Source organism: Vreelandella indica, from assembly GCF_037070225.1.
GTDB classification, from domain to species: Bacteria; Pseudomonadota; Gammaproteobacteria; order Pseudomonadales; family Halomonadaceae; genus Vreelandella; species Vreelandella arctica.
In genome coordinates, this window is sequence record NZ_JBANSO010000009.1 from 1 (window position 1) to 55200 (window position 55200).

At 56.9% G+C, this 55200-nt stretch carries 62 protein-coding genes (1 of these 62 only partly in view); 3 read left to right on the plus strand and 59 right to left on the minus strand.

The window, feature by feature from the left end; genetic code table 11:
- Positions 1 to 98 precede the first annotated feature (98 nt).
- The 44 genes from V8L71_RS07740 to V8L71_RS07950 form a co-directional block, all read right to left on the minus strand.
- Positions 99 to 896: a hypothetical protein gene (locus V8L71_RS07740; RefSeq protein WP_336273698.1), complete on the minus strand. Its 798-nt coding sequence runs from the start codon at positions 894 to 896 to the stop codon at positions 99 to 101.
- Positions 897 to 1652: 756 nt separating this feature from the next.
- Positions 1653 to 2288, minus strand: coding sequence for a hypothetical protein (locus V8L71_RS07745; protein WP_336273699.1), 636 nt, complete (start codon positions 2286 to 2288; stop codon positions 1653 to 1655).
- A gap of 69 nt (positions 2289 to 2357) precedes the next feature.
- The gene (locus V8L71_RS07750; RefSeq protein ID WP_336273700.1) at positions 2358 to 2948 is read right to left on the minus strand and encodes a hypothetical protein; all 591 of its coding nucleotides are present in this window, start codon (positions 2946 to 2948) and stop codon (positions 2358 to 2360) included.
- Entirely contained in the window at positions 2920 to 3966 is a 1047-nt protein-coding gene (locus tag V8L71_RS07755) for a reverse transcriptase domain-containing protein (RefSeq protein ID WP_336273701.1), read from the minus strand. The genes V8L71_RS07750 and V8L71_RS07755 overlap by 29 nt, the downstream gene beginning before the upstream one ends.
- Positions 3967 to 4207: 241 nt before the next feature.
- Positions 4208 to 4666, minus strand: coding sequence for a four helix bundle protein (locus tag V8L71_RS07760; protein WP_336273702.1), 459 nt, complete (start codon positions 4664 to 4666; stop codon positions 4208 to 4210).
- Between the two features lie 3 nt (positions 4667 to 4669).
- Positions 4670 to 7369, minus strand: coding sequence for a hypothetical protein (locus V8L71_RS07765; RefSeq protein WP_336273703.1), 2700 nt, complete (start codon positions 7367 to 7369; stop codon positions 4670 to 4672).
- 9 nt (positions 7370 to 7378) lie between these two features.
- On the minus strand, positions 7379 to 7759 hold the full coding sequence (locus V8L71_RS07770) for a hypothetical protein (protein WP_336273704.1): 381 nt from the start codon (positions 7757 to 7759) through the stop codon (positions 7379 to 7381).
- An 8-nt stretch (positions 7760 to 7767) separates the two neighbouring features.
- Positions 7768 to 9225 carry a hypothetical protein gene (locus V8L71_RS07775; protein WP_336273705.1) on the minus strand — a complete coding sequence of 486 codons (1458 nt, stop codon included), beginning with the start codon at positions 9223 to 9225 and terminating at the stop codon, positions 7768 to 7770.
- Positions 9222 to 10721 carry a hypothetical protein gene (locus V8L71_RS07780; RefSeq protein WP_336273706.1) on the minus strand — a complete coding sequence of 500 codons (1500 nt, stop codon included), beginning with the start codon at positions 10719 to 10721 and terminating at the stop codon, positions 9222 to 9224. The genes V8L71_RS07775 and V8L71_RS07780 overlap by 4 nt, the downstream gene beginning before the upstream one ends.
- The gene (locus tag V8L71_RS07785; protein ID WP_336273707.1) at positions 10721 to 11023 is read right to left on the minus strand and encodes a hypothetical protein; all 303 of its coding nucleotides are present in this window, start codon (positions 11021 to 11023) and stop codon (positions 10721 to 10723) included. Before V8L71_RS07785 ends, V8L71_RS07780 begins: the two co-directional genes overlap by 1 nt.
- A gap of 49 nt (positions 11024 to 11072) precedes the next feature.
- Positions 11073 to 14009, minus strand: a complete 2937-nt coding sequence (locus tag V8L71_RS07790; protein ID WP_336273708.1) for a glycoside hydrolase family 19 protein — start codon at positions 14007 to 14009, stop codon at positions 11073 to 11075.
- Positions 14010 to 14011: 2 nt separating this feature from the next.
- Positions 14012 to 14911, minus strand: a complete 900-nt coding sequence (locus V8L71_RS07795) for a hypothetical protein (RefSeq protein WP_336273709.1) — start codon at positions 14909 to 14911, stop codon at positions 14012 to 14014.
- Positions 14908 to 16470 (minus strand): hypothetical protein, encoded by a 1563-nt coding sequence (locus V8L71_RS07800; protein WP_336273710.1) that lies wholly within the window; start codon positions 16468 to 16470, stop codon positions 14908 to 14910. Before V8L71_RS07800 ends, V8L71_RS07795 begins: the two co-directional genes overlap by 4 nt.
- A gap of 32 nt (positions 16471 to 16502) precedes the next feature.
- On the minus strand, positions 16503 to 16919 hold the full coding sequence (locus V8L71_RS07805) for a hypothetical protein (RefSeq protein ID WP_336273711.1): 417 nt from the start codon (positions 16917 to 16919) through the stop codon (positions 16503 to 16505).
- Between the two features lies 1 nt (position 16920).
- Positions 16921 to 23358, minus strand: a complete 6438-nt coding sequence (locus tag V8L71_RS07810; RefSeq protein ID WP_336273712.1) for an N-6 DNA methylase — start codon at positions 23356 to 23358, stop codon at positions 16921 to 16923.
- 14 nt (positions 23359 to 23372) lie between these two features.
- Positions 23373 to 26609 (minus strand): defense against restriction DarA-related protein, encoded by a 3237-nt coding sequence (locus V8L71_RS07815; RefSeq protein ID WP_336273713.1) that lies wholly within the window; start codon positions 26607 to 26609, stop codon positions 23373 to 23375.
- A gap of 96 nt (positions 26610 to 26705) precedes the next feature.
- On the minus strand, positions 26706 to 26996 hold the full coding sequence (locus V8L71_RS07820) for a PAAR domain-containing protein (RefSeq protein WP_336273714.1): 291 nt from the start codon (positions 26994 to 26996) through the stop codon (positions 26706 to 26708).
- Complete coding sequence (locus tag V8L71_RS07825; protein ID WP_336273715.1) at positions 26980 to 27474, minus strand: hypothetical protein; 495 nt, start codon at positions 27472 to 27474, stop codon at positions 26980 to 26982. Before V8L71_RS07825 ends, V8L71_RS07820 begins: the two co-directional genes overlap by 17 nt.
- 5 nt (positions 27475 to 27479) lie before the next feature.
- A complete protein-coding gene (locus tag V8L71_RS07830; protein ID WP_336273716.1) occupies positions 27480 to 27965 on the minus strand; it encodes a defense against restriction DarA-related protein in 486 nt (161 codons plus the stop codon).
- Between the two features lie 12 nt (positions 27966 to 27977).
- On the minus strand, positions 27978 to 28448 hold the full coding sequence (locus V8L71_RS07835) for a hypothetical protein (protein ID WP_336273717.1): 471 nt from the start codon (positions 28446 to 28448) through the stop codon (positions 27978 to 27980).
- On the minus strand, positions 28445 to 29344 hold the full coding sequence (locus V8L71_RS07840; RefSeq protein WP_336273718.1) for a hypothetical protein: 900 nt from the start codon (positions 29342 to 29344) through the stop codon (positions 28445 to 28447). The genes V8L71_RS07835 and V8L71_RS07840 overlap by 4 nt, the downstream gene beginning before the upstream one ends.
- Before the next feature lie 3 nt (positions 29345 to 29347).
- Positions 29348 to 29722: a hypothetical protein gene (locus V8L71_RS07845; RefSeq protein WP_336273719.1), complete on the minus strand. Its 375-nt coding sequence runs from the start codon at positions 29720 to 29722 to the stop codon at positions 29348 to 29350.
- Entirely contained in the window at positions 29722 to 30222 is a 501-nt protein-coding gene (locus V8L71_RS07850) for a hypothetical protein (RefSeq protein WP_336273720.1), read from the minus strand. The genes V8L71_RS07845 and V8L71_RS07850 overlap by 1 nt, the downstream gene beginning before the upstream one ends.
- Positions 30223 to 30516: 294 nt before the next feature.
- On the minus strand, positions 30517 to 30807 hold the full coding sequence (locus tag V8L71_RS07855) for a hypothetical protein (protein WP_336273721.1): 291 nt from the start codon (positions 30805 to 30807) through the stop codon (positions 30517 to 30519).
- Positions 30804 to 31091, minus strand: a complete 288-nt coding sequence (locus V8L71_RS07860) for a hypothetical protein (RefSeq protein WP_336273722.1) — start codon at positions 31089 to 31091, stop codon at positions 30804 to 30806. Before V8L71_RS07860 ends, V8L71_RS07855 begins: the two co-directional genes overlap by 4 nt.
- Entirely contained in the window at positions 31088 to 31768 is a 681-nt protein-coding gene (locus tag V8L71_RS07865; protein WP_336273723.1) for a peptidoglycan-binding protein, read from the minus strand. Before V8L71_RS07865 ends, V8L71_RS07860 begins: the two co-directional genes overlap by 4 nt.
- Positions 31749 to 32057 carry a phage holin family protein gene (locus V8L71_RS20735; RefSeq protein WP_431313169.1) on the minus strand — a complete coding sequence of 103 codons (309 nt, stop codon included), beginning with the start codon at positions 32055 to 32057 and terminating at the stop codon, positions 31749 to 31751. The genes V8L71_RS07865 and V8L71_RS20735 overlap by 20 nt, the downstream gene beginning before the upstream one ends.
- Positions 32044 to 32421: a putative holin gene (locus tag V8L71_RS07870; protein WP_336273724.1), complete on the minus strand. Its 378-nt coding sequence runs from the start codon at positions 32419 to 32421 to the stop codon at positions 32044 to 32046. Before V8L71_RS07870 ends, V8L71_RS20735 begins: the two co-directional genes overlap by 14 nt.
- 41 nt (positions 32422 to 32462) lie before the next feature.
- On the minus strand, positions 32463 to 32633 hold the full coding sequence (locus V8L71_RS07875) for a hypothetical protein (protein WP_336273725.1): 171 nt from the start codon (positions 32631 to 32633) through the stop codon (positions 32463 to 32465).
- A 43-nt stretch (positions 32634 to 32676) separates the two neighbouring features.
- On the minus strand, positions 32677 to 33435 hold the full coding sequence (locus V8L71_RS07880) for a hypothetical protein (protein ID WP_336273726.1): 759 nt from the start codon (positions 33433 to 33435) through the stop codon (positions 32677 to 32679).
- A complete protein-coding gene (locus V8L71_RS07885; protein ID WP_336273727.1) occupies positions 33432 to 34175 on the minus strand; it encodes a hypothetical protein in 744 nt (247 codons plus the stop codon). The genes V8L71_RS07880 and V8L71_RS07885 overlap by 4 nt, the downstream gene beginning before the upstream one ends.
- Before the next feature lie 63 nt (positions 34176 to 34238).
- Positions 34239 to 34955: a hypothetical protein gene (locus tag V8L71_RS07890; protein WP_336273728.1), complete on the minus strand. Its 717-nt coding sequence runs from the start codon at positions 34953 to 34955 to the stop codon at positions 34239 to 34241.
- A gap of 9 nt (positions 34956 to 34964) precedes the next feature.
- Positions 34965 to 36617, minus strand: a complete 1653-nt coding sequence (locus V8L71_RS07895; RefSeq protein WP_336273729.1) for a hypothetical protein — start codon at positions 36615 to 36617, stop codon at positions 34965 to 34967.
- A 2-nt stretch (positions 36618 to 36619) separates the two neighbouring features.
- Positions 36620 to 37171 (minus strand): hypothetical protein, encoded by a 552-nt coding sequence (locus tag V8L71_RS07900; RefSeq protein ID WP_336273730.1) that lies wholly within the window; start codon positions 37169 to 37171, stop codon positions 36620 to 36622.
- A 13-nt stretch (positions 37172 to 37184) separates the two neighbouring features.
- Positions 37185 to 38861: a hypothetical protein gene (locus V8L71_RS07905; RefSeq protein ID WP_336273731.1), complete on the minus strand. Its 1677-nt coding sequence runs from the start codon at positions 38859 to 38861 to the stop codon at positions 37185 to 37187.
- Positions 38862 to 39035: 174 nt separating this feature from the next.
- Entirely contained in the window at positions 39036 to 39350 is a 315-nt protein-coding gene (locus tag V8L71_RS07910) for a hypothetical protein (protein WP_336273732.1), read from the minus strand.
- The gene (locus V8L71_RS07915; RefSeq protein ID WP_336273733.1) at positions 39347 to 39721 is read right to left on the minus strand and encodes a hypothetical protein; all 375 of its coding nucleotides are present in this window, start codon (positions 39719 to 39721) and stop codon (positions 39347 to 39349) included. Before V8L71_RS07915 ends, V8L71_RS07910 begins: the two co-directional genes overlap by 4 nt.
- Positions 39718 to 40257 (minus strand): DNA-directed RNA polymerase subunit alpha C-terminal domain-containing protein, encoded by a 540-nt coding sequence (locus V8L71_RS07920; protein ID WP_336273734.1) that lies wholly within the window; start codon positions 40255 to 40257, stop codon positions 39718 to 39720. The genes V8L71_RS07915 and V8L71_RS07920 overlap by 4 nt, the downstream gene beginning before the upstream one ends.
- A 103-nt stretch (positions 40258 to 40360) precedes the next feature.
- Positions 40361 to 40888 carry a hypothetical protein gene (locus tag V8L71_RS07925; RefSeq protein ID WP_336273735.1) on the minus strand — a complete coding sequence of 176 codons (528 nt, stop codon included), beginning with the start codon at positions 40886 to 40888 and terminating at the stop codon, positions 40361 to 40363.
- Position 40889: 1 nt separating this feature from the next.
- Positions 40890 to 41942, minus strand: a complete 1053-nt coding sequence (locus V8L71_RS07930) for a hypothetical protein (RefSeq protein WP_336273736.1) — start codon at positions 41940 to 41942, stop codon at positions 40890 to 40892.
- A complete protein-coding gene (locus tag V8L71_RS07935; RefSeq protein WP_336273737.1) occupies positions 41942 to 42280 on the minus strand; it encodes a hypothetical protein in 339 nt (112 codons plus the stop codon). Before V8L71_RS07935 ends, V8L71_RS07930 begins: the two co-directional genes overlap by 1 nt.
- Positions 42277 to 42762 (minus strand): hypothetical protein, encoded by a 486-nt coding sequence (locus V8L71_RS07940; RefSeq protein ID WP_336273738.1) that lies wholly within the window; start codon positions 42760 to 42762, stop codon positions 42277 to 42279. Before V8L71_RS07940 ends, V8L71_RS07935 begins: the two co-directional genes overlap by 4 nt.
- Positions 42759 to 43484: a hypothetical protein gene (locus V8L71_RS07945; protein ID WP_336273739.1), complete on the minus strand. Its 726-nt coding sequence runs from the start codon at positions 43482 to 43484 to the stop codon at positions 42759 to 42761. The genes V8L71_RS07940 and V8L71_RS07945 overlap by 4 nt, the downstream gene beginning before the upstream one ends.
- Positions 43477 to 44289, minus strand: a complete 813-nt coding sequence (locus tag V8L71_RS07950; RefSeq protein WP_336273740.1) for a hypothetical protein — start codon at positions 44287 to 44289, stop codon at positions 43477 to 43479. The genes V8L71_RS07945 and V8L71_RS07950 overlap by 8 nt, the downstream gene beginning before the upstream one ends.
- A gap of 230 nt (positions 44290 to 44519) precedes the next feature.
- Between V8L71_RS07950 and V8L71_RS07955 the strand changes: the two genes are divergently transcribed.
- From V8L71_RS07955 to V8L71_RS07965, 3 genes are read left to right on the plus strand one after another with little or no spacing between them, the layout of a single operon-like run.
- Positions 44520 to 44810, plus strand: a complete 291-nt coding sequence (locus tag V8L71_RS07955; RefSeq protein WP_336273741.1) for a hypothetical protein — start codon at positions 44520 to 44522, stop codon at positions 44808 to 44810.
- Between the two features lie 5 nt (positions 44811 to 44815).
- Complete coding sequence (locus V8L71_RS07960) at positions 44816 to 45514, plus strand: hypothetical protein (RefSeq protein ID WP_336273742.1); 699 nt, start codon at positions 44816 to 44818, stop codon at positions 45512 to 45514.
- A complete protein-coding gene (locus V8L71_RS07965) occupies positions 45511 to 45861 on the plus strand; it encodes a hypothetical protein (protein ID WP_336273743.1) in 351 nt (116 codons plus the stop codon). Before V8L71_RS07960 ends, V8L71_RS07965 begins: the two co-directional genes overlap by 4 nt.
- Before the next feature lie 653 nt (positions 45862 to 46514).
- On the opposite strand, the gene V8L71_RS07970 is transcribed toward V8L71_RS07965, so the two are convergent.
- The 15 genes from V8L71_RS07970 to V8L71_RS08040 form a co-directional block, all read right to left on the minus strand.
- Positions 46515 to 47000 carry a hypothetical protein gene (locus V8L71_RS07970; RefSeq protein ID WP_336273744.1) on the minus strand — a complete coding sequence of 162 codons (486 nt, stop codon included), beginning with the start codon at positions 46998 to 47000 and terminating at the stop codon, positions 46515 to 46517.
- 12 nt (positions 47001 to 47012) lie between these two features.
- On the minus strand, positions 47013 to 47321 hold the full coding sequence (locus tag V8L71_RS07975) for a hypothetical protein (RefSeq protein ID WP_336273745.1): 309 nt from the start codon (positions 47319 to 47321) through the stop codon (positions 47013 to 47015).
- Positions 47322 to 47349: 28 nt separating this feature from the next.
- Entirely contained in the window at positions 47350 to 48111 is a 762-nt protein-coding gene (locus V8L71_RS07980) for a lysozyme inhibitor LprI family protein (protein WP_336273746.1), read from the minus strand.
- Positions 48112 to 48147: 36 nt separating this feature from the next.
- Complete coding sequence (locus tag V8L71_RS07985) at positions 48148 to 49671, minus strand: hypothetical protein (protein WP_336273747.1); 1524 nt, start codon at positions 49669 to 49671, stop codon at positions 48148 to 48150.
- A complete protein-coding gene (locus V8L71_RS07990; RefSeq protein ID WP_336273748.1) occupies positions 49664 to 50635 on the minus strand; it encodes a hypothetical protein in 972 nt (323 codons plus the stop codon). The genes V8L71_RS07985 and V8L71_RS07990 overlap by 8 nt, the downstream gene beginning before the upstream one ends.
- Positions 50635 to 51309, minus strand: coding sequence for a helix-turn-helix domain-containing protein (locus V8L71_RS07995; protein WP_336273749.1), 675 nt, complete (start codon positions 51307 to 51309; stop codon positions 50635 to 50637). Before V8L71_RS07995 ends, V8L71_RS07990 begins: the two co-directional genes overlap by 1 nt.
- Positions 51310 to 51322: 13 nt before the next feature.
- Entirely contained in the window at positions 51323 to 51526 is a 204-nt protein-coding gene (locus V8L71_RS08000; RefSeq protein ID WP_336273750.1) for a hypothetical protein, read from the minus strand.
- Positions 51523 to 51828 carry a hypothetical protein gene (locus V8L71_RS08005; protein ID WP_336273751.1) on the minus strand — a complete coding sequence of 102 codons (306 nt, stop codon included), beginning with the start codon at positions 51826 to 51828 and terminating at the stop codon, positions 51523 to 51525. Before V8L71_RS08005 ends, V8L71_RS08000 begins: the two co-directional genes overlap by 4 nt.
- Positions 51825 to 52169 (minus strand): DUF1064 domain-containing protein, encoded by a 345-nt coding sequence (locus V8L71_RS08010; RefSeq protein ID WP_336273752.1) that lies wholly within the window; start codon positions 52167 to 52169, stop codon positions 51825 to 51827. The genes V8L71_RS08005 and V8L71_RS08010 overlap by 4 nt, the downstream gene beginning before the upstream one ends.
- 115 nt (positions 52170 to 52284) lie before the next feature.
- A complete protein-coding gene (locus V8L71_RS08015; RefSeq protein WP_336273753.1) occupies positions 52285 to 52596 on the minus strand; it encodes a hypothetical protein in 312 nt (103 codons plus the stop codon).
- Complete coding sequence (locus V8L71_RS08020) at positions 52596 to 52727, minus strand: hypothetical protein (RefSeq protein ID WP_336273754.1); 132 nt, start codon at positions 52725 to 52727, stop codon at positions 52596 to 52598. Before V8L71_RS08020 ends, V8L71_RS08015 begins: the two co-directional genes overlap by 1 nt.
- Positions 52728 to 52764: 37 nt before the next feature.
- Positions 52765 to 53223, minus strand: coding sequence for a recombination protein NinB (locus V8L71_RS08025; protein ID WP_336273755.1), 459 nt, complete (start codon positions 53221 to 53223; stop codon positions 52765 to 52767).
- Complete coding sequence (locus tag V8L71_RS08030) at positions 53220 to 53765, minus strand: hypothetical protein (protein WP_336273756.1); 546 nt, start codon at positions 53763 to 53765, stop codon at positions 53220 to 53222. Before V8L71_RS08030 ends, V8L71_RS08025 begins: the two co-directional genes overlap by 4 nt.
- On the minus strand, positions 53762 to 54583 hold the full coding sequence (locus V8L71_RS08035) for an ATP-binding protein (protein WP_336273757.1): 822 nt from the start codon (positions 54581 to 54583) through the stop codon (positions 53762 to 53764). The genes V8L71_RS08030 and V8L71_RS08035 overlap by 4 nt, the downstream gene beginning before the upstream one ends.
- 2 nt (positions 54584 to 54585) lie before the next feature.
- Positions 54586 to 55200 carry the 3' portion of a replication protein gene (locus V8L71_RS08040; protein ID WP_336273758.1) on the minus strand. The gene runs 321 nt beyond the window's last position, so the window shows 615 of its 936 coding nt (coding positions 322-936); its start codon lies beyond the right edge, outside the window; the stop codon is at positions 54586 to 54588.

Here is a 55200-nt window from a genome sequence, read left to right on the forward strand (position 1 = left end):
GGCGATTCCGGAAAACTGCCCAAAATCGGTCACGATAAAACGGAATGCGCGGTCACCATCATCCAGAACAGACGGTCACGTTCAAACGGAATGGGCGGTCACGATAGGGCGGAATACGCAACGATGGGTATCTGTTCATATTTTGCCCAGAATGCTTTTAGCGCATCGTCACTAAAGTCCGGGTCGGGCACATCTTCAAGCGTTGAAGCCGGATTGTTAAGGGCAGCCGAGAAGGGCTGCAGCAGATCAAGAGCATTGCTATCCAATAAGGGTTCACGGCCTGACAAGTTGTAGTCGACCAGAATCGATTCGCGCGACTTGCTCCAGTAGACCGATCCATGCAGATGGATCAAATTTATTTGTGGGATGCTGCTCTGATACCGACCAAATACGCCGGATTGGCACATGTAGGCCCCAAAGTTCCGAGCCTGTAGGATGCGCCGAGTAAAACCTCTTGCGCCGTCGTTGAGCACGAAATCAATGTCATTTTCCCTGATAAGAGCATCAGCTACGAGTGGGAAGCACCCATCGTAGTTGGTGGTAAACACGTTACAGCGGCGATCGAGTGCCTTGCGGCGTTTCGCCATCTCCAACGCTGTGACCAAGAAAGTGCGGTAATTTCTGATAACTGTGGCACCAGGCTCCTCTGCTACTGCCTTTTCTAGGCTGAGCTGTTCCGCCGGTCGGATGCAATTGGCGTAATAGTGCATGAATAGTGGGATCAGGCGTCGGTCACCCTCGCGTTCAAATTTTGTCGCCAAGTCTTCTAGTGTGTAACGTTTTTCGCCTTCGCCGGTCGTTACTTGCAACTGTAGCGTCGGAAGTAGCCCAAAAGATGCGCCTGATCCGAACAGGAAATTGAGATCTTGGTTGTAAATGTCGCCGATCGAAATCACCGCTATTACCTATATGCTTTTGTTTGAAAGACCAGTCTTGGCGAACCTAAGATTCGATGATATTGCTGTCTATGGTTTACCACTCCAGGAGGCAAAACTAGGGCAGCTCCTCCGAATTGAACTGACAACGATGGCCCAAGCGAAAGTGTTAGAGCTGCAGACACGTGCAGCAAGGTATTTTCTCGCTGCAAAGCAGGCATATGTTTTACCTAACTGAATTCCCCCTTCGGATAGTTACCAGTCAGTAGCGATCACTCATAATTCTTAAGATAACAGTATCTGAAGGAAAAGGGTCTGTCATCCCTCATGTGGGTGGATGCATGAATGAAGGATTTGTTGGAATGCAACCTGAAGGTAAGCAGCAAGAAGTCTGGGGAGAGAGGCGGCGTCCAAAACAGTTCAGTTTTGCTCAATGAGAGCCAAAACCAAAGTATGGGCTGCGGTATGGGCTGGTTAAATTATAGACAACAAAAAAGCCGCTGAAATCAGCGGCTTATTCGTAATATTTGGCGGAGGGACAGGGATTCGAACCCTGGATAGGCTATTAACCTATGCCGGTTTTCAAGACACCAAAGCTATGCAGAAATACAGCCTAACTAACTGATTTGCCTTTATATTCGCTCCGGGTGCTACGTGACTTACTCGCCATATCGGCGCTTAACGTGCCATAGGTCACGCCAGATAAGAGTACGAAGACACGATTCAGTCACAGTGCTTTCAGGCATGCCAAGATGCCTGAGCGTTCTGCGCGCGTTATTACCCGGCGGGCAGCGTTACCATGTCGCCCCCGAATAGCCTGACAAAATTCCAGACTGAATCATGGCAAGAGAACCTATTATCAGAGAGGAAGAAGACATCAGTGCCACGGCGGATATAAGTCACCGCGGGCGACATTATGGCGTCCTCTGTTAAGGCCAGCGCTGACATCGCAAACAGTGGTGAGGCGCGCTCATTGGAGGGCAGGCTGCCATACAAAGCGCCACTTGGTGCTGTATTGGTGTGGGCTGAAGCAATGTCTCTGGCTAATTCAGCCGTCCTTTGACAGCCCGATCGGCTTAGCACGGCTGCGCTGACCATTGCGGGAGTGGCTATAGAGCACAGCGCCTCGGTGGGCGCAGCAACGGCAGAGACAAAATGGGGATCGACTGAGGCTGGCTTATAGGCATGAAATAGCATGGACTCGGAGGCGGCAATTACGCCAGCTACGTGCGCCTCGATCGCGGCGCTTATATCGGTACCGTAGCTGCCGTGGCGATATTCACCCCACATCAGTGCGTTCTGCAACTTCCCCGCCGTCTCTGTGGGCTCATGGGATCCTGCGTGAAGTGACAGCGAAGCTACCAGGGCGTCGTAGTCACATAAGGACGAATAGATCTGTGTGCACGGAATCACTTTGCAGCTCCCTAGCAAAGCAAAAAGCGAGCCGTGCAGGGCTCGCTTTCAGTGGTTGTGTATGGCGGTTTAAGGCAAGAGCTCGTCTACGGCCGGTTTGTAGATCTCTGCAACGAGGTCGTTAATTTTCGTGTAGCGCGTCATTAGGCGCTGCATCATTTGAGTGGGATCCTCAAGGTCGCTGCGCAGAACAATGGCTCCACTATCCAGAGCGTCCTTCACCGTGCTGACACGATCGGTATACGCCTCACGCACCGCCGGATCCATTTGCTCGCCGGTTAGCACTTCATGGCTAACGCGTACGCTGAGCGCAATCGCAAACTCACACAGGCGCATGGAGTCAGCTACCATGTCGTGCACATCCCCAACCTCTACCTCAATGCGTCGACGCACCACGTCTTTAGCAATAGAGACAGGGCGTGCTGAGCGCTTAAGCTGCTCAATTAGCGCGGCTGAGGGCTCCACTACCGCTTGCCACTGAATACCTTCAGGCTGCTCGGGCATTTCAAGCCCATCTGGAACGCTGACATAACGCCAGCCGTCCACTTCGCACAGATACGTAGCGCGCGGGCCGTCTTCAATGTCTGAATTCTTGAAGTCGAGAACGGCGCCGTTTGGGCCGGTCTCAACATTACGCTGGTACTTGAACAGGACTGGCATCTTTCACCTCACGATAAAGGGGTAGCTGGGGTATCAGGTCAGGCCGCTCGGCCTTGACGCGGCGGCACAGGTGGGCAAATGTTGCCGTCTTTAGGGCGTTGCCCATGATGCTGGTCACGCTGGCAGTGTCTCCTCGCTTCAAGCTTCGCGAGAACCGGTAAAGGCTGTGCTTTCTTACGTAGCGAGTGCGCCGCCAGGTGCGAAAGCCGACAAAATTAACCCCTTTCTCTGCTGGAGCGACCGTCCATCTTGAAAGCTGCAGGCCAAGCTCCGTCGACAAGAAAAGCTCAATCAAGTGTCTGTATCGATGCGCCTGCATCTGGCTTAGCCCAAAAAGAATAAAATCATCCACGTAACGCACGTATCGCTTCACCTTCATCACTCGCTTAATGAATTGGTCGAGCGGGTCCAGGTAGATCAGCGCCAACAGCTGAGACAGCAAATTGCCTATTGGCACGCCAAAGCGACTGTCGCTCTCTGCAAACATCATGATCAATTTGACGAGGCGCCGGTCTTTGATTTTCCGCTCCAGTAGGCGTTGAAGCGTGCTGCGCACTATTCGGTAATAGAAGCGCCGGATGTCTAGCTGGAGTACATGGCTCCCTTTGGGGCTTTGCCTCAAGAAGCGTTGCGCCTGGTCATTGGCGCGGTGCGTCCCCTTCCCTACACGACATCCATAGCTGTCATGAATAAACCCCTTGTCGAAGATGGGGTAGATAACCGCGTAAATGGCGTGCTGAACCACCACGTCTCGAAACGCAGGCGCGGCGATCTCGCGCGTCTTAGGCTCCGTCACCATGAAACGACGGTACGGTTGTGGCTGATAGCTGAGTTCATCAGCATCGGGGTCAAAATCTTTCAGCTCATCCTGTAGCTGCTGAAGATTAGCCCCCAGGTTTCGTTCAAACTCCATCACAGAGCGAGTGCCGCGCTTTCCCTTGCGGGCACATCGGTATGCGGTAAAGAGCGCTTCTAGCGTGAAGCACTCTTCGAATAAATTGGCGTAGCGTTTAGGCATGTGGACTTTCCATTGCGTACTTGAACACCTTGGCCTGCAGATTTCGCCGAGATGGCGGGATGACAGGCTCCCTATGTCTCCAGTATTTCCTTTATGGAATATCAGGATGGAAACGTAGTCCGCCGCGCGGAACCCGTTGTTGTTGTTCGAGTTCGACCGGTTGTTGTTCCAATTGCGATTGAAGACACCGGCGTCCGAAGCGTTGCTCCAATTGCCGGCACATTGAACAAACAGCATGCATTTAAGCAGTCACCCCATTCGCAGCACGCGGATTATCCCGGGCGTTGCGTATCCTGCTGCCGATCATCGCGCCCAACTCATTAATAAGCACTGAGGCGGCGGTGTATCGACGTTGCGCTTCGGCCTCTGAATGGCCGCGCTTATTGTCTTTGTATTCGTAATAACCCATCTCAAAAGAGAGATTCACCAGCATTCGCAGTTGCTCATGGCGAATATCCAACTTTGTGAGAGTGGTTTTGTTGTAATACTTCTTTTGGTGCTCTACCAATAACTGGTAAACGTCATAAACGGCATTTCTGATCTCCTGGCAAAGGGCGTATTTCTCATGCCGGGGAAAGTGATTTAGATGCACATTAAGCAGCTTTATCAATTCCCGGCACTTGTTGAATATCTGGGACGAAGGATGCGTTTTAGTAGCCATAAAGAAGAAGTGAAAGAGCGACGCTATCGCGCCGCCCACAAATCACGATCCATAGGCCGCCGCGCGGAACCCGCTGCTGCTGCTCGAGTTCGACCGGCTGACGCTCCAATAGCGACCGAAGACACCGGCGTCCGAAGCGCTGCTCCAAGTGCCGGCACAGAGAACAAACAGATTCTCGCGGTTGTACTGGTAGCAGTAGTCCTGGCCGAACAGGTTGGTGCCGGTTGCATTAATAGCATCAATGTCAGTTGGTATGCCGCAGGCGGTGCGCAGCCACCCTTGTCCATCAGGACTGCTATTGAAGACTTGGTTTTCACCGTTGCCGAAATAAGCGGCACCTGTAGTGCTTCCCCACGGCAGAATGCCTGGCTGAGCGTCATAATTTACCGCCAGATCGCCAGCACTGCCCCATGCGTCAGTAGCACCCCCAAAGCCAGCGGTCAGACTGGCAAGCTCTACGCTCTCCTTGAGCACATAGCAGTCACCATTTGAGACCACGCCAGTGGAAGTGCTAGTTGGGCCTGGCGTGGTGATGCCTAGAGCTGGCTGCCACATGGACCCGTTAACATCCGCCACGCCGCACGCTTGACCGTTGTGCGTCGTCTTGGCAAACGGCGTGCCGCTTCCTGCTTTGGGTTTGTCAGCAGATCCGCTATCGCCCGCTGACTCAAAGCTAACGCTGCCATCGTCAGTGTCTGACAGGCTGCTGTTGCAGCCTTTCGGGTAGTTGGTAGTGCGAGTGCCGTCATACCACGCGCAAAACGTGCTGGACGTAGACGCTTGTCCGTGAGCGAGGGACAGCAGTCCTAGCGCAGAGAACATGAAGACCGAGATGCAGTTGAAGATCGCACCGCGCGCACGACTCAATACCACGGCATCAGACAACTGGCCCTCGCAGCCGGTCATCCCGCTTGAGTTCGTGTAGCTGGTCGTCGTGGCAAGAGAGATAGGCACGCCGCCCTTCACGGACACCCCGGCGTCGTTGCCCGCAGACTTCGAATTCAGGTATTTATCAATAAAGAAGCCTTGCTTAGTGACGCCCCCATCAATAAACGCGCGATGCAGAGCGTACCCTTCTAGCGCGGCCGCATCCTGGTCGGCAAAGCTGCCCATGCCCACGATATCTAAGGCATTGGCGCCGTAAGCAGCGAAGCGAGGGCTGCTAGTGTGACCGAACCGATAATAAAAGGCGGGCACAAAGCACATGATTGAGCCGTCGCTGTACTGATAGTTGCCGTAATTGTCGCTGGCTGGGTCATCGTGACCAGAAAGAGGCGTAAAGCCAGCAGGTAAATCGTCTGAATAAATACCCACGCCAAAGCCTTGCGCGCCCGCCTCGCCTACATCGGCAGCGAAGCGTTGCGCCGTGGTGACGGTGGCAACGGCTGACCAGGCAGACCAGCCGTACAGTTGGCCTTCCTGCTGTGCATCAATGATGTAGACGCGCCCGCCTTCTTGCATGATCCCTTGCGGCGGCTGAATCGACGTCAGATAGCTAGATGTTTGGGTAGACCAGAGAACATTGCCCTCTTCGTCGCGAATTCGGTAACCAGAGCGCGAATGGGTATCTGATTCTGTATTAGGCTCAACCGCAAAGGCGCTTAGCTCGATCGTGGGCGCCTCTTGAACGTCCACTTCACCATCAGCAGGTGAAAGAATCGTGGGCGCCTTAATGAACACGCTAGCCGTAGTAAATGAAGTGCGCTCAGACCAGGCGCCCTCTTCATCCAGCAAGCTAACGTCTTGATAATTCCAAGATCCCACCTCTTCGATATCCAGCACGCCAGCAGGAACGTCATAGCTTAGAACGGGCTCAGCACCAACGGGCTCAACAGTCGCTTCGTGAATAATCTCGCCCGCCGCATTATAAAGCCGGAATCGGCGGTGCTTTTGCGGTACCGCGTAGAGCGCGTAGTAACCTGAACCCACTAGCGTAGGCTGTGTCGTTAAGCCGGGCTCGCCATCGGAGGGGCTGACGTTGCTCGGGCGACGAAGGGCGCTAATGGGCAGTGCAGAGATAAGCGCGAACCGCTCGATATTGCCGCTAACACGAAAACGGCGAATGCCTACTGGCACTACCCATCCATCGCCGCGCTGCTCAAGATCAGACCATCCGCCGCTAATCCAGGCGCGCACGTTAGTGGCATTACCCACAATAAAGATCATCGCACCGTAGCTCACAAGAGCGCTACTGAGGTCTGTGGTTACAAACTCGCTGCCTGAAATGCGGCTCAATACCGCGCCTGCTGGCACGTTAGAGGTCAGCGTTGCTTCTAGCGTAATGCGCGTGCCGGAGAGAATTTCGCGGATGCGCACGATTTGCGAGCTGCCGTCACTGGCAATAAAGTAATGCTGCCCCTCGACAAGTCCCGCGGTATCTTCCACGTCCATGGAGTCATCGCCTGATACGGCGCTAGTAATCGCCGTGTTATCAACGCGATCGCGATGCTCGGTGAATATCTGCTGGGCACCGTGCTCAACCAGGACGTCGATCTTTTCGCTCATGACGATAGGGTCTTCGCCACGAATACCTTCAATGTCTTGCTGGATACTGTCTAGGCGCGCGGGGAGAGAGCTTTTGTCACCCTTCGCCTGGGTTAACGTCTGTTCAGTGCTTAATTGGCGCAGATCCAGCGCATTCAGGTTTTGATCGATCTCTTCATAGGTCTGGTTAAAGAGTGACGGAACCGCATCCGGCTCGTCATTGGGGATCTTTTTAACAGGGTACTTTGGCAGTGCCATGACGGCTCCTTAGAATCGTAGCTTGATGCTGACTTCGTAGCGCTCGTCGGACTCTTTCACCTTCGGAGCGAAGTTCTTGATACCGATGAGCTCGCCATTGGCATCGACTAATGCAGCCTCGGAGACAGGCACGCCAACCAGATCGGCAGCCTCAAGTAGTCCGCGCCCCGTCATGGAGTAAAGATCTTCTTGCGATACATCCAGTAGCGGTTTTCGGGTAATCTCGTTATTAAGAGACTCCTGGTCCCGTGACGGCGCTTTTGCTGTTAGGTCGGTGTTGTGGCCACCGTCTCCGAAGGCCATATAGGCTGCGGGCGAAACTGGCGGGCCGCCCGCCATCGCTGCCGCCAATCGGCGACGATACGCATTGACTGTGATGGCCTCGGCCATGCTTCACCTCATACTCGGGTAATGGTTATGTTGAACTCGGGTGGCGCCATGCCGCCTAGTTTCCATTGGCCGTTCAACGGCAGGCTCCAAGTGTGTTCTATGCCATCCCCGCCTTCGGCTGCTGTTTTCCGCCTTGGCAATCGCACGGGTGCTGCTCCACAGGCTGCCGATACGTTCAGGTGTCCGGTTGATTCAGCGACCACGCCCTTGCGCGCCAAGCGGAAGCCATCAAGCTTTTGGCCAGCCCAGGCATTCACCAATTGGCGGCTGCCATCGAGACGCCAGGTGCCGTTAAGCCGCCAAGCGCTGCCTAGCTTCTTGGGTGTTTCGGGGTAATCCATGCGGATGTGGTGGTGAAGCGTTGTCACAAGGTCGATAGGCTGATCAATGTCGATATGCTTCTCGACATCTTTCCAGCTCATAACATCAAGTTGACGGCGACCTAACGCCCAGCCTCCATCGAGGCGTCTACCCTTTTCGCCAAGCTTAGGCAGGCGATAGGCAGAGGCCTCAGCAGGCTCTTTGGCGATGGTTAGCTCGCTTTCGGTGCGACAATTACGGAGACGCCAGACGCTCTTGCCGCCTCTAACCTCGCCCAGGCGGAAAGAACCAAACGACTGGGGCAGCTTCACCACCTCGCCATCAATGCCCAGCGACCATTTGCGCGCAGGATCCTCGGTCAGAACTCGCCCGCACCATGGGTAGCGAATGGTTGAATGTTTCTGCATCAGGAAATGACTGCGAACGCTAATATCCACGCCAATGACGAAGCGCAACCAGAACTTGAAAAGCGGGACTAGGCGAGCGGGTATGACCGCCCGGATGATATCAATCAGGCCTGTAGTAGCGGGTCTATTGCCATCGGAGTAGCGCGCAAGCTCTTCTAGGCCTAGCAGTATTTCTACGCGGGAGGTCAGGAACAGGCTGCCCGACTCTGGCTTGTAGTAAGGAGGCTCCTCCGCATCCAGAACCAGTGGGCGCCCTAGCTTCCAGGATCCATCAATCTTTAGCCCGGGCGACCCTAGAAAATTGTACCAATAAGGGTTTCGGGGCTCATTCAACACAAACCCTTGGCCATAATCGGCATCTTTGTAGTGCCAAAGCTGCTTAACCTCAGTCTGGCCAGGGAACAGCATTTGCAGATAGGTGCGCAGGAAGTGAAGCCCGCGTTTCTGGACATCGCCCGACTTCCAAGCGCGATATAGGTAACGGGTTGCCGCCTCTTCTCGCTCCCCCTTGAGTAGTACAAGGCCGTCATGGTTTACCGTGCGTCGCACCAGGTCGAAGCTGCCAAGGTGCGGAGCGCCTAACACGCTAGCATCAAAGGTCTCTTCAGCCAGTGCCGAAAAAAGCTCGCCGAAAAGCCCTTTTAACTCCTCCTCAATCTGCCCGTTTGCATGGCTTTCTTTTAAGGGGGTGATGTTGGGAAGAGTGGCCCCAGGGAAGTCGAACTTATCAGTGCTCAAAACCCAGACCCCCAATAAGGCACGCTCACATTACCGGTAGTGACAGCGACTTGAAGACTATCCGGCGATACGTACCGCCATAGCTCAGGGCGCGAATCGCTAGCCTCGTCGCTAATCTCCACGCGCAGATCGGCGCGCCCAACGTTGAGCGCTGGCACTTTCTGGCGTAAGAGTTGATAAATCTGCTGGTAAAGGGGGGTGCTATTGCCGCGGCGCGACTGATCGGCCTGCTCTCCAAACTCGTCTAGCATGACTTTCTGGATTTGCTCTTTAACAACGCCCTCGTCGTAGCTAGTGGCGACTGTTGCGGTAACAGAGACAGGCAGCGGCGCACGAACGGCAGTAAAGAACCGTATGCGGTAGCTGTCATCGGCAGCGTGAATCTTTTCGCGAATGGCTTTATGGGTGGCGGTTAGCTCGCTCTCCTCCAGCTCATCGGGCTGCACAACCTCCCCGGGTGACTGCGAGAGTGCAGCTTCATTGCCGATCGCAGAAATGCAGGCAACGAACAAAACATTAATATTGTCGACGCTCATCCCGCGATGCCGCTCCTCAACGCCTTCATTCCAAACGGACAGGAACTGCAGCGAAGGGAAGTGGCGCCGTACAAGGAAGTCGAACTCACCCAGGAATACCGCATTGTGGTTATAGACGCTGGGGTATTTTGCTAGCTCGCGCAGCGCGCGCATGGAAGGCGGATTTTCGCCGCTGGACAATACATCCTGCAGCGTCATCTCTATTTGAGCTTCAGTGGGCGCTTGCATGGTGTCGAATGCCATGGGCGAACCGGGGGTAAAGTCGTCTATCCGGCCAAGGGAGTAATAGCTGGATATCGTAATTGACGACCCTTCTTCAGGCTGCACGCCTACGACATCATCTTGGCCAAAGCGGATATAAATGCGCTGCTGTTCGTCTGCCTCTACGTGATAAACGCGCTCGCCAGCAAAGGTGTTGGTGTAGCGCTCACGGTGCGTGTAGATGCCCTCTGCGTCCGTCACATTAAGGCCGCACAACCATGAGTCATCATCCGCAAGCTCAACTTGAATGGCATAGAATGCGCGGCTCTCTTGAACCGTGTGGGCTCTTGATTTTTCGCTTAGCTGTACAGCTTCAAAGGTGACGGTATCACCAGGCCCTGCATCGACAGGTGTTTCAATCCGAAAGGGTCTCCCGCTGGAATCAATCAGCGCGCGCCCGGGGCTAGCGGTGAAGGCGGTATTGCTGGAGTTCTTCAAGCGGATGCTGACGCGCGACGGTTGCGCCTTAGGAACAAGGCCTCTCATCGAGGCGTCCGCCAAAACAGTGGCATCGCGCACCTTCTCAAAAGGCTCTGCCTGTGCCACTTCAAGCTGGCTGGAGTACATCGACAGCATGGTGGCCATGGCATCAAGGTGCTGGAGTATTCGCGGGTCGCGAGCGCGATATAGCGCACCCACTGCCGGGTAACGCGCCACGCTATCATCGATAGCCTGCTGAAAGTCTTCGCGGGTAAGCATTACCGGTTGGCCTCGTAATCGTTGAGATCATAAGAGCGACCGGCAACATCAAGCGTTAGGCGCAACTGGTCTATGCCTTCCGGCGCGCCGTACAGCGTGACAGCGCTATTGGGCAGCACCTCTAATACGCTGACATCGCTACGCAACTTGCGGACAAAGCTGTCCGCACGCCCATCTGACTGGGCGCGCTGCAATAGACTGTTCGCATCAGAGCCGTAGCCGGAGCCCAAGTAGCCATTGACTGGTGTTTCCAGCCAGTGGCGTACCATCGCCTGAATGTCATCACCGGTAATTGTCTTCATGCGCTCATGCTATGCCGTCAGCGCATGATCCTAGCGGCTGGTTTTCCGGTTACCCCATGCCGCTATAAGAGCCGGTAACGATATGCGCAATGCGGCGATCGCCAAGGTCTCGACTAACATCTTGAGGCGCACGCGACGCCTGTTGCCCATTGGTGCGCTCTCCTGAAGAGGACAACGGAACGCTAACAGTGGGCGCCTCGCCAACCGGCGGGACGCGCAGAGGAGGAATGCTGGCAGACTGTGGTGAGGCCGACCCGAGAGCTGGAGCCCTAGCGGACAGCCCCATGGCCCTTAGGTGGTCCGTGCTTACGGTGGCCGTAGCCTCCGGGGTGCTTTGGCGAGCGGCTACATTGTTGTTGGGAGGCTCGCTTACGGATGATGGCGTGAACTCTCCAGCCTCTGCCGCGGCTAAGTAACGGCTGGTCTGTGCTTCGCGATCGGCTAGGCCGTTGTCGCCACCATTGATAAGCCGCGTTACTTCGCGGGTGTCGCCGCTCTGGGCAGCTTCGGACAAACCTTCGCGGTTCTGCCAATACCAGGTGGCCACCTTGGCAGCTACCTCGGGATCTGCTGCCATATCGGGATTATTGACCAGGTCAATGCCCAGTGACTCGCTAGCGGCGGTGTAGTTGTCCTTCCCTGTTAGCTGAGTAAAGCCGCGTCCACGGTAGCGGTGACCATCACCGGGTTCAGTATTGCCCATGCGACCGCCGTACATAAGCTCGGCAATAGCTTCAGGGCCCTGGGCCATGGCGGCTTCCACCGCTTCAGGGCCTTGGTTTCTGGCGGTGCGGCTAACAGCCATGATGCGATCAGCTGAGGAGTAGTTAAAGCTCTCCTCCATAGTGCGAAAGCCGCCCGACTCATGATGCATCTGCCCCATGAAAGCCGCTTGCTCATTGGGGTCAGTGATTCCAGCCTCTGCCATGGCCTGAGTGAGCGCTGGCGTTGCCGATGCCTCGTTATGGGCATTTCGCACTGCATTAACCGCGGTTGATACCCCGGACTTTTCACCCACCCAGCTCGCGCCCGCTGATATCTTGCTACCCAGCCAGCTAGTAGCACCCTCGACACGATCGGCTGCCGCCTCGGCGCGACCTGCTACCCATTCTGTTGATTCGACTGCCCGATCTGATACCCATTCGCCGGCATCGCGAGTAGCCTGCCCTATATCAACGCCCGTTTTTTCAGCTACCCAGTCGTTGACGCCACCCATGGCATCGGTAAGCGTGCTCCAGCCTTCGGCAGCGATGGATACGGCGCCGCTCCAGACGCCTTTCATCTCATCAGTAACGGATGCCCATCGTTCAGCAAGGGAGCCGGACAGCGATTCCCAAGTGCTGTTGAATTTGGCGGTGCTGCTATCCCACAGGCCCTGGAAAGCATCAGTGGCAACGTTCCAGCGCGCCGCTACGCCCTCGCTGGTTTGAGACCACAGGCTGGACATAAATGTGGTGGCATATTCCCAGCGCTGAGCAAGCGATGAGACTAGGTTGGACTGACGCAGATCCGTCACCCATCCACCAACCTCTTCGCCGATAGTCTCGCCTGCGTTGCCCCCAAAGTAGCTACCAGCGATCGCGCCGATAAGGCCGCCCACAACCGTACCCACCACCGGCACCACTGAGCCTACGGCAGCACCGGCAGCCGCGCCGCCCGCCATGCCTGCGATGCCGCCAAGGCCGCCGCCAACCGCGCGCCCAGTCATGGTGTCTTTTTCAGCCCGTGTGGCGTCGCTACCTTCGCTGGCGGCAACATCGCTCGCCATAAACCCAAGGCCAAGCAGGGCACCGATGCCCGGTATCTTGCGCATGCCGCCTTTCAGGAGGCGTCCCGCACCACTTCCACCGCTAGCTGCGGGCGCACCACCTAACCGAGACCCACCGCCCTGCTGTCGCTGACTAGCGCCTACGCCTGCTGCCGACCTGGCCGTACCACCGCGAGCGCTGCCGCCTCGCTGTGACGTAGACCGCCCACTGCCGGGTATGGTCATTCGGCGGGCTATCTTGCCCATCCCTAGCGCGGTCAATAGCCCCTTGAGCCCTGCTATCACCGCACCCGCTAACGCAATCGGCAGACCGCCAAGTAGAGATAGCATGCCGGTAATGGGGGCCAGTAACAGCATGATCCCGCGCCACAGCATGGAGCCGCTGTCGCCGCCTGTTGGCTTGCGCTCAATGTTCTTCAGGATTCGGCGTTGCTGTTTGCCCTCTTCACGATCCTCGCGGCGCGTGCCGCGCATCATTAGCCAGAAACGGCGGTACCAGCGCTCCTGCTTGCGATCTGACCCGTCGCCCATGATCTTACCGAAGCCGCGGGAAAGGGGCTGTGCCACCTCGTTAAAGGCCTTAACAGTGGGGTCGGCCTCTTCGCTGCCTGCCCCTATCTCTCTGGCAGCGCCTGCCATACGATCGCCCAAGCCGTTGATCGACTTCATCAGCAGCCCATTGCTGTCCTCTTCGTCTTGAGCGTTAGCCGCGGCGCTTCCACCGTCCTTTGGCACGAACCGACCGCTGGCGTCACGGCCACCGACCGACTGACCGCCAATGTCTTTGCTAGGGGTCGCTGCTGCGGCATTCGAGCCTACGCTTATACTGGGGCTGGCAGTGGATGCGGTATTGAGATTAAAGGGCGCCTGGTTAGCGGGAGAGCCGGGCGTTACCGCTTGGCTGTAAACGTATTGCCCTAGGTCGCGCTGCTGGCTTGTCGCAGCAACTGCCGGAGGCTTTTCTTGGTCTACGCGAACTACAATCTCATCGTGACGCGGGGTCGCTGCCTCTGTCTTTGCTTGGCGTGGGGCTGGGCTGCTATTGGCCTCTGTTGGCTTATTGGCTACAGGTGCTCCACGCCCACCGACCGACTGCCCGCCAATGTCTTTTCGTAGTGCGCGCAACTCATCCCGAATCGCGTCCAGGCGGCCTGTAACATCCTCGGCACTAAGCCGCTCACCGACCAAGAAGCCGCTGTTGTCGTGATTTAATTGCATGGCTAGGGACTCATGAAGGTATCAAGCTGCGTAAACGTCATCTGCAGCTCTTCAAGGGCGTCTTCGCGGCGGGAAAGAGACACTTCGTAGGACTGAGCGCGACACAGGACGCGCCCCGTAAATCCGCCTACGTCACCGACAAAGGCGTGCTGGACGGTAAAGACAATTGAGTAATCAGCAGGCACCCCAAACGTCCCATCCTGCGCAGCAACAGCGGCAATGTGGGCTTCAAACCAGCGCTTTAACGTACCTGCCCGGTCATCCATGGTCGTGATTCGTAGGACGACAGGCTCGGCCTGGGTAAGCGTGTCTAGTTGCGCACTTCCGGCACGCACTTTGCCGCCAGAAACCTCGCTAGGGCCCCGCTCAATATCAGTGCAGAAAAGATTGAATTCGTGGGAGAAGTCGCCAGCCAGCGCGCTTTGCACGGTCAGTAGGAAAAGGTTCTTTTTGGCGCGCTTGGCGTCTACCGCCTCTTGAAAAATGCGCTTGGCTTCAGTGGGGGTAATGCCGCCATACAGCATATTGGCGCCACCCCAATAGCGGCCTTGGCTGGATTGACCCCCTAGCAGGTTGCCTAGCGCGTCACCAGCAAAGCCAGACTCAAGCGCGGTTAAGAGCCCGCCTTCAATATCACCATTGGCAATTTGACTAAGCGAGTTCGCGCCTGAATTGATCGCGTTGCGCATGGTAGGCGGGATATGGCTATTGACTGCGCGACTAACCGCTTGAGACCCCATGGAGGCCCCGGCCTGAGAGATAGCGCTTGCCAGCTTGCCACCTCCAGCCATGTTTCCAGCCTGGTTGCCTAGGCTGGCAGCGCCGCTGCGTATCGCGCCGTCAGTACGCCCCAGTAGGTTGCCGCTTTTGCCTGCCGCACTAATGCTGTCAAATAGGCTCATGGCCACCCCTTGCCGCCGCCACCGTCATCCTTGGCGGTCTCTGCAAGCTCGGCATAAATTTCGGCCTGATCTTCGTCTAGCTGCATGGTTTCGGTCAGGAAGGTCTTCATTAGCTTCTTGGAGGCCCCCATGTCGCGCATGGCCCCGATGGCTTGCGCCAAGCCGATACCAACCCCCATGCCATCGTTCAGCGTGCGTTGACGCTCTGCCTCCAGGGCAGAAATGGAGCCATAGAACGAAATACGCCAAGGGCGCTCACTGGCCGGGAATACGGTTCCGTAGCGCTTGAGCGTGTGCATGTCGATAATGTGGTTGAACGCTTCGGCCAGCGCTACGCGTATCACGCGGGCGCTCTCGGCTGCCTGTGCGGACGTGCGGAAGAACCCGCCTTCGCCTAGCCCGCCGCTCATCTGGTCAGCAAACCCGATCATTGATAGATCCACGCCGATCGCACCGGAAAGTAGGCGCGCGTGAAGCATCACGTCCTCGATGCTGATATTGTCCGCGCGGCCTGATTGCCCGCCTCCCTCAACGCGGGTTAACTGCTTGTCGCCAAATACGGGAATAACATGCCGCACCCGCTCCATGATGGGTTTGCCGCCTTTTACGGCCTCCTCGGCAATCTCCTTGGAGCGCTTCAGCATCTTAGTGACGGAGTCCATGAAGCTCTTTTGCATGTCCTTCGACATGTCATTGAGGTTCACCGTCAGCATTTGCTCGTCAATGCTATCCATCCAGCGCTGACCCACCAGACCTAACAAGCTTGCGGTCAGATTGTCGTAGGGCTCTTCGGCGGGATAGATCAGCGACCCGCCTGCCATGGCGGGCATTAACGGCAGATCGTTTACATCGTCGGTACCCAGGGCGACTTTCAGCGACTTCTCAAAAACACCGTGTTGGGGCACCCACTGGCTGCGCGGCATCTTCATGCGCACCATCTGCGAGGTGTCCAGGCGCTGAAAATTGCGCTCACCGGTATAAATGGCGTAACCCACCGTGCGGCTACCCCGGTCGAACGGCTGAACAAGCGGAGGGCGTACTAATTCGTCAACGTAGAGATCCACAACGCCGCGGTTGTCGGTATAAATGCGGGCGTAGGAGTCACCAAACACGCTCCCCAAATAAGCCATTGGGTAGGCAGCGCGGTTAAGTATCGCGGAAAGGTCTTCGCGGATATCGTCGACCATCTTGCCTAACTGCTCATTCTTCTCGGCTTCAGGTCGCTTTTCGATAAACACAATATCGCCAGAGGTTTCATGCCCCCCTAGCGCAGACGTGACCAGCAGCTTAACGGCGGACGACACAATGGGGTCGGCCTCCATTTGCGCCCACTTGTCATAGATGGCCTGTCGCGTCCGTGCCTGCCGATTCCCTGAGGCCAGCAGGCTTGCAACAGTGGTCGTGCCGGCACCATAGAGCATCGTGTCGGCTGGCGTGATTTCGTGGCTCTCGGGGAGATGTTCGTTTTCCCACTTCTTGGCACCGATGCCGAGTCGTGAGAGGAAGCCTCGCCGATGCCCTGAGGGGGATGATTTAGGCATGGCCTGATAGTGGGCCATGCCAATGTGCTGAAGGCGGGGGTTTTTCCGGTTTAGGCGGTGACGCGCTCTTCCATGTCAGGATCTTCCAAGGTGTAGATCGCGCCTGTATCACCGTCTAAGACAAATTGATTCGTGCCTACTGCCTGCGTCGCTAGGTAGAGGGTGCGAAACGCGTCTGCCATGACAATCGTTTCAGCGGGAGAGTCACCTTGATACGTGGCGCGCACTAGCGGGTCGTCCCGTTCGCCTAGCTCGCGATCGCTGTCAATCAGTAGCGCTTTGACTGCCCACCAGTAAGGGCCGTAGTCGCGGTACCGAAGCGGGTCCTTCGCCAAGCGGCGCTCAATAACCCCCAGCGCAAAGCCGGGGAAGTCACTATAGCCGCGGTTTTCTTTGAGCGCGCTCGCCTTCTGCTGGACTAGCGCCGCAATCTCTTCTTTGTCAAACAAGTGCTCGGTAAGTGCCATGCTAGCCTCTCAGGTTAAGTTCTTGCGCCGCACGCGGATGGTCGGACGTTAACGCATTCCATGCTTGGCGACGGACGCGCCACGCCAGGTCTTTGCGCACCCAGCGGCGATAGCTGCCGTATCGAGTGCCATACTCCTTGATGCGATCCTTCCATGCGCGTGTATCGCCCTCAATCAGTACCATTTCGTCAGGATCCTCACCTGACGCGGGCTCAGGCTCCGCTTCCGGCGTTTCTGCAGGATCATCGATAGCCTTAGCGGCAACTGCCATCATGGCCTTGCGCTGCAAATGGAAAGGCAAGTATGAATGGGCTTCCCCATCAAAGTCGAACCAGGGCACGGCGCTTTCCATATACCGCTCAACATTGTTGCCAATTTCTTCGCCTGTATCACCGGTTAGTGCTCGCTCGAACTGCTCTTCATCAATGCCTTCTCGAATCAGCGCCTTTATCGGGGAGACGTGCCCTGCAATGTCCGATTCTGCCAGCTTCAGGTTGTGCGCTATGGCGTAGTCGCGAAGCGCGTCAGCCCGGGGCGGCTTTTCGCGCACCACTTCAACGCTATTATTCACCACGAAGTGCATATCCTCCCAACGCAGAATAACGGCCTTTTGCTCGTCATAAATGCGCGATAGCACGGTCGACCCTTCCGCCTCCTCGGGGCGAATGGGTAGCGGGAAGTGCGGGCTTGGCAGCGAGTAATGGTAAACCGGGTAGCTTGCAGAGATATCCGTCTCCCGCTGTGCGGCCACGGCTGGGCACGCATCAGAATATACCGACACCGTCTTGCCGTTTCGCTCTTCGTCATCTTCAATTTTTGCAGCTGCAGCCAGGCATTCGTCATGCTTCGCGGTTCCTGGATAAACCACTTCACCTACCGGCACCAGTGCATGCAAAGGCGCGGTATCGAGGTCGCCGCCAACGTAACCGCGCGCTGAAGGCCGGTAGTTGGAAAGGCTTTCCTTGCTAACCACGTAGTAATTGCCGTTGGCGATCACAAAACACTCTGCAATAACAGGTGTTTCAGCCATCATGACGCCCTCACCTCTGGCAAACGCATCTGCTACGCCCTTGGGCATGCCGCCTGCGAGGCCTGACTGCTTGTTATACCCTTCAACCGCCTGGCTGCGCATTTGCGCGGCCATATCAACTTCAGCGTGCCATTCGTTTACTAGCTCTGCACTTTCGTCAACGTCAATATCGACATGCCCGTACCCAAGCCTGCCAATACGCAGCGCCTCAATTAGATCCGGCGCCCTGTTTTCACCTCGCTTAGCGCGATCGAGGAAGGTCGTAATCACGGCGCGCGCATCCAGCGGCGCCTCTCCCTCGTTGCGAACGATGGAACGGGATTGATAGTCGTAACCTGCCTGATAGAAGGTCGCCGCCTCTTCGATTTGACGCTGAATGCCGCGCTCCTTGATCTCAAGCTCAGCAAGCAGTGACTCATTCTTGGCGCGAGCGGAAGCGCTCATCTTGGGCTTGGAGAGGCGCGATCGCACTTTCTCGGACTGCCCCATAGCATTCATGAGCTGCCCCATCTTGCGGGCTATCCAGTCGCTAGCCTTGCTATTTTCGGCCAAAAACTGATTCTGCTTGGTGATGGTGTCCAGGTTGATACGCTGACGCTCACGGTTAGAGGTAGCCCGTCGCTCGGCATCCTTGGCCGCTATCGCCTCTTGTACGCGCGTAACGGCGTCGCCATCCCCTACCGCATCGATAAGCGCTTCCATCTGCTCGCGACTCATGCCGCCGCTAATGGCCAGGCTGTCGCCACCATCGGGCTTCATCATTTCACCGATCCAGTCTGCCTTGCTATTGACCAGAGAGCGCTTGGCCGTATCGAAGGTGCCGTCTGCATCGTAGTGATACACGGTGACCTGATCGGTTTTGTTGCCTTGGCGCACGCCGCGACCGTTGCGCTGGGTAAGGCTGTCCGGCGTCCAGCCGATCGTTAGGTGGTGGATGGCCTGTGTGCCCTTTTGCAGGTTAATGCCCACCTCGGCCTTTTCGTTAGCGATGATCGCGCGGTACTGGTTGCTTTCCCCCGGTGCGTTGAAGCCGTCCTGTACCGCCATGATCTCTTCAGGGCTGTTATTGCGCTGCCCTGTGACGATGGCAATAGCGGAAGAAGGCACGCCAGCGCGCCGCGACAACAGCCGGCGAATCTTGTTGTGCATGCCCAGCAGGTCGCAAAAGATAAGCTGCTTGGCGAAGGGGATTCGATTGCCTTCCGAGTCTACGCCGCGCGGCGTGGCTGCCTCGGTCTGAACGTTCTCGATCATGGCTGCCAGCTTAGGAGGAATCGATACATCCACCTCAACCTTGGCCTTGTCGGCCATGGCTTCAAAGCGATCTTGCGTAGAGGAGTTGACGGTATCCAGAACGATAGCGCCGTTTTCGATCCATGCCTTGACCGGCATCTTGTATTGACGGCCAACCACTTCGCGGCTTACATCGCGGATGGTTTTAACGCTTACGGCCTCCTCGGCAGTGGCATTAGGCCCCGGTCGCGTGCGCTGCTCGGTAGGCGGCTTGGCGTTCCATGTATTCACTAAGGCCTGCGCTTCCTCCATCTGCCCTTCACCAATCAGATAGCGAGAGACGCGCGCATCCAGATCAGGATCCGCAATCAGCATGGTCATCTTGTTAATCAAGTTAAAGGGGTGGCCGATCAGCTCCATTGATTCCCCAAACTTGCCCGCAACGCGCTCATACGAAGCAACGTCACCACGGTTCTGGCTACGCTCTGCCAGGGCATCAGCGGCGTAGCGGTATGCCTCCTTGTACTCTTCCAGCCGGACAATGGTTTCTTGCGGTAGCTGGATGGTGCTGGCTCTTTCAGGCGCCCCCGGCACCTTGATTTGCCCACCCACGTCATTAGCGTTCTTGATGGTGGCCACTTGGCGCAGTGCACCGCGTAGCATTTCGACGTTGTTGAGGCCCTTAAAGACGTTAATCGCGCGGCTTTCGCCGTCGATGGTCTCATCGTCTTCGTTCTCAATCTGGCATACCGCATCCATGAAACCGTCAGCGCCTGACGTGCCTACAAACAGATCGTTAACGCGATCGTGGCCCACCGCCAACGCCATCATGGAGTACATTTCTAGCGGGCTATTGGTGATAGGCGTTGCGGTCAGGGTGATAACGCCATCGCCACGGCTGCCACTGCCACCTCGAATGGCCCACGCCTTAGCCTGCGCATCGAGCCCACGAATCGACGCAGGGGAAAGAGACAAATACTTGCCGCCCGTGAAGTCCACGGTGGTCGCAGAGTTCTTGTAGGCGTGCGCTTCATCAATGACCAGGGAGTCGACCCCCATGTCTTCCAGATAAGGCGCGGCACCGCTCTTCTTGCCCAGCACATCGACAATGGTGGCTGCCTTGCCTTTGGCGCGCTCATCAGCTTTACGGTCTTCGCTTTCGGCAAAGGAGCTATCCGCACTGCGCATGTATTGCTCGTAGCGCTTGATCGTCTCGCCACGCAAGCGGATGCGCTGAAACGCTTCCATGGTCATGAATATCTTGCGGTGCCGGTTCTCCATCACGCGGCTTAGATCTTCATCGTAGGCTGCAGAGTCCACCTGCCCATCGCGGAGCCCCACATAGAGGCAATCATCAATACTGGCGTAGGCCTTGGCGCTCTCCTTTTGCCAGTTGGACAGCACCGAATTAGGCACAACAAAGAAGGTTTTCTTCTTAACGCCGATCGACTGCGCATACTGGGTTACCGCCAGCGCCGTAAAGGTCTTACCTAAACCAACATCGAACCCATTAATGCCGGAGAAGTCCCGCGCGCGTGAGCGCACGTAGGCGTTTTGATAGCCGTGTAGCTCAAGCTCTGGATTCATGCCTGGAATGGATAAGGGGCTTTCGTCCTCAGGCTGCGCAAAGCGGAGCTTTTTAGGGTCGTTTGCCTGGCTTTCAAGCCGCGATACGACGCCGCTGTTACCGCGCGCCCAGCCGTTAAACTGCTCATTGGCCTTATTGACCATGGCGCGCAGCTCGCGAATGCCTTCGGCGTCACCCATGTCCAGCTTGGTGCCGCCCAGCGTGATAGTGCCGTTTTTGAGGTAGGCGCTAACGCGACGAATCAGCTTTTCACGGTCGGTTAACTGGCTGCCTGGGATATCGAACTCAACGCGCGGTTCGCTGGTTTTCTCGTCAAAGGTGACGACGGCGCCAGGATGCACGAAACGGCGTAGGAACTCGGCCTTCTCCTCCATAGTGACGTAAGGGCTAAAGAGGTTGAAGGTAATGCGCGACACGTCAACGCGGTCAATACGCTCGCTGGCAGCTGCTTTTTGTCGCTGAAGCTTGGCGCGAACAGCATCATTGGGCGCTGACGCCATCTCTGCATCGATGCGCTTAACAAAGTCGCCATAGCTGCCAATGTAGTAGTCATCGGCACGGCATATCTGGCTGCCATCGGCAGACACGCACCAGTCGTCCGACTCAAACGGGCTAAAGCTATCGCCCAGCACCGTGCGGGCTTGCTCCAAGCTGACCCAGCTAGACTGATTCTCATACAGCAGGCCTTCAAAGCCATGCTCGGCGCTCACTTGGGCGACCGGCGCGTCTTGCACATCACCGCGCCATAGCGCGCTGTGACCACCCTTGCGGCTGTAGTGAGTCGTTAGCTCGCCAAGCCCGCGGCGTAGATCCCCATCCACGCCCTTGATTCGTTTAGCGACGGCCACGTGTCGCTGCATTGCTTCAGAGAGCTTGGCATAGCCGCTCAGGAAGTCGGTACCGCTGCCCCTGCCGTTCTCGTCTAAAACCTGTGTAACGGCAAGCCCCACCAGTCCAGGCGCCCACGCACGCTCGCGCGTATCGCTATCAGGCAGCTTGTCTAAGGCGGAAAGCGCAGAGGCTAGCCAACCGGGCATGTCCAGCGCTTGCGAGCTGTCACGCATGTACTGGCGAAGCGTAACGGCATCGTCATAGCTCATGCTGGCATCAAAGGCCGCATAGGCGTCTTTAAAGCGGGAGAGAAGCGCCTGTCCTGCGGTGTCGCCACCACTGGCAGCAAGTGCCTGCCATTCGCCGCCGTTAAGCACTAACGTCTGCCCTGCCTGGGTAATCGTATCCCCTTCACGGTAAACGATCGGCTGTGTCTCTGACGCCTCCAATAGCGCCCAGTCGACCCGGCTTCCTGGTAGACGGCGAATCATCTTAGCCACCTCGGGAATGCTGGCCGGGTTCTTTACGCGATCAACATCCCGGAACTTCTCGGGATCCTTGGGCACGAACTCGCCAAGAATGAAGCGCTTCCCTTCGCCCTTGAAATACTGCCCCTCAACAAACGCGCTCCACATGACGTTGGCGGAGGCAAGCGTGTCTGGCGATTGCTCCTGCAGTTCGGCTATCTTCTCGGCAGCCTCACGGCCGTATTTGCGGAAAAAGATAATGTCGGTGATCGTGTCGGCATCAGCAGCACCAAAGACGCTATTGGGAAGCCTGAAGGCGCCTAGAAACTCCCCTTTGATGCTTGCGCGCTGTCGCAGCTTAACCTCAGCCCCACCTCTCCCCGACACGCAGCGCGGCGGCACCAGGAAGGCCGCTAGGCCGCCTGGCTTCAATTTATCCAGTGACCGCAGGATAAAGTAGGCTTCCAGAGTCTCTTTCTGGTACTTGGGATCAAGGTTCTGATTGCCGCCGCGATCGGCAACGGTGCCAAACGGTACGTTGGTAACGACAGCATCATAGCTTTCGTCGGGTGTCGCGGCGGCCACCGCCTCAAAGGCGCTAATGGTTGTCGTGTAGCCGGGGCCTGAATTGACCAGGTCGTTAATGCTGCCTGACGTTTCGTCGAGCTCCACCGCGTCAACGGCCGCATTGCGTGGCGCTGCCGCACCAAAGACACCGGTGCCGCTAGCAGGATCCAGCACTTTCCCGCCGCTAAAGCCCATTGCGCCCAAGGCGTCCCAGATACCTTCAGCGATCGGCGTCGGGGTGTAATACTCGTAGGCAGAACCTTTCTTGCCATCCGCACCCACCAGTGCGCCACCGTTGCCCGAGTAGCCAGCCAATACGGCGCGGTCGTCGTCGGTCAGATCTTCATGCGCGAGCTCGCCAGACTGCACCCTGCTAAGCAGCTCAATAGCGGCGTCATTCGCCTTTTGGCGCTGCCCTTTGGTGCGCTTCTCGTCATGGCTATAAAGTCCGACCGTGGCCCGACGCGGCGCCTCGACAGACTCAGGCGGCTCGCGCTCAAGCTTCATGGCTTTAGCCGGGTCGCTAGCTACGGCGGTTGCCTTTAGCTCTGTGCGTATTTCATTTGCCCGCTTAACCAGCTTTAGCCTTTCGGCCATGCCAGAGAGCCCTTTGGGCAGCGAAATTAGGTCTTTTCTGACCCGGCCCAGCTCGGAGACCAGTCGCAGCCTTGCCATCATCGCGCGAGCGCCGCCACCGGCAGAGGCATCGTCAAAAATCTTCATTCCCTACTCCTTGGTTAAAGTTCTTCAGTGGCGCTCAGCATGGCCCGTTCGTAAGCGGCACCCGCTTGCTCTATCATTTCTTCTGTTTCAGCGTCTCCCGCTTGGCGCTCCATAATCGCCAGTATCTGGTCGGCAAGGTCGGGGGAGTGAATGTCGGGCACGGTGCCGTCGATGACGGACTGCAGGAACTCTCTGTCTTGGCGGCGCATGGTTTTCTCTTCGCTTTCAGGCGCCTCAGGCGCGTCATTGGCTGCGTCTGGCTCGGGGCTAGGCTCTTCTGTGGTTGCTGGCAGGCCAGCGCTTGCGGTTGGCAACCAGGCGTTAAGCTCGTCAATGGTCATTTCCTGCACGCTGCCCATGTTCCATCCAGCGGGATAGTTAGAGAGATAGCCTTGCTCAGCGGACTCCTTGGAGTCGAAGCCCAGCATGACCTTGTGCTCATCAAATTCACCGTCTTTACCGACCTGGTTGATAACGAAGACGCGCTCGCTTTCCAGATCGGGGCCAATGAACACGTCGACTTCATCACCATCGGCGCCCTTGGTGCCCTTGATGTAGCCATAGTCATGAGCGATCGACACCGACCACTGCTCACCCTCTTGGGTAGTGCTAGAGCGTTCGCTGCCTTTAGGGTTTTCAATGGCAATGTCCAGCCCTAAGAGGGAAATATCGCCTTTGGCATACTCGCCGGATTCCTTCTCTTCGCCGGTAGGCTCGGTATCGGTGGATTGCCGCGCTTGCTCAACCTCCTCTTCGGTAGGCGCTGGCGGTTCAGAGGCGGCGCCAAACATATCTAGCGATTCGATGGCGTAGCTGCCTTCGCCGTACTCCTTGTCCAGCTCCAGGTTGGCCGCTGCGATAATCTGCTCAAGCGTGGCTTTCTGGCTCTCGCCAAACATATCGACAGTCTGTCCACGCTCAGCCTCCTTGCGCACGAACTCGGCCATTGCGCGGAAGGCGACGCCTAGGCGTTTACCGCTTCGGTTGTTCTGATTGATAAACATCGCCATGGCAGCAGTTGCCGGCGGAATATCGCCGAATAGGCCAAGCTGGCTTATCACCTCTTCCACACTGGCGCCGTTCGCCTTCGCCTGGCGCACTAGGTTGGTAGCCTCAATGATGGCTTGCACAGCCTGCTCGTTTAGCGAGGTCTCAACGCTGTCCACGATCTGGCTAGTTAAGGCGTCGGTACCCACCTGGTCGGCGGCTTGCGCGCGGATGAATTCAGGCGCGCTGACGTTGAGTGCGCTGATAACGTTGGCCACCTCTGGCTTGCTGGCATCCGCCGTTAGCTCCAGGAGACGATCATCGTTATAGGCTTTAGAGAAGATGGCTGCCTGTACGCGAGCTATTAGCGCACCGGTCGGGTTGCCGTCAGTCGTCATATATTGGGCCGCTTCGGTGTCACCCAGCGACTGTAGAAAGCCGTTGATAAAGTCACGATTGGCAGCTGATAGCAGGTTGCCATCGTCGGCAAGCTTGGAAATGAGCGCTTCATCTAGGCGATCGGCATCGGCGCGGGCCTTCTCGGTACCGGTCATGCTCAATTTGTCGTCCTGGTTGGCCTCTACGGCAAACTCACGGCGATCAATCTGTGACGTTCGCACGCGCACAAGCACCGGCGCTTTCATGGCCTTGATGCGACCTGTATCGAGGTTGTAGTGGTGCGCCTCTTCCTCGAGCCATTCCCGGTACTCGTCGGCACTCCCGCTGCGATAGGCTTCCTGTATCGCCATTGTTCGACCATTGCCCGACTCGACTACACGATCTGGCCCCACGATGGGCGCTCCAGTGTCAGCGCGGCGCGTTCGGCCAAGGCTGTCGGGGTCAAGCTGCCTGGCTGTTTTCTTCACCCAGGCAATGGAAGCGTCACGTCCACGATCCCGTGGCTGCAGTTCTTCCGGAAAGGCGGGGTTGGGGTCGCCATTAATGTCATGAGAAGCGATTAGCTCGCTTGCTTCTACGACGGTAAAGCCGGTTTGCACCTCAGTGCCTTTAGCGGTCTTAACAATGTTTTCCGCGCCCTCGGGGGCAAGCTCGCCATCTTCATTGACCCCGATTAGCGCCTCGCTAGGCGTGAGCTCATCGGGTACGGCTTGGGGCTCGGGCGCGGCTTGGGGCTCAGGGGCCTGCTCTTCGCTTACGGGGGTAACCTGGCTAAGCGGCTTGGGAGCGAAATACAGATCTAATTCAACGCCAGCGCTGGTTAGCTCATCCACGCCAATGTAGCCAAGCTCGGGCTCTCCAGTGCCAGCATTCGCCAACCCAAACGCTTGCTCGGTACCGTTGCCCTTAGCGTCTTTTTCAGTGATATACCAGTCGCCACCGCCGCGGAAGTAGTGAAGATAAGCCGTAGCGCTATCGCCCTCTCCGTCTTGTTCGTAGGTTTCTGCCATACCGTCGATGATGCTGGCCAACACCTTGGCGCGGTCAATATAGGCAGCGGACTCCTCACCATTGCGAATAACGTCCGCCATGGCGCGATATTGCTGACGCGAAAGCCACGGGCGCAGCTCGTCTAAAAGGCTTAACCCTTCCTTGGCGGTTACCGGCTTGGGCGCGTTAAGGGCTGCATCTTCGGTTTCGATACTGGCTATTTCAATCTGCTTGGTCAGGCTGTCTAGCTCGGTTTCAAGCTCGCCAATCTCACCCTTTAGGCCGTCGATGTACTCAAGCCGCTCGGCACGCTTTTGGTTCATGCGCGCGAACGTCTTAGAGTTCTTTTCAGCCAGCCCCATGATGCGGCGCGCTACCTGCCGGATGGGTACGTCGCTGCCACGCTCGGGCGCCACGACGATGGTGATATCTTTCTTATTGAGCAGCCACTTCCAGCTAATAAGCTCATCGCTGGGCTTGAGCGCCTTCGTGGTGCCTGCGTCGGGGTTGTGAAACATGATGGTGACGGTTTGGCCGTCGCTTAGCTCAAAAATGGCCGCAACGTTAATCACCCCTTGCCGCTTAAAGGGGCTGGATACCTGCGAGGCCGCAACGCTGACGCTTTTACCAGAGGCGTTCATGATGCGCTCAATGGTCGTAATCTTGCGGCTCAGCATGGACCCGGTCGACACCAGGGCATCTAGCTCATAAACGGCGTCAGCATCTTCCAGGATGTCATCTAGCGTCACGCTGTCAAAGATCAAGCCGTCGTCAGAATCGGAGCGGCGAATACGGTAAAGCAGTTGATCCAGCGAGATGCCCAAAGGCACACCGCTTTGGTCGTTCCAGAGAACGGGAGGTGATGAAGCTGTCATCGCATAACCCCTATGGTTGGCGGGAAGGCGCATTGCGCGCATAGGGGTCATGCTATGGGAGAGATAAGGCGTTAATGCGCCTGCTTTTCCTGGTGGTTACCCTCCTGCAAAGACGTCAGGGGAGCCCGCCGCGACAGCAGACCCACAGTCCACGGCATCGCCCACGCGACCCAAGGGCTGCCCATTGACGTTGACGCTGCCTGAACCGCTAGCAAGCGCGCCTGCATGGCAAACCGGTGTTGGGTTGCAGTGCGTCTCCCAGCCATCGCCAACGCGGTGGGCTGGGATGCCATTAATCATTACATTGCCACTACCACTGGTGCTGTTGCGCGGCGGAAAGCCACCGTGCCCTGTACAGCTATCCCCTAATCTAGTCACGGCGGGCATCGACTTCACTCCTTAGCCGGTCTTTTCCGGCTGTCCAGTCTTGGTGAATTTCAATAAGGTAAGAGTTATAGGCTTGGGTGCCATCGGCCAGACTGGCTATTACGTCCAGGCGAAAGGCGCGCGTTTGCTCACGGCTGGGACGAAAATCAACCAGCTCCTCAGCGCTCTCCGGAAGGCTCTCCCAGTCGGGCGCGCGGACAATCTGGCCATCTTGCAGGTAGTCGATAAACTCAATAGGGAAAAGCCCGGCTAGGCTTGGCGATCGGATAGTGAGCTCGCTTGAACCACCCTCGACAACCAGTACGTCTTGCTCGGGCGTGATACTGCCTTCGTAGCCGGTCACCGCGATAGGTGCGGGCGCACCCGTTAAAGGGTCGACGCCCTCCACCTGAACGCTAATCGCGGTAGAAACAGGCCCTGACGTTTCAGGCAAGCTAAACAACACCTCTGGCAATGGCGACCATGTAGCGGTTGGCATAAACGTTAAGCGGCCGTTTCAGGCTTTAGCTCGGAAAGCTGCTTGCGGGCATCCTCGACCGCCTCTTTCAGAGCGTCGCGCTTCTCCTCCAGTTGCTTCTCCATGCGCGGCGCTGCCGTGGTCATTCGCTTGGGCAGCTTCACCTTCGCCTTGGCCATGCGTTTTTGAAATGCACTCCGGCCCTGATCCATGGCCCGTATGATCTCGCCGATCGCTTTAGCGTGATCGTCTTGGTTGGCCATAGGCATAACTTTGCGGTTCAGCATGACCTGGTAGATATCGCCCGGTCGCTTAATGCGCAGCTTGACCACTTGGCTGTCGCTAAACGTGATACTGATTTCTCGGTAGCTGACGCCGCTTGCGCGCTTGATGCGCGGATCCACGTCAACGCTCACGACATTGGCGCCCGCACGCTTGAAATACTTTTCGAGCACCTTTACCGACTTGTCTTTTTGCGTCAGATCATCAAACGAAAATAGTAGTTTTGCCATTTGGCGGACTCCTTAGTTGAGGTTGATCATGCTGGCTAGCTGTGTGATATCGCCTGGCGTTAAGGTGACCGTTGAGCTGCCCACTTGCAGCGTGATGCTGTCTTTGGCGCTGACGTGTACCAGCCCGCCCGACTGCAGGCGCATCTCGGCATCTGTCAGCAACTGCATGTTGGCGTGGTGCCAACGTCGCCAGCCGGTGTCGTTGCCAACGGTAGGGTTTCGCCAGCCGGTGATAAGCGGATAGCGCGGATCGCCCTGAATGAACTCTACCCAAACCTTGTCGCCCCCTAATATCTCAATCTCGGTCATGGTCTCATGCCGGGATTTGTCGCCAATGGGGTACTCAATCTCGGCAACAAGGCCGCTCTCGGCCCCGTCAGTGATGCCGGGTATATTGACTGTGCACGTTCGCGACGCACCATCGTAGCTCTCAATCACCGCTGGCCACTTGCCCGATAGTAGCCCGCTGCCATTAGCGCTCATCGCTCCCACCTCCCCAGCCAAACGCGCGTAAACTGCTCATTTTCGCCACCATCGGCACTGGGTGCGAACAGACTGGCGACCGTCATGGCGACCAGGGGCTTTCCCCCGATAACGCCGATCAGGTCACCCGCCGCAATCTCTTGGGTGTATTTCAGTCGTGTGGTTTTAGTCAGCACCAGGCAGCCGGTCATGTTGCGCAGTGAAATAGCATTAGCGCCTGGCTGGTAGCGCGCGGTACGCGCCTTGCCGCGATTGCCGTAAACAAATTCGCCATCGGCATCGACGCTATAAAACGTAGGAATATCGTGGCGCTCTAAAAAGCCTGATTGAACGTCATCAGAGGCGGAATCAACGATCTCCTCGACCGGTTCTTGATCAAACAGAGAGCCCAGGGCAATAAACGCCAGCTTCCCATCCCGCCACCGCACTACGCCACCCGCCTCCTGTAGCGCGCGGGCAATATGATAGGTGTGCGCTTCGCCAGCCAAGCACGTAAACCGCGGTACAGCGAAGTCTCCCTCAATGCCGCGCAAGGTGGCTCCGCACGCACGGTAAATATCAGAAAGTGTCGCGTTATGCTTAATAACGGCGCGCTCTTTGATAAAAGCGACTGGGGTTACTGGCTTTAGTGTCGCGACTAGGCGGACATAGCCCGCCATGCTCTCGCCTTGCATGCGCGCCTGCTGGATATGCTCACTCTTGATAATCTCCAGCTCGTCACCGCCGTAGGTAGTGATTGAGTGCCCCTCGGCAAACTCAGCTACGGTGTCGGTACCGACACGGATATCGGCCTCTAGCGTCAGAGGTATAGGCACAAGATCAGAGCGAAGCACCGCGCGGCGAATAAAGTCTCCCCTTATCCGCTGGTCGCCATTGTCACCAAAGTAGAGCTCCATGGGTCACACCGTCACGATAGGAAGGCAGAACACGCGACGCGGTAAATCGGCCTCCATTTGCATGATTTCACCGCCAACCTCGGAGCTTGAGCGCCCAAACACGTCAGCACCCATGCCGCGCGTAGCCTCCATTTGCAGCGCCGTCTCGCGCTCCACGTAGAGTATGAACAGCGGGCGAATTTCGGCCCACTCCGACAAGGTGATCTCAAGGCTGCCATCAATATCAGCACCCTCAACCAGGTGGGTTAGCTCTGCAAAGCCTGCGTAAAACGATACTGCCGCCACGGCCTGAGCCGTGACGGAATCAATGGGTAGGATGTTGGCAGCGCCACGCTCATTATCGGCGAAGCGCTGCACCAGGGTGGTAAGCGTGGACATTAGCGATAATCCGAGCTATTGCCTTCCACAATTTCACCAAAGTAATGGAAGAACATAGTGCCGGTGAAGGTGAGCACCTGGCTGCGGTTCTCCCAGTCGCGATCCGGGTCATCGATCTGCAGGAAGGCATCGGTAATTCGCTTGTAACGCAGGTAGCGTTCAGGCGTGCCCTCGTAAATCTTGGCGTTGAATGTGCCGCCATTGGCGATGATATCCACCAACATTTGATCAATACTGCCAGCGGTCACCTCCATAAAGGTCACAGCCCCTTGGTGGTTCACGCGAACCTGTTGAGGCTCCCATGCAGAGGCGCCCAGTGGCGTGGGGACTTCAATCTCGCCTTGAGTAGCCACGTTGGGCCACGGGCACTGGCGGGACAGTAGGTAGTTTTGCTCAAAGCCCTCAATCTCAAACGTGAAGTCAGAGTTAACGGCCTTTAGGCCCATGGCCTTGGTTTGGTCGTAAAACCCCTTCAAATAGGAGGCATTAGATACGGTCATAGCGAAGCTCTCAATAGATTGAAATGAGCCATGGCGTACCACGGCCTGAGTGCAAATCGTATCGCCTCACATTGCGCAGAAAGGGCCATTTTTCCCTGCTGAAAGGCGGCATAAGGCGGCTAATGGGTTGACCTGATAATGGATTCCAGGCGCTCAACATGCTTTATTAGCGTCGCATCGCGCACCGCAAGCCCTTCATAAGCCTTGTCGGACAAGCATTGCATCTCGTCGCTAGGCATTAGGGGCAAATTCGGCCTGTCAGGAAGGGGAAGTGGATCCTGCAAGAAAACGGTTTCAGTCTTCGTCGCGCACCCAGCCAGACTCAAAATGATCACGCTGACCGCTGCGAGCTTCATTGCGGACGCTTTCAACATGCCTATCCCCTTCTGCTTTGGCGTTTGCGCTGGCGTTATCAGCCGCTTGGCGCTGTTCAATTCGCTCTTCGGACGTATCGGCGCGGCGTTTTTGCTTCTCCGCGCGCTCTGTAGCGGCCTCGCTCTTGCGCTGAGCGCCTTTTAACAGCACCCCCAGCACCAAGGCGACAAACCCCATAACGGCTGCCAGTAATTGCCAAATCTTGCTCATGGTCGCTTACCTCCGCGATTATCCAGCATGGCTAAGCCGCTATCGGCCATGTAGCCAAAGCCAAACGCGGCCATGGCCGTTACGTCACCTGAGTCAAACAAGTAGCCCATCGCGGCTGCGCTGCCCGCAAACCCAAGCGCTGTGCGATAAGGGCGCGACAAGACAAAGCCGACCAGGCCTATTTGCTCACCCGACGCCCTTAGCTCAACCACCTTTTTCAGTAGATGAACCAAGTGCCCAAGCACGGCCATCATGACCCCCATTACCACCAGCGCAGGCGTCATGACAGCGTGCCTCCGCGCCGCTGATAGAAATCGAGCAGATTCTGCATATCTACTTCGCGCTGCCCATAACCTGCGCCTGGGAACGATGCCCATATATTTGCGCACTTACGGATAGCGTCAGCGATGCGACCGCTCAATACATCGTCGTAAGCGCGGCGCTCGCGAATTTGCTGAACCGCGTAGCGATCTTGAGAGTCCGGACTGAAGTCAGGGAGGCCAAGCTGCTCTTGGTAGTGCTTCCAAAAGCGGTGCAGTATCTGGTAGCGGCCGGCTGCCGTGGAGTGAATGCCGTAGGCGGGTAGCCAGACACGCTTATTGGGGTGGTCGCTGAAGTCAGAGAGCAATGCGCCGCCAACAATGACGTCATAACCATCTTGATCGCCGTAACGGTCGGTGCCCTCAGCATGGGAGATCGTGTCCAGGAAGGCGCGAAGGTTGACCTCTCGGTCAGCCTCTGTCGCCTCAGCCTTCTCGGGCGCAACTGGCCGCGCCTTCAGCGCTGCCCACGTATTCCTCCCGGCGACACCATCAACCAGCAGCCCGTTACTGGCCTGGAAAGAGCGAACGGCCCGCTGCGTCGCAGGCCCGAACGCCCCGTCTACGTCATTCCCTGTAAACCCAAGCTTGCGCTGAAGCTTCCGCACCGCTTTGCCTCTATTACCTCGCCGTAAGATCATGATGCACCCTCATTAGTGTGGCGACGTTCCCACGCGCCCGAAGCGTTAAGACACAAAACATCAGCGCCAAAGCGCTTTGAAAAATACTGATATGCGGCTTAAAAAATACGATTTCTAACCCGGCGCACAAGAAGGTGCCTACAAGGGCGCTGGCCAGCAGCGATACATGCCGCTTGTAACGCAAGCTGCCGCGCCGAAAGAGGACAAGTCGTAGTGCAGCGATAAAGTAGCTAAACGCTGCAACCGTGGGTGCGATAGTTTGAATGAACCCTGCCTCAGACATTGTCATCCTCACTTGCCTTTCCTTTCCGGCGATCTAGCCACGTCGAAAGATCAACCTTATCGACGTACTTAATGAGTTTTAGCGACAGCGGAACAATCACCAGCGCCCCAATAAACCCGCCCGTGCCGTCATGCGTTACGGGCGTCTGAGCAACAATCTCCGGGGACATCAAGTAGCCGCACAGCGCCGAAAACAACAAGGCACCAATGCGCTGCCAAGCCCTTAGGTCATTCTTGCTATAGGCCACAAGCCCTGCGCCCAATGCCGCCCCCATTAGGGAGCCTGCGTTAATCCAAGGCAGCAGGGCCGCAAGCCCTATCCCGGTTGCCGTCACCGTTGCCGCCGCTGCGCTAGTCGCTGGTTCTGCCACATTGCCTCCTGTTGCGCATGGCTGGACACCTCATGACGCCTTCAGCGACGTCCCAGTGATGCCACCGTTTTTACTATTGCGCCGCAGGCGCGTATGACCCCGTTAAGGCGATCGTTGACCGCTGCCTGAAGCTTTAGCTCTTGCTCTTTCCCTTTGCGCCACTCTGCGTGGGCTTTACCCTCAAAGAAGGCTTCAACCTCGCTGTGCGTCATTCGTAGCGCTTCGGGAAGCGATGTAGACGAATATAGGGTGAGGCTATGCGCCAGATACCGCTGATTTTCCACCCAGGTACTTCGCGAGTTCGGTGATGCAGGCGCTAACTGGAAATCGCGCAGGCGGCTTTTCAGCCGCGCTGCCCTCTCTTGGCAGGGCAATCAAGCCGTGCTCATCCGCTTCCAAGATAAACAGGTGGTCTAATGCCTGTCGGCTCTGCTCAAACGCCCCCATCAGGCGCGTAAACACGCTCTCGGGGTAAGCGGCGATCACGCGCATACGCTCAATCATGGCGGCATCGATATCGCCACTGGTCGGTACCGCCTTGCCGTTGGGCACAAGCTGGGCTGCCATGCGGCCAATGCGCCAATGGGCATAACCAGAGACGTTGGGTATTTCCCCCTGTAGGCGCTCAATGGATCCCGCTAACGCGCCTGTTAGGTGGCGAACCTCCCAGCGATCGCCCTCAATGTCGCCGATCTCAACCAGGTCGTCGGGGTAGTCTTGCTCGCCTACCAGGTAATCCGAAAAGCGCGCCTCTCCGCCTGCTAGGCTAAAATCCGGCCCATCGTCCAGCGCTGACGCCATGTAGTGACACACCGCCATGGTGCGCTCTTGCACGGTCCAGTCTTCGGGGTTTTCGACGCCCTGAATGCTGTCGATCGAGGCGTGCAGAAAGGCGGTAGTCGCCTCCTCGTTGAGATGCGGAGGAATAGCAGCAAGGGCGATAGCGTCCAGCATGGACAGTTCTTTCATGCGCACGGTCAGGCGCTTGGTGCGCAGCACCGGGAAATTGATCATTTCATGTTGTCCCAATCATTGCGGTCAATGGCGGTCAGGGTCGCGAAGGTCACGGGTATCTGAAGCTGAATAAAGCGGCCGTACTTGTCGGAAGGCGAATTAAGCGGGACGCCGATAGTCTCGACCACCATGGGCGCGTAGGTGCGGCCCTTATAGTTAATCGCGATCATGGTCGGCGCGGCGGATGGCATGGCCGCTTCAACAAAGCCGTTAACGTCCCGATCGCCTTCCTTGAACCAATCAACTGCTGCAGTTAGTAGGGTTCCTTCAGGGGCTAGATGCTGAGGCAGCACCCAGCGCATTAGCTGGTCTAGCGGATCTTCTACCTCTGACTGAGGGTCGCGCCAGGCGCGAAGCATAATGGTCGCCTGCAGACGCAAAGGCGGCATGCCGCTGAACACCTGCGTTGAGTTCAGCTTGGTAATGCCCGTGCGCCCGCGTGCGGTTTCGCTGACCTCTTTGGTGGCTTCACCAGCGCCCACCCTTTCGGCTAATGGCTGTATCGCCCCACTTTGCAGCATGGCGGAGAGCGTAGGCGCGCGCGCCTCCGGCCCAGACCCCTCAAAGGGCGATTGCCAGTTAAGCGTTGCCTCTAAATTGGCATCATCCACGAACAGGCAGCGCACGCGGTTAGTCTCATCCAGGGGCTCACCTTTATGGTCAACCTCGTAGAGGGTGGCGATTAAGCTGGGATTGATACCATCCCAAAGGGGGCCAAGGCCCATAAACGGCAGCACCATGAAGCACTCTCCACGCTATAAAAAAGGCGGCCAGTGGCCGCCAAACACCTTGCTACGCCGGAATTACTTACCCATGCGCTTACGTACTTTCATGGACTTCAGGCGGCGGGCCTTCGCGCGCGGGTTATGCGCCTTCTTGCGCGCCTTACGGATAGCCAGCTTCTGCTTACCGGACAGCCGCACGTTGCCCGCAACACGCTTGTTTACGCGCTTTTTCTTGCCGCCACGAACCACTGTCTGCTTGCGATAGGTCGCATCAAACACAGCTTCTTGGTCGCTGTCGTCAAACGTGAATTCGTTAATGGTCGAATCCAGGTCATCACCATCGGGCAACGCCTCAGCCACTGCATCACGGATGCGCTCAGCCGCTTCGTCGTCCCAATCGTCTAGCAGCAAGCCGATCTCTTCGTCATCAATGCCCAGCGCAGACAGATAATCCCAGGCGGCTTCGCGGGCAACGTCGACAACATCGTTCTCGTCTTCGTCCAGCTCACCGTCCTGGTTGTCGTCTGCAATGCCCACCATCATGGCTAACAGCCGATCAGCGCTGCTCTCGCCTTCATCGAGGTCGTCTTCTTCGATCCACTGCTGAATAACGGCCACAGCATCCATGCGCAGGCTCATATGCTCATATTCGCCAGCGGAGTCGAGAACAGGCTCCCCGGCGTCATCCAGCACCATGAAACGGTGTGCCATGGCGTCATGTGACGCCTCGGCAGCGGATGGATTAGGCTTCGCGGGGTACATCAGCCCGCGAAGTACGTGTCGTAAATCGCTCATACTTGCTCCTTAGCGGCTAAGCGTTTGGGTAACGTGGATAGCCCGCGTGGTGCCGTCATAGCGCAGCCAGTAGCGAACATCCATCAGCTCATAGGGACGCTGCTCATTGGGCTGGACTTCAAAGCGCCATGCCGCGCCATTCATTGCCGGGTCATCGGACGGCACAAGCCAAGCGGATGCTTGAGCCTGCTCAAAGTGGGTGGTCAAGAAATCACGCATCTTCTTGATGGCCACCGACATTGGCAGCTGCAGAATGTCCTTACCGAAGCGAGTCACGGCGTCGTCAATGGACGTCGACATATCAGCAACAGCAATTAGCTTCTTAAGGCTGCTATCCACCATCGCGCTGGTTAGCGAGTCACGGAACACATAGCGCCCACCACCGGAGTAGTTCTCAAAGATCACCGGGTTAATCTTCGCCCGGGCCAATGCGTTGAGCTCCTGGTTGTTTGGTGAATAGGTCTGCACGATGCCTTGGCGGCTGATAGGCCACTCACGGCCCGCGATCGGGTAGTTCTTTGGCGCAAACCCCTTTGCGTTGACCCGCGCGTTACGCCCGCACGCCATGGCAATGTTGAGCGTTGCCGTGCCAAAGTGGCGCTTGCCATTAATGCCTGTCGGATCAATAGACTTCAGAGGCGCCCAGAACGCGTGAAGCAAATGCGCTTCAGCCATGCTGCCCAGGTTCATCTGCTCAACAAACGCAATCGCCCCTTCTACGTCCAATTCACCGGGGATATCAATACGAAGCTGACGGTTGGTGTCGAAGGACAAGCTAGCCAGCTCGGCAATCAAACCAGGTGCTTCACTGCCACACGATGCGATATAGGCATACCCATGCTGGGTGCCGTAAAGCTGCTCACGCGCGGTAATGTAGTTCTCGACTTCGTAAGCGGCGTCGCCTTCATCGAAGTAATCCATCACCGCAGACGTAGACCACTGTTCGCGGTACATCGAGTCATAGCCGTAGGCGTCAGAATCCGGGCCGATGGTGGCATTGGCACCGGTCATGACTTCCAGGCGATCGGTGCGCGCCTCGATCACGGTCGGCAAGTAATACGAATTGCCGTTATCGTCCACAGCATCACGATTGAGCGAGCCAGTTACCTCCACCAGCTTTTCACCGTTAGGCTCAAGCAAGCGCAGCGTAATAACGTCATTGGCAACGTTGACGCCACCTTCACGCTTCTCGTCGGCGCGAAACTCGACCATTACGCCATCGTTAAAGCACTCAAAGTGCTTAATGGCCATCAGGAAGTCAGTCTCGGGCTCGGTTTCTGAAACGCTGAACGCTAAAGCGCCGGTAGGCTCGCTGGACGTTTCGTCTAGCACCTGCGTCACCACGATCCAACTGAGCACTGACGTGGCAGAATGAAGGCGGGCTATAACGGCCTCGTAGGCGCCATTGTCCAGCGCTTCGCGCACATGCACGTAGGCCTCATTGAGCGCGTTATCACGCATCGACTCGCCAGGGCCAAGGCGCTGACGCACGTTGCTACGGTTCACTTTAAAGGCGCGATCAATACGACCGCGCGTCGCCCGCATAGCGGTGGCAAAGATTTGATCTTCATTGCCCGTGGTAGGGATCTCGGAGTTATCGACCAAGGGGTTCAACTGAACCCCCGACTCGGCTCCTAACTGACGAACAAATGAAACGGTCATGATTAGCCCCCTTGCTCGTCAGACTTCTTGTCCGCCGCTGCCTTGGCCTCTTCAAACGCTTTCAGGCCGCCTGCAGTGAGGGTGCCATCTTCGCGCACCTGATTGCGGAGCGGTTCAAAACTGACGCCCTGCAGCTCAACGATGAAGGCCTCTTCATCGTCTTGCACCACCGTGATGACGGGATTGCCGTCGCCGCTACCACCATCGCCGCCTGACCCACCGGTCTGATCAGTCTGACTGGCCTGGTCGTCCTCTGGGTCAGTCTCGCCTGCATCACGGGTAACCATTTCCACCAGCGACGCCGCCTTATTCAGCTTGGCCACCTGCTCAAAGCTGGACACGGCGCGCTGCAACCGGTCAAAACTCTTGAACGTGGCGGTGCGGGTAGCCAAGGGGCGAAACGTGCCCCCGGCTTCAGGCATGCTGAGCGTGATTGTCATCTTGTTGATGATCATCACCTCAAGGGGGAACTTGGCGTTGCCAAACACCCCCAATGCCCGCTTATTGGCACCGTCCTTACCCAAGGACGGTGCGCCAATGATTAGTCGAGCCATGCTCTACTACTCCTTAAAACAGGTTGGTGACGTTGATCAACGCACAGCCAGTGGAGCTAGGTTGGTGCGGGTTGACGCTGGTGAAGTTACGCGCGTAGAAACCGGCGCCTGACTTCAGGTCAGTCTGGGTTGACAGCGGAATAACGGTCGGCGGTACCGCGTCACCCAGTACGAACGGGTTACGGGTCACATCAGTTGCACGGCCAACACACAGAATTTCAGCGCTAGAGCCATCCTCAACCACCACTTTGGGGCTGTAATAAACGTCATAGCGGTTGAACAGACGACCCAGACGGAAGATGCCGGGACGCTCAACAACGCCGGACGGCTGCCAGATGTCGGTAGGCAGGCCCTGCATTTGCGCGGCAACCTTCTCGCCTACGTATAAGTGAGTAATGCCGTGGTTCATGGTGGAAAGCGCCATGCGCTGGCTAGCAGCACCTACCACAGAGCTAAAGTCGCGCCATACGTCGCTGCGTGACTTGTAATCGCCCTGCGTTGCCCAAGCAAAATCAAAGGTGTCTTGGTTGCGTCCCGCTAGGCGGCGGGCCTTGCGCAGCACTTCATAGTGACGCTCGTTAGCAAACTGGGACTGAATGCCTAGTACGCCTTCGCTGTACGGATCAAGGCCCAATTCGTTAGCCATTTGCGTACGGCTATCGATGGTCTGGTGGGTCGTGACGCGCCACGGCTTGGCATGCAGCTGGAAGGTATCGACAGCGGTGATAATCTCGGGCGTCAGTTCAGGCGCACGCTCGTAGTCGATAAAGGCTTCAACCAGCACGCTAGTGCTTTCAGGCACTGCCGGGGTAGCTGTTAGCGCAATCACGCCCGTATCAGGGTGAATCGTGCCGCTAATCTGGTGCGTGGTGTCGGCAATGCGGATCTGACCACTCACGGCAGAGGCGCCGGTACCGCTGGACGACACTTCTTTAGCCGCTACCATGCCATCGACGTACACAAGCGCGCGCCCACGTAGCAACTTAACGGCAGTTGCGTTCGGGTCGCAGGTATCCGGTGTCGCCTGAACGGCGGTGATCTTGCCGGTAATCGCGCCCGTGGGGCTACCTGCATCCATCACGACTTCACAGCGATGCTCACGACCAGACGTGATATACGCATCGCCAGACGCACCACCGTCCATGATGTCGCCCGCCGCGTAGCTGCCGTAATCTTTACCGGCCTGGTGGGTCATGATGGCAAGACGTGCTTCGTTGGACTTAATGTCCGCTGGCAGGTAGTGCGCAAACGGAATCGCTTCCGTCAGCGTGGCCAGGATGGCAACCACGGCACGGTTAGGCTGCAATGACAGGGCGTCATGCGCTTCACTGGTCGCAGAGTCGAACTGCATGCCTGACGCGCGGCGCGCATCATTAGTGGTGGCATACGCTAGGTGCATCGCTTGCTGCAGAACGTCTGCAGGGCAATCGCCACCGTGACTGGTGCGATAAGACGCGGCGCCGTCCAAAATGGCGCGCGTCATCATGCTAGCCGTCTTGTCGTCAGCCTCGTCGAGGGTCGCTTGCAGCTTTTCCGGCACCTTGACGCCGGTAGATTGATTGGTCGCATTGACCAGGAAGTCGTCAGCCGCAGCCGAATCAAACACGCCACCGCTGGTAGACGCATCGCGCAGGCTGTCAAAAAATTCAGCCACTTCGGCGGTCTCGCGGCTGTTGTATTGCTGAGGCATAGCCCTCTCTCCTTTACTCACAGGTAAGTGCAAGGCCGACCAACGGTGGCCGGATAGAGAGAGTGTGAAGGGGCGCTAATGCGGTAAGTTGGGCGTTTTTCCGGGTTTGAAGCGCAAAAAAGCCCAGCGCTGCGGCCGGGCTTTCAAATTATGGCTATAAAACTTATTGAGTTGCTATTTTTCGCCGCTGTCTTGTTCTGGCTGACGGATCTTATTATCCATATCAGCAGGGAGAATATAATTCAGGTAATCGCGAAGCTGTATAAGCGACCGAACGTCGGCATCACAGTAGGAAAACAGGGGCTCCCCATCATCTGTGTCTACGGAGGTAATGGTCATGTCAAACCAAGGGCTGCCTTTTATATATGTTATCTCAAGTCCGCAGGTACCGTACTCTCCGTCAGGTATGCTCGGAGACTTTACGTCAACAGCGAATGTCGTGTAGGGCTTAGGAGCATAATCTTTGCTTTTTTCTCTCGGGTGGCTCATCTTTCGTCACCTTCTTGGGCTTGCTTGTTTAGCGCCTCGTTGATGAGGAGTGCCATTCTATCTCTGTTTTCAAACAAGTTATAAATAAGCAGATTAAGATGGTCAGCCGCTTCAAAGAGTGGCTCATCTGCTATCTCATGCTCTTCAAGGGTCGCGTTAGTTTCACTTGGGTCTGGAAAAGCATGGTTCAGGAGTCTTGATTCCGTAACTGCCGATACTCCCGGCGCTACAATTTTCTCGATACTCCCAATGGCCTGGCAGATAGCCAAATAGGCATCTGCCAGCGTGTCATTATCTTCAGCGCTCTCTGCCCACTCGAAGGCTATTTTAAGGGCAGCATCGCTGGCGTCCGGCTTCTTTTGATCGCTCATGCCTTGCACCCTCCCCGGAAAGCTCTCAGGCCACCATAGTCAGCTATTTGTAGCTCTATTTCGTATATGCTCTTTCTGCCAAAGCCCTGAATTTTTAACGCTTCTGCCTCGTTAAGATCTAACATGTCAGAAATAGTGTTAATGCCTGCTTCTTTAAGACGGCGGGCGGTTCTTGCAGTCATGTAGAGCGCGTCTATGCTTTCGGATGGGCTGGGTAAGTGTTCGACGCCAGACGGGCAGCTTTTTTGGCTCTGCTCTGAATTGTCGGGATCTTTATGGCGGTATTTGGTGGCTGATTCAAGCTTTTCGGCAAGGGCGCGCAACTGGGCTGCCATTGAAAGCGTTCTTCCAATTTGCTGCGACCCAGGAATCGAGCCATCGCTGCAAGTGAAGTTATCAAGATAATGCTGGACTAGCTCATCCACGCTCGAATTAGTGATTTCACCATCGACGTCATATCGCGCAACATAAAATTCCAGCGGCTGCGACGTGGCTTGTAGGCTATTCCATCTAAAAAGGCAGAGTGGTTCGCTCATATCTGCGTCTCCTAAAACGCTCCTGATTTGATTAGAGCGGCAGGCTGGTCAGGAAAGCCAGCTTTTCGGGAGCTACCCTAGCCGCTATTACAGCTTACCTTTTCTAAGCTATCTCGTCATCCTCTGGCTGCAACGGATTGGCAATATCCAAATCATCGCGGCGGTTAACTACATAGCGCGGCACAAACGGCGGCACGTTAACCACGGCTTCGACCTCGACAATCTCATAGGCAATTCTGGCAGTATCATCGCCCGCGCCCATCAATAGATAAAACACGTCACGATTCAGCACCTCAAAACCGCCCGGGTCGCCTATCTTCTCCTCCGGCTCAATCAGAAAGCGCAGCTCGTCGGCATAGCCATTGTTAGCGTCGCGGCGATCCATCATTTGGGAGGGCTGAAAGACCTCTCCCGGTAGCGCAAAGCCAAGGCCCACCAGCTCCCAGCGAATATCATCCTCGTCTTCTGAGGAAATTGTCATCATGCCGCCCAAGGTGGGCGCGCCTCCGACCTCATCAGCACTGGTGCGGCCAACGCGGCGCCGATACACCTCGCAGTTGTAGGCATTCGGGTGATTGATAATCACGTTGCGAGCCATGGCGTTGATGCCTTTGGGCACGTTATTAAGCATATTACTTACCTCCCAGTATTGCGGCGGCTTGCTCAGCCGTTAAGCCTAGCTCACGGGCGGCAGCTATAAGCTTTTCACGCGCGGCGGGGTTTCCTTTTAGCGCCTGCATGCGCTTACTACCGTTGGCTATCTTCTTTGGCTTCGTAGTGGTGGCACGACTTTGCTTGCGCAAAGCCTGGCGAGAGCGGTCAAAGTCACGATCACCTGTTGTGGTTGCGCCGCCGCGAGGGCGCTTCGCCTGTTTCTCAGCCAGTCGCTCGGCTTCTTTCTGCTGCTGACGGATATGCCCGCTGCCGTCCTCGTTCTGGCGTCCTTTCTCGATGGCTCGGGTCAGGAAGGCTTGCACGGCACTACCGCCTTCAATCTCAGACATCACGCGCAACACATGCTTGCAGGCAACGCCGTTCAGCTTAGGGTTGCGGATCTTGGGAAAGCCCGTTTCGGGACGGCCCGCGTTGTAACGGCCTAGCGTGGCGATATAGCGGAACCAATAGCGATGGCGGCCACAATCACAATCAAAGCGCACACCCTCTTTGCGTAGGCGCGCGGCTGCCCGCTTGGGTGACTCGGCACCGGAGGCGATCGCTGTTTGGTACCCGGTAAACTCCACCGTGACATGGTGCCGGTTAACATCGCTATCCGGCCCCGCGTTAGTGATAAATCGCACCTCTAGTGCGGATACTTGGCGGTTTCTGCCCCTAACGCCACGCGCTGCCGAAGCCACGGCCATGGTGATTTGACGCCGTGCACGGTCACGATCCCCCGGCAGTGACATATCAATCACCTGGCGTGAGCTAATGCCGCCTTGGAAGCGCTGCCCAGCCACGCGGGCGTTATGCCGGAACATGGCAAGGTCATCGCTGGTGATCGGCCTGACCTGACCGCCTAGCGTGGTCATGAGCATACGGCCCGCGTCGTAACTGCCGCTTACCTCATTGGGGTTAAGGATATTAGGCGCCGCTTGCCGCTGGCGTTGATCCTCTCCCGCGCGCGCCCTTGCTTCCGAGGCGCTGCCGCGCAGCCTTGCCACTGCCCTATGGTCATTTATCGCCACTAGTTAGCCCTCCAGGTAGGGCGCCCGCCTTTACGGCTGCTGGCCCGTGACTCAAAGCCTGCACGGCGTTTAAACATACGCAGGCGGTCAGCCGTAGGGAGCACTAAGCGCTGTTGGTTTAACGGCTGATCGACGGAATCCATACCCGCAGCGGCCATAATGGCTAAGAATTCGCCCGCATCGTCGTAGACCTTGCGTGCTGTTAGCGTTATATCCCAGCGCTCATCGGGGGCTACATCGTGATAAATCGCCTGCTCCCACGGCTTCACGGACTGCGAGAAGTCACGCACCAGGCGATAGAATACGCGCGCCGCTTGGCTGTTCTGATCCACGCTCATATGGTGACCGCCTGACCGGACAGCAGCTGACTTAACTCATCCGCCATGCCTAAGGTGTCCGAAATAGCGCTGTAGTTACGTGCATAGCGGCATAACGCCAGCGCGCCTATCTGGGCATTGCCCGCTTCCGGCGAAATGCGGTAAATCGGCCCGCTAACGTCGATACCATCCAATTCAATACCACCGGAAGGGTCGGCACGCATTGCGCGCTCTGTAAAGCGTAGACAGGCGCTCTTGCCGTCCGCCGCTACACTGCCCTTGAGCTCGTAGTAGGCAGAAATAGCGCTCTTCAGGTCTTCGTAGGAAAACAGCGAATCACGGTCAGCGCGGGAATCAGTCTCTATCAGCACGCAGCCGTCCCGCCTCGGGATAACATCGACCACCGCCGCTATTACCAGGATGCCGGTCTCTTCATCCAATGCGCCCAGCACCGTTTGAGGGCGACCCGCAAACCCGGCCATGTTGGCCTGTATCTGGATCATGACGTTGGCTCCTCGGGGTATTCGTCCACCTGCTGGACAAGCGGGTAGCCCGCTGGATCGTCGGTACCGGGAACACCTTGCCCATCGTTGGCCTCGCCTGGCTTGGGCGACATAAACAGCGGCACCGTGACCTTAAGCACTACGTCCACCGCCAAGATCGTGAGGTTCTTATTGCCTGTTTCAACGCTCATGGCCGGGTTATCAGGCGCCTCGATCTGTGCGGGGTACTGATGCTCAAGGCCCGCAAACGGGTAGCTCGCTGGAAAGCGGCGACGGCTTGGCGAGTCGAGAAAAAGCAGGAATTGCGCCGCTAGGCTCTTGGCGGTTGGCTCATCACTGGCAAAGAAGGCCAGTTGTGCGCGAATCTCTCCCGCGACCGTGCGCACGCGAAAGTAGCGCTTCTTAGGGTCTTCGGGAAAGGTGATATCCACCGCGTCGGAGATTTGCGTGGTAAAGCTCTTCTCCGCTGGCGTCCAGTCCTTCGCCACGCCCACCAGGACGACTGGAAGGCTTGGCGGCCGGGTCGGCCCTTGGCGCGTGTCATTGCGCTGGTACGCCGCTAGCATTTCCTCGGCCTTGTCCACCATCCGTGTAGGCGCCCATGCCATGCAGTAGGGAAAGCCGCGTTCAACAAACTCCTGCAGGGGCTTGGTGGTGGGTACCACTTCGCTATAGAACGCCTGCAGGAACTCGCCTAGTCCGGCTTTAACCGGCTCAAACATGGGTGAACATCCGGCGCTTCAGTCGCAAATAGTCGCGATCGTCTTCCTCTTTGGCTTCGGGGTTCTGAACGCTGGGGAGTGCGCTATCAAGGAAGAAGCGGCGATCCTTTTCATGCTGCTTGCTCGCGCTTGTAGTGCTGTCGGCAATGAGTGCCTTAACGCTCTCTTCACGCTTTTCCAGCAAGTCGAGTAGTTCACGGTTCTCATGCTCAAAGCGAGACGCAGAATCCAGCGCCAAACGCACATTGGCCTCCATCATCTCGAAAAGCCGGTTCATGGCCTCCACTTGCTCGGCATGCTCGGCAGATAGCACGTCATCAAGCGTCATTTCGCCGCTGTTGACGCTATCAAGCACCAGGTCATAGCCGCGATTGGTCGAGTAGTTGGGGTCGTTCACCCAGTCGAAGCCGAAAAGCTCGGGCTTGCGCGGGTCGATAGCAGAGGAGAAGCCGCCTACCCGGTTCGCGTACATGCGCGCGGCTAGCTGACCAGTCGCGGTATCAAGGAACTCGGTTTGATGCTCGATAGTGCCATCATCGAAGGCCTTGAGGTGCGTGGTCACCACCGCCGGCTCAACTGAGTGCGCCTTGCCCTCAGCGATGCCGCCTTCAGCGGGGTCCATGCCAAAGCGTACACGCGGCCAGTGGCCGAAATAGCCCAGCATGCCGCGCGTGCTTACGCGCTCCTGCGTGGCTGGAGAGTTGATGCTATCCACAATGACAGGGATGTCGAAATTGCGCTCAACGCCACGGTATTGGCGTCCGCGCTCTTTGAGGTTGTACTTGATGAGCGGTGGCTGTTGCATGATATGCCCTCACGGTTGTTTACCATGAGGCATGATGGGGTAGTGTTAAAGAGGATCTATGGGGTATTTTCCGAAGATGCGCGGTGCGCGCACACGCGCACAGGGGGGGCTCCTGTCTGTCTTTTTGCGTTATTTCTTATTTTATCCTTGATCATATAGCTCCAATGGAGCTATAGTAACCACATCAGGACGGCACACCGCCAGCCCTGAACCTCTAAGGAGAAGGCAACATGACTATCGAACACGGCATCGCACAAAACGGCACTCACTACGTAGAAGCGGAAGCGGGCACCGTTAACATCGGCGACACCTTCACCAAAGAATTCCGCGTTGACGCAAGGCCGCTAACTAAAAAAATGATTCGCCTTGGCATCGAAGGCCACCCCGCCGCCACCGTTATTCGCACCTGTACGGTTACCGGCATGGGCCAAGAATTCACCGTAGGCAACCCAGGCGAATATAAGCAGATGCAGCGCTTTTACTGCGACATGCAAGAACAACGCATCTACGACGCGGAGTAATCAAAATGCTGAAACAAGACTTCACCATTGGCCCCTTCACTATCGCCCCCACCGGGGCGGTAGGCCCGCACCGCCAGCGCTTTAGCGTAATCTACATCGCCAAACACGGCGCCAAATACAGCGCCGAAATCGTCACCGACGCCGCCACCCAAGCCAGCGTGGCCGATGCCTCAAGCGAAACCATCACCAACCTTCGCAACGCTTTAAAAGCGGATAACGAAAGCACAACGTTAATCACGCTAACCAACATGCACGGCAACGTTATCAACGGCTTTCATGCCGCGGGCGTACTGCCCGACATGACGCCGGGCTTGATCGATGACCGCTCAGACTATTGGCTGGTTGATGAAAGCGGGCGCTACTCGCTGGATGTGAACCTTGCAGAATACGCCCACCAACGTGCAAGGCATGAGCTTCCTAAGCGCGCCTGGATTGCCGACCTGCTACCCGGCGATATACTCACCACTGACCCAGACGAATGGCGAGCCCCCACCGCCTGGGAGATCCGCCACTTAGTCGGTGAAGGTAGCTTTATCGGCATTAGCGGGGCCAAAGCTGCCGCGCTGGTAGGCGTCAATCCTTCGAGCTTTAGAAAGTACACCGCACAAGACGGCGCTAAATCCCGGCAGAACATGAGCTTTGCGATGTGGCATCTACTACTGCACCGGCTGGGCGTTCAAACGATGCGGGCGGGGGCGGTATGAACCTTTCACGCTACAACGACAAAGAGCTAATCGAACTTATTCAAGCGGCCAGCGCAGAGCTGGCCGAACGGGCAGCGCGACCCGAAATCAAACGCGTGGCAGCGCCCAAGCAAATGATCATTATGCGTGAACCGCCCGAGCATCAAAAAGAGTTCTGCCTGAGCATCAAGACGATGCTGAGCAAAGGCGCATATATCAACGCCAGCGAGCGGCACGAAGTGGCAGAGATAGCCGAAACCTACGGGGAGTGGGTGCGCCGCCAGGGGCTGCCCACCGAAAAAGGCACCAAGGTGTGGCGAGAAGCCAAGCAACACGCCACGATCTATAAAGCCGCCACCGAACGCTAGAAAAGCAAAAGCCCGCACTTGGCGGGCTTCCTGCTGCCTGCTCGGCAGATAATGCTAAGGCGTGCGTTAGTATTTCTAAGCTGCTTATTCAGCAGCAATGCACTAGCGAATGCTGATATTGCTAAGCCACCTGCTCGGTAGCTGGTAGGTCAACATAATCTCGCCCTGAGCCCAATGCAAGCGTAGATTAGTCATCGAGCTTCCAGGAGGCGCACCCCTAGGCTTTCATGGTGTAGGCGCTAGGGCCTCTTTCGTCAATTAGCTTAACGCTATCCTTATGCCTTTGCCCTACCCGCTTTATCTCATTGGCCATTAGTCTGTGGTTCTTTGCGCAGATCATTTTCTCAGCACCGCGGCGCATGAGCACCGCGTCACGGTGCTTATCTGTCACTCTCACCATCTCTGTCCGCGCGCAGCAGCGTAGTGCATCTTTTGCCTCAGAGGGTGAGCGCCAAGTCTTGCCAGCAATAAGCGGAAAGAAAATTAGTCCAATCACAATTAACCTCCAAAGTTTGCGCCTTTTCCGACGCTATCTAGCGAATAGAAGCCTAGCAACGCCAATAAGCAGCGAAATAAGCACCAAGGCCAGTAGCATATTGCCTAGCCATGGCCTGCGCTCGACAAAGCGTATCAGGCGTAGGTTGATCACCGCCTCAGACCTTGCCTTGCCGAATAGCAATGCCTAGCTGCCGACCCTCTTCCCAGGTATCAGCAAGGTCATAGCATTCAATAACAACATAGGGGTTGTCAGAAAGCCCGCAAGAGCCAGAAAAGCGCACGCCATGCTCGAAGGCGCGCCTTGGGGAGTCGCTAGGCTCTACGCGATCATCACGCCCAAAGCGATCACGGTCACCTTTCTGGGCATATATATGATCTAGCCGTGAAGTCAAAAGCTCTGACATGGCGTCGTCACAGCGCGTGATATGCCAAGGCTTCATGTCATGAAACAAGACCATGGAATCACATGAATCGCAGAACACATTGTCATGCAGCTTTGTCTTGGTGACGCCATCGCCGTGGAAAAGGAATGTTTTGGGATCCCATACAAGCTCTTTCGGGTCGTCTTCAACGGCCTCTCTGATCGTGTAGCCGATCGTGCCTTCGGCACATTTTGGGCAAGCAAATCTCCACCACTGCATGAACCAGCCCCGCTATAAATTAATTGAACCAAAGGGAGACCCGCCGCTACGCAAGGGGAAGCTGCTGTACCACTCGCGAAAGGCCTCAAGCTCAGCGCGCTCCTTAATGGCGTCCACAAGCTTCCCGCGTAGAGTGTGATCAAAACCATCACCCACCCGTTCAGACACCTCAATGCTCACGCCTTGTCCGCCGCCCATGTCATCGTTAGCGAGCGCTTCAGAGCTAACCTTGCTCCCGGCAGGAAGAACGCGCGAAGCCGACTCGACAATGGCTTCGCGATATGGGAAAAACTTGCTCTCTAGCAGAATTACCACTTCCATTGCAGCACCTCACTTGATGGCTAAATCGCTACTGAAACTCAGTAGGTTTTGACAGATAGTTTACCACATCACCCAGCTCTTCTAGCCGCTGCTGGTACTCGTAGGTCATGCACGCCTCAACCCGGCAATCGTTACGCTGCTCTATCCATTGGCGCTGGTCGTTACGCCAAAAGTCCTCGTCACCGTCAGCAGAAACCACCTGGCCATAAAGGCTAGACAGCGCCCTATCAAGTTCAGACAGCCGATCGCTACCGCAGATCATGCGCTCAACGTCCGTTCCTGCCTGGCTGCAATCAAAGCTAGGGCCCACTTGTGCAGGCTCGCCAGCCACAATGCCCTCGGCAGCGCTGGCGTCGTACCCCTTCGCCATCAAGAACGCGACACCTAGCTCGTCATAGTCATCACTTGCCGGACGCCGCACGAAGGTCAGATAATCAGTGCCACGGGTAGGCGTTGTCAGTACCGCCATGCCGCCCATACGCTTCAGCGTCGCCAGTCGCCCTCCTTCCCCCAGCCGAAAATTGACCGACCGGTTGTCACGGTCAACGGATTCAAACGCCGGTTCTAGCGAGGTACGACTAAACGCCATAAGCAGTGTGCCCTCGACATGTGCTACCCGAAACAGTGACTGAGCCACCTCGCCAACCCCAGGCACAAACTTGTCAGACTGCGAGTAAACGCCCTCGAATTCCTGCTCAATGTAACGGGCATCGTCGGCACTCATCGCCAGTAAAGGCCCTGAAAAAGCAGCCACAACGGTGGCAGTCAGCACGCTTACAGCACGCAACATAGTAGGCTCCTCGCCTGAACGTTTAGGCCTGCCATCCTACACGACATCGCCAAACAACTCTTCGACCTCGCTTTCAAAAGTGTCGCCCAGCGTGCGTTCATTGCCGCCTTTCTCCTGGCTAGCCGTGTACACCAGGCCTTCAATAAACGCGAAACAGACCGCATCCCACAAATCAGGCGAGGACATGCCCTCCCACTCCTTGGAGTGTTTAGGCGGTACCCGTATGCGCCCGCGATCGGTGAAGGTTTTCGGTATGCGGCTGGATTGCGACAACATGGCGTTGCGATGCTCACCGGTCAGTATCGCCAGCCTCCCCTCCTTTGCAGCGCGCGCCGCTTGGTGCATCGCTTGTGCGCGGAGGTTCATGTAGCGCTCTTTGTTTTTGTTCTGGAAGCATGGATTGCCCCAGTTAATGCGGTGCACAGGCTTACCCAAGTCCTCCAAGTCCTGACAAACGTTGATGCCCAGGCCGCCAGAGTCAGGCACATATAAAACCCCATCATAGGGCTCGCCCTGCTCGGCAACGGCCCCTGCAAACACGTTAGAGCGCACGTTATTGGTCACCACTGGCACGGAAACCACCTCAACACGCCTGGCGTCAGGGCCGCGATCGCCATAGCCGATAACCCTTGCGACGACGATCGTGGACTTATCGCGCAGCCCTTCACCGCTGGCAATATCCGACAGCACTACCCAGCCGTAGGGTTCGTTTTCGCCGATGATGCGCCCACGCTTGTACATGGCTGTGGCCACCGGCAGATTCATCATGTGCTTGCCGGATTCTTGCGGGAACAGGCCTAGCAGACGCACGCGACGCTCATCATCGTCGTAGCTGTCCCAGAGCTCTTTAAGCGCCTGGTCGCTAACCAGCGGCGATTCAAGAGAGGAGAACACCAGCGGCGTCCAATCCCCGCCATTCAGCTTGCTCAAGTCGTGGTGCGTACGGAAGAAGAAGCCAACATTGCGGGTCGGCTGCGAGGTCAGCAGCATCCGGTTATGTTGCTCGGTCAATGCACCGCGTAGCGTGGTTACCACGGCGTCAGGCAGCGTTGACGCTTCATCCCCGATAATCATTAGCCACTCGCCGTGGCGACCGGCCATTTTGTTGGCGGTTTTTTCGTTGGCGGTTTTCGACTCCACGAACCAAGTGTCGGTAAACCCCAGCACCCGCATGGTGCCATTGGCGAGTATTTCGATATGGTCCGCTATCCAGCCATACGGGCCTTGGCGGATACGCTCGACCGCCATGCCAATCTCTTTCCATAGCGTCGCTTTAAGCTGGGCCATGTCATTGGCGGTCAGCAGCGTAATGGATTGCGGGTAGCACAGCAGGTGCCAAAGCACGATCGTCGCCAATGCGGTGGTTTTACCAGTACCGTGGCCAGACGCGACGGACACCATCGAGCGCGAAGGCGCCACGCTGTTGTAGAGCGTGATTTGCTGGGGGGTCGGGGGCAACTCCACCACGTCGATAGCAAAACCGCACAAGTCGCCGGCAAAATCGTCGCTGAACTCTTCCCAGCGTGGATCCTCGTGTAACAGGGTGCGCTTTTTAGCCATCGTCTATGCCCCCCGTGTCGCCGTCGATAATCAGGCCTAAGCGATCGGCACGGTTGCGCATGTCACGCTCTATGCTTGCGGCCTTCTCTAGCGCGGCCTCGATGCGCTCGCGGCGTGCCTCACGATCCACCAGGGCAATGCTGGGCTTCTCTTCAACCTCAACCTTGTTCTTCCACTGCTCAGGCTGACGGTTCGTGAGCCAAAAGGTCGCTGCGCTGGTGTCGGGGTGCACCACCTCCGTGTAGGGAACCACCACAGGCACGCCCTTGTACTGAAACACCTTGGTCGCCCGGTGCGTAAAGCCGGTGGCTCTCTTGTACAAGCTGCTCGCCACGTTGGCATCCGCTACCCCGCGCCCTTCCTCCATCGCAATACCAAACTCAGGATGCGCGCTCATCCAGTTGTAGATGGTCTGCTCGGTCACCCTAAGCAAGGCGGCAACATCGGCGGGCGTAGCCCCTAACAGGCAGTGCTTATAAGCCAAGCCAGGGAAGGCCGGGTGGTACTTAGTGGAGCCTCCGCTTTCAAAGATTCCCGTCAGAGGGCTTTCGTCATATTCCTCTAAGGATTGTGTGCGCACGCGTGAAAGGGTCAAAGCGTGAGATACGGCATCCTCCCCTTCGTCGTCCTCTTCCCAGCTAATAGAATCAGCATCTTCCAGCGGTACGGCTTTATCTTTGAGCTCTTCGGGCAGCTCTTCCAGATCCTCGACGGGATGGGCAGGCTTCGGTTTTCGGTTAGCGTGGCGGTTAGCTTTCTGGTTAGCGCTAACTTTCTTGCTAACGTCACGCTTACTTTTTGAAGAGTGCTTACCAGTACCGGCGCTCCATCCTTCGGACTTCGCGCGCTTGATTATTGCCGCATCGCTAACTCCATACTTAGCAGCCAGCGCCCGGTAAGGAGTGCCGTTCTCTTCGCGGTCTTTTCGGACTTCCGCCCACTGCTCTAATGAAAGCCTAGCCATCAGCTGTACACCAGATCCAATTCAGGCTGAGCACCACCAGCAGCGGCGCTGGCTTCACGGTGCAGGCGCTTAAGGCGAGCATCGGCGGTTCTTGCGGTAGCAGCAGCAGAGCTTACGGCTGATTGGAGGCGTGCACCGCCCTTTACGTCTCCCCAGCGGCGGGGGTTTAGCTCTTCCACGCGGGCAATGGCCGTTTGCGCCTCATGTATTTGGTCAGACATAAGGGAAACTAGCTGCTCTACCACGGCGACTTGATCTTGAACCTTGCGGGTAACCAACATGTCACGCCAGCGGTGACGCTCCCACTCTTCGCGCATTAGGATGATGGTGTCTCTTGCGGCATGGCATCGCAGCTCATCTACTTCCATGCTTTCGGTGTTGCCCAGCAGGTAGTCAACAGACACGTCATAGAGCAATGCGGCGCGCTTAACGACCCATAGCGGTATCTGGCTGGAGTCCTTGCCCCCTTCGATCTTGGCGAGCTTGGTGGAGTTTGAGTAGCCAATGAGCTGAGCCGCCTTCACCTGCGAATAGCCTTGGATCTCTCTCGCTTCACGTAAGCGCTCCCCTACGCTGCGGGCTAGCAACACTTGTTCTTGACGCGTTGGTACGCCACGCCCACCGCTTTGTTTGCGCCCTACTACTGCATTTGCCGCCGCTTCGACCTGCTCCATGCCCTTGCTCCCCTCAGACCGATTCGTTGTTGCTGTGCTGCTCTGCCACGCTGCGAGCCTTGCTGGCCTTACGCCACATGCCTAGCCGATCATCACCGACATAAGCTGCAAACCACGTTTCACCGCTTAATCCAAACTTAGTAACTCTGTATTTGCCCGATCGTAGGCAGTAATCGTTAATCTGCTGCCACTCAAGCGCCTTGGGGTGCTCAATCACGCCCACTCCGTTAGCGGTCGATGCTCAATTGGCATCCAGTCACGCCCAGGGCGTAGCAACTGGCCTTGGAAGTTTTCGTAGTAGTGGCTCACGTTCATGGCAAAGGGCTGATCTGGGCACATTCGGTTGCAGCAGCCCAAGCGCGCCATGTAGGCGATATGTCCGCAGGTATGGCACTTAGTAACCACGGAAGGCTCCAGCATGAACTCTTGGTTAGCCTCGGCCTGCCATATGCGGCGCTGCTCTTCGCTAACCGGCTCCACGTCCTCAAACATGGCGCTTAGGTTTTGGGATAGGCTCACTCGAACACCTCCGTACTCCATCCGCCGCCAGCCTTCTTGGCGCGCTTCTTAACGGCAATAAAGCGGAAGGGAAATAGTTCAGCAGCCACTTTGATCTTGATCCTTGCGTCATCCCGCCAAAAACCTTTCACTTCGTGTATCTCTATCAGGCCATCGGCGCGCAACACTGCGAAGTCGGGCGTGTACCGCGTGTTGTCTGCTAACTTGAACGTCATGCCCTCAAAGGAGTACCAGAGTATTTCGCCAGCCTGCTTATTAGCCTCCAGCAGTTCGGCGTAGGCCGCCTCTGTCTGGTTCATCTTCCCGGCCTTCATGCGCCCTAGGGCTAAATCACGCGTCATTCCCGGTACTCCAGCGGTTCGCCGTTCTCATCCCAGTCCTTGGCTAGGTGGAGGCCCAGCCCGATCAGGAAGGCACACCCCGCTATTAGCGTGCCGATTAATACCCAAATACTCATCACTTCACCGCCTTGACTAGCTGTCGTCTAGCCAGTTGATCCAATGTCAGCACAATGGCTTCATTCATACGTGCGCGGCGCTCTTCACGGCTCAGCTCCTTGCCGTTGTCAATCTCGTGATGGCACTTAGGGCAGAGCGCAGCGGTCAGAGCATCGCTAGCCTTTTGGTCTCTGCCGCGGTGTTGGTTGCTGTGAGCTGCCTGTATCCCCCATGCACCACACAGCACACAGCTATCAATCTCGTGCACATTGCTTAGCCACTGGCGGGACCGGTGCGGCTTGGTGGGTAGGTAGCACTCATTGGGAAGCATTAGTCGCCCTCCCACTCATCGACACATAGCTCTTCACAGGTTTGCTCGAACAAACAGTCGCTACAAAGCGCTTCGCCATCATCATTGAATCCAATCGCCTTATCGGTGCATTTCTCGCATTCACCTAGCATTACGCAGCCTCCCGGTATTCTCTGCCGAATTGCTCTCTCACTTGCGGGCCTCCTTGTACTGGTCATAGAGCGCTAACGCGGGTTCGCTCCACTGGACGCCCTGCTCGGTACCGAAGGCGTACATGCACTCAATCAGGTCGCAAAAGACGCGCTTGCTCATACGGCTAGTGCTAAGCCCCACCATCACGATGCCGCCATCCATACCCGGTACCATGCGGTGACGCTTCAGGGCAGCCGTTGAAAAGTCCTTCCACTCCGCTGGAGTCAGCTTGTAGCCGTACCAGGTCACTTGTTCAGACAGGTCGTTAAGCATCGGCCAAAGCTTCTTGTTTTGGTCGCTAGTGCGGTTTTCCTCTACGCGGGTAAGAATTAACCGGACAGGCCCAGCCCTAAGCCCGCGAACGGCCATTTCAGTCGCTTGGCCAATCACCGGCATTAGCTCCCTTTGCGAACTGATCAAATACTCAACCTGGGTGGCGGAACGTTTTTGTGTCATACCTCACCCTTAGGGCCTTGCCGATCTTCCATAAAGACCTTGGCATGCGCCTTGGCGGCATAGACGTGACCAATACAGGGCCGCGTAGGCTCGCCAGTTGCCTCATCAACGCCACGGGCATGGCACAAGAACCTCTCGGCGCTCTCCAGCACCATGTCTGTGTCCTGCTGGGTATCGAAACACTGGTTAGCCACCGTGCCCGCGCGATAAGCGCATCCCATGCATACGCGCTCGCGGGCATGCTTAGGCACGCGATCGGCCTGCTTTAGGCCCACCAATGCTCCCTTCAGGCTGGGGTAGTTCAGTTTTTCGGCAGAGTACGGATGCAGGTCGGTTTCTTGGATCAAGGTGTCTATGGCGTGCTGCTTACCGTTATCGATTACCTGTTCACTTAACTCGGTTAAATCAGCGAACAGCTCGAGTAACGCCTCTGCCCCTTCCTTCACGGCATAGCGCAATAGAATCTCTACACGCTCCTCACGGCGATCGGCAAAGGCGACCTGGTGTAGTGCGTCACGCGCTTTAGTTGAAATATCGCTCATGCGGCACCTCGCTGAGTTCGGTAGCTACTCCAGTCGAGCTTGAGCGTAGCGCCGCCACCTTCCTGCATCCGGTCGATGATGCGCTTTCCCATGTAGTCTTCGAGCTGGTCAGCCTCAAGGTTGCTTATCAGGATCGTGGGAAGCATCTGCTTGTAGCGTTCATTGATGATTTTGAAGAGCATCAGGCGTTCCCACTCGGTACCCAGTTGCGCGCCGACTTCATCCAGAATAAGCAGGTCTAAGCCACCGACGAAGGCGCGGATAGCCTCACGCTCGCTTGCGCCCTTTTCCTTGCTGAATGCGCGCTCTTTGATCAGGTCGATCAACTCGTAAACGTCAATGCCCATGACCACGCGACCGCTGGCTAGCAGTGCATTGCCAATCGCATAGGCTAAGTGGCTCTTGCCTGTTCCCACGCTACCAGTGAAGATCAGCCCACCACCCTGTGCCAGCCGTTCATCAAACTTGGTAACGTAGGCGCGGCAAACACTCTGCACGTAGGCTTGCTCGCGGCTGCTGGCCTCAAATCCAGCCAGGGACTTGTCAACAAACCGCTTAGGGATCAGTGATTGTTCACGCAATTTCTCAAGTCGCCGACGGCTGCTGGTTTCGTTGGTCTGGCTCACTTCTGCCTGGCTAACGCCCTTGGCATCGTCCATCACGCACTCAGGGCATCCCGCCCACTGGCCGTTAGGCATTTTGGTGTTGGCAAACGCGCCATGAATCCGGCAGTTTTCAGCTTTGGTGTCAGCGGTACCGGCTAGCATGCTGGCTAGCTGGCCGCGCACCTTGGGGGTGGTCGTCAGTGGCTGTCCCATGGTTAGTCCCTCGCCCATTCAGGTAATTCGAGATCGTTGGCGCCGTAGGAGCCCACCGGCATCGGTTGGGCAAAGCCCTTGCGGCCGTCGCTGCGCTGAGGGCTTGCACCACACCCGCCCAGGCGGTTGATCAACCACTGGGCTTTGACGCCCTGCCAGCCTGCCAAAATGGCTTCGTCAATCGCTTGATCCGGTGTCATGCCTGGGATTGCTTCGCTGGCCTTCACGGCTTCGCCAAGCGCGAGTGTTAGGGCTCGCTGCGTTAGCGGTTTTTTAAGCGCCTTGCGGTGATCGATGAACGCCTTGGCGGCTTCGGCAGAAACCCCGCTCGGCAGGTCGGTAAGATCAAGTGCAGCCGGTTTTGCTTTGGCAGGTTTCTTCGGCGCAGCAGGCTTTGGATTTTCTGGAGCGGAATCGCTATCCCCATCGAACGTAGTGAGATGGGGTTTGTCTTTCATGTCTTTAGGTGTCACCCCATTTTGGGGTGACTCAGATACCCCATTTTGGGGTGACTCACCCCATTCTGGATCGGCCTTCCGTTTTGGGGTAACTCGCGCCTTTTGAGCAGTGAAATCCCACTCGGAAACCGTTTTGTTGATACGCACAGGAGAACGGCC

What these genes read in the sequence shown, in the direction of transcription:
- V8L71_RS07890 (WP_336273728.1), bottom strand. Translation starts at nt 34,955, where the DNA reads ATGAGCGATTTACGACACGTACTTCGCGGGCTGATGTACCCCGCGAAG.
- V8L71_RS07925 (WP_336273735.1), bottom strand. Translation starts at nt 40,888, where the DNA reads ATGCTTAATAACGTGCCCAAAGGCATCAACGCCATGGCTCGCAACGTG.
- V8L71_RS07820 (WP_336273714.1), bottom strand. Translation starts at nt 26,996, where the DNA reads ATGCCCGCCGTGACTAGATTAGGGGATAGCTGTACAGGGCACGGTGGC.
- V8L71_RS07770 (WP_336273704.1), bottom strand. Translation starts at nt 7,759, where the DNA reads ATGGCCGAGGCCATCACAGTCAATGCGTATCGTCGCCGATTGGCGGCA.
- V8L71_RS08010 (WP_336273752.1), bottom strand. Translation starts at nt 52,169, where the DNA reads ATGACGCGTGATTTAGCCCTAGGGCGCATGAAGGCCGGGAAGATGAAC.
- V8L71_RS07825 (WP_336273715.1), bottom strand. Translation starts at nt 27,474, where the DNA reads ATGCCAACCGCTACATGGTCGCCATTGCCAGAGGTGTTGTTTAGCTTG.
- V8L71_RS07885 (WP_336273727.1), bottom strand. Translation starts at nt 34,175, where the DNA reads ATGGTGCTGCCGTTTATGGGCCTTGGCCCCCTTTGGGATGGTATCAAT.
- V8L71_RS07785 (WP_336273707.1), bottom strand. Translation starts at nt 11,023, where the DNA reads ATGAAGACAATTACCGGTGATGACATTCAGGCGATGGTACGCCACTGG.
- V8L71_RS07960 (WP_336273742.1), top strand. Translation starts at nt 44,816, where the DNA reads ATGCTGAAACAAGACTTCACCATTGGCCCCTTCACTATCGCCCCCACC.
- V8L71_RS07895 (WP_336273729.1), bottom strand. Translation starts at nt 36,617, where the DNA reads ATGACCGTTTCATTTGTTCGTCAGTTAGGAGCCGAGTCGGGGGTTCAG.
- V8L71_RS07860 (WP_336273722.1), bottom strand. Translation starts at nt 31,091, where the DNA reads ATGACGCCTGCGCTGGTGGTAATGGGGGTCATGATGGCCGTGCTTGGG.
- V8L71_RS07950 (WP_336273740.1), bottom strand. Translation starts at nt 44,289, where the DNA reads ATGCAACAGCCACCGCTCATCAAGTACAACCTCAAAGAGCGCGGACGC.
- V8L71_RS07850 (WP_336273720.1), bottom strand. Translation starts at nt 30,222, where the DNA reads ATGACCGTATCTAATGCCTCCTATTTGAAGGGGTTTTACGACCAAACC.
- V8L71_RS07910 (WP_336273732.1), bottom strand. Translation starts at nt 39,350, where the DNA reads ATGAGCCACCCGAGAGAAAAAAGCAAAGATTATGCTCCTAAGCCCTAC.
- V8L71_RS08015 (WP_336273753.1), bottom strand. Translation starts at nt 52,596, where the DNA reads ATGCTTCCCAATGAGTGCTACCTACCCACCAAGCCGCACCGGTCCCGC.
- V8L71_RS07915 (WP_336273733.1), bottom strand. Translation starts at nt 39,721, where the DNA reads ATGAGCGATCAAAAGAAGCCGGACGCCAGCGATGCTGCCCTTAAAATA.
- V8L71_RS07790 (WP_336273708.1), bottom strand. Translation starts at nt 14,009, where the DNA reads ATGCAATTAAATCACGACAACAGCGGCTTCTTGGTCGGTGAGCGGCTT.
- V8L71_RS07835 (WP_336273717.1), bottom strand. Translation starts at nt 28,448, where the DNA reads ATGAGCGCTAATGGCAGCGGGCTACTATCGGGCAAGTGGCCAGCGGTG.
- V8L71_RS07935 (WP_336273737.1), bottom strand. Translation starts at nt 42,280, where the DNA reads ATGAGCGTGGATCAGAACAGCCAAGCGGCGCGCGTATTCTATCGCCTG.
- V8L71_RS07810 (WP_336273712.1), bottom strand. Translation starts at nt 23,358, where the DNA reads ATGAAGATTTTTGACGATGCCTCTGCCGGTGGCGGCGCTCGCGCGATG.
- V8L71_RS07805 (WP_336273711.1), bottom strand. Translation starts at nt 16,919, where the DNA reads ATGGCACTTACCGAGCACTTGTTTGACAAAGAAGAGATTGCGGCGCTA.
- V8L71_RS07840 (WP_336273718.1), bottom strand. Translation starts at nt 29,344, where the DNA reads ATGGAGCTCTACTTTGGTGACAATGGCGACCAGCGGATAAGGGGAGAC.
- V8L71_RS07880 (WP_336273726.1), bottom strand. Translation starts at nt 33,435, where the DNA reads ATGATCAATTTCCCGGTGCTGCGCACCAAGCGCCTGACCGTGCGCATG.
- V8L71_RS07780 (WP_336273706.1), bottom strand. Translation starts at nt 10,721, where the DNA reads ATGCTTACCCGCGAAGACTTTCAGCAGGCTATCGATGATAGCGTGGCG.
- V8L71_RS07795 (WP_336273709.1), bottom strand. Translation starts at nt 14,911, where the DNA reads ATGAGCCTATTTGACAGCATTAGTGCGGCAGGCAAAAGCGGCAACCTA.
- V8L71_RS07750 (WP_336273700.1), bottom strand. Translation starts at nt 2,948, where the DNA reads ATGCCAGTCCTGTTCAAGTACCAGCGTAATGTTGAGACCGGCCCAAAC.
- V8L71_RS07990 (WP_336273748.1), bottom strand. Translation starts at nt 50,635, where the DNA reads ATGGCTAGGCTTTCATTAGAGCAGTGGGCGGAAGTCCGAAAAGACCGC.
- V8L71_RS07755 (WP_336273701.1), bottom strand. Translation starts at nt 3,966, where the DNA reads ATGCCTAAACGCTACGCCAATTTATTCGAAGAGTGCTTCACGCTAGAA.
- V8L71_RS20735 (WP_431313169.1), bottom strand. Translation starts at nt 32,057, where the DNA reads ATGACAATGTCTGAGGCAGGGTTCATTCAAACTATCGCACCCACGGTT.
- V8L71_RS08035 (WP_336273757.1), bottom strand. Translation starts at nt 54,583, where the DNA reads ATGGGACAGCCACTGACGACCACCCCCAAGGTGCGCGGCCAGCTAGCC.
- V8L71_RS08030 (WP_336273756.1), bottom strand. Translation starts at nt 53,765, where the DNA reads ATGAGCGATATTTCAACTAAAGCGCGTGACGCACTACACCAGGTCGCC.
- V8L71_RS07985 (WP_336273747.1), bottom strand. Translation starts at nt 49,671, where the DNA reads ATGGCTAAAAAGCGCACCCTGTTACACGAGGATCCACGCTGGGAAGAG.
- V8L71_RS07845 (WP_336273719.1), bottom strand. Translation starts at nt 29,722, where the DNA reads ATGTCCACGCTTACCACCCTGGTGCAGCGCTTCGCCGATAATGAGCGT.
- V8L71_RS07955 (WP_336273741.1), top strand. Translation starts at nt 44,520, where the DNA reads ATGACTATCGAACACGGCATCGCACAAAACGGCACTCACTACGTAGAA.
- V8L71_RS07815 (WP_336273713.1), bottom strand. Translation starts at nt 26,609, where the DNA reads ATGACAGCTTCATCACCTCCCGTTCTCTGGAACGACCAAAGCGGTGTG.
- V8L71_RS07975 (WP_336273745.1), bottom strand. Translation starts at nt 47,321, where the DNA reads ATGGAAGTGGTAATTCTGCTAGAGAGCAAGTTTTTCCCATATCGCGAA.
- V8L71_RS07900 (WP_336273730.1), bottom strand. Translation starts at nt 37,171, where the DNA reads ATGGCTCGACTAATCATTGGCGCACCGTCCTTGGGTAAGGACGGTGCC.
- V8L71_RS07940 (WP_336273738.1), bottom strand. Translation starts at nt 42,762, where the DNA reads ATGATCCAGATACAGGCCAACATGGCCGGGTTTGCGGGTCGCCCTCAA.
- V8L71_RS07965 (WP_336273743.1), top strand. Translation starts at nt 45,511, where the DNA reads ATGAACCTTTCACGCTACAACGACAAAGAGCTAATCGAACTTATTCAA.
- V8L71_RS08025 (WP_336273755.1), bottom strand. Translation starts at nt 53,223, where the DNA reads ATGACACAAAAACGTTCCGCCACCCAGGTTGAGTATTTGATCAGTTCG.
- V8L71_RS07995 (WP_336273749.1), bottom strand. Translation starts at nt 51,309, where the DNA reads ATGGAGCAGGTCGAAGCGGCGGCAAATGCAGTAGTAGGGCGCAAACAA.
- V8L71_RS07970 (WP_336273744.1), bottom strand. Translation starts at nt 47,000, where the DNA reads ATGCAGTGGTGGAGATTTGCTTGCCCAAAATGTGCCGAAGGCACGATC.
- V8L71_RS07830 (WP_336273716.1), bottom strand. Translation starts at nt 27,965, where the DNA reads ATGGCAAAACTACTATTTTCGTTTGATGATCTGACGCAAAAAGACAAG.
- V8L71_RS07855 (WP_336273721.1), bottom strand. Translation starts at nt 30,807, where the DNA reads ATGAGCAAGATTTGGCAATTACTGGCAGCCGTTATGGGGTTTGTCGCC.
- V8L71_RS07865 (WP_336273723.1), bottom strand. Translation starts at nt 31,768, where the DNA reads ATGATCTTACGGCGAGGTAATAGAGGCAAAGCGGTGCGGAAGCTTCAG.
- V8L71_RS07920 (WP_336273734.1), bottom strand. Translation starts at nt 40,257, where the DNA reads ATGAGCGAACCACTCTGCCTTTTTAGATGGAATAGCCTACAAGCCACG.
- V8L71_RS07875 (WP_336273725.1), bottom strand. Translation starts at nt 32,633, where the DNA reads ATGACGCACAGCGAGGTTGAAGCCTTCTTTGAGGGTAAAGCCCACGCA.
- V8L71_RS07800 (WP_336273710.1), bottom strand. Translation starts at nt 16,470, where the DNA reads ATGGCCCACTATCAGGCCATGCCTAAATCATCCCCCTCAGGGCATCGG.
- V8L71_RS07905 (WP_336273731.1), bottom strand. Translation starts at nt 38,861, where the DNA reads ATGCCTCAGCAATACAACAGCCGCGAGACCGCCGAAGTGGCTGAATTT.
- V8L71_RS07980 (WP_336273746.1), bottom strand. Translation starts at nt 48,111, where the DNA reads ATGTTGCGTGCTGTAAGCGTGCTGACTGCCACCGTTGTGGCTGCTTTT.
- V8L71_RS07945 (WP_336273739.1), bottom strand. Translation starts at nt 43,484, where the DNA reads ATGTTTGAGCCGGTTAAAGCCGGACTAGGCGAGTTCCTGCAGGCGTTC.
- V8L71_RS07765 (WP_336273703.1), bottom strand. Translation starts at nt 7,369, where the DNA reads ATGGCACTGCCAAAGTACCCTGTTAAAAAGATCCCCAATGACGAGCCG.
- V8L71_RS08020 (WP_336273754.1), bottom strand. Translation starts at nt 52,727, where the DNA reads ATGCTAGGTGAATGCGAGAAATGCACCGATAAGGCGATTGGATTCAAT.